Source organism: Bradyrhizobium sp. NBAIM18 (assembly GCF_020193825.1).
GTDB lineage: Bacteria > Pseudomonadota > Alphaproteobacteria > Rhizobiales > Xanthobacteraceae > Bradyrhizobium > Bradyrhizobium yuanmingense.
This window is the reverse complement of the sequence record NZ_JADYVO010000010.1, coordinates 114,836-169,547: the sequence shown is the minus strand read 5'-3', so window position 1 is coordinate 169,547 and position 54,712 is coordinate 114,836. Positions and strand designations below refer to the sequence as shown.

57 protein-coding genes and 1 tRNA gene (2 of these 58 cut by a window edge) are annotated in these 54,712 nt (G+C 64.8%); 24 read left to right on the top strand and 34 right to left on the bottom strand.

Features of this window, described 5'->3' with window-relative positions; translation table 11 throughout:
- Both I6F17_RS22755 and I6F17_RS22750 read left to right on the top strand, forming a co-directional pair.
- Positions 1-529, top strand: partial view of an amidohydrolase family protein gene (locus I6F17_RS22755; RefSeq protein WP_035997110.1) — the final stretch only. It extends 584 nt beyond the left edge of the window; only the last 529 of its 1,113 coding nucleotides appear in the window; the start codon falls outside the window, past its left edge; its stop codon occupies positions 527-529.
- Between the two features lie 51 nt (positions 530-580).
- Positions 581-994, top strand: a complete 414-nt coding sequence (locus I6F17_RS22750) for a Rieske (2Fe-2S) protein (protein WP_036040510.1) — start codon at positions 581-583, stop codon at positions 992-994.
- 134 nt (positions 995-1,128) lie between these two features.
- On the opposite strand, the gene I6F17_RS22745 is transcribed toward I6F17_RS22750, so the two are convergent.
- A complete protein-coding gene (locus tag I6F17_RS22745) occupies positions 1,129-2,028 on the bottom strand; it encodes a transcriptional regulator GcvA (RefSeq protein WP_036040512.1) in 900 nt (299 codons plus the stop codon).
- 110 nt (positions 2,029-2,138) lie between these two features.
- Here I6F17_RS22745 and I6F17_RS22740 point away from each other — a divergent pair, with 110 nt between their 5' ends.
- Together I6F17_RS22740 and I6F17_RS22735 are read left to right on the top strand one after the other, a co-directional pair.
- On the top strand, positions 2,139-2,342 hold the full coding sequence (locus tag I6F17_RS22740) for a DUF1127 domain-containing protein (protein WP_035997119.1): 204 nt from the start codon (positions 2,139-2,141) through the stop codon (positions 2,340-2,342).
- Between the two features lie 69 nt (positions 2,343-2,411).
- Positions 2,412-3,035: a GNAT family N-acetyltransferase gene (locus I6F17_RS22735; RefSeq protein WP_225128009.1), complete on the top strand. Its 624-nt coding sequence runs from the start codon at positions 2,412-2,414 to the stop codon at positions 3,033-3,035.
- 54 nt (positions 3,036-3,089) lie between these two features.
- On the opposite strand, the gene I6F17_RS22730 is transcribed toward I6F17_RS22735, so the two are convergent.
- Positions 3,090-3,929, bottom strand: coding sequence for an oxidoreductase (locus tag I6F17_RS22730; protein WP_225128020.1), 840 nt, complete (start codon positions 3,927-3,929; stop codon positions 3,090-3,092).
- 119 nt (positions 3,930-4,048) lie between these two features.
- On the opposite strand from I6F17_RS22730, the gene I6F17_RS22725 reads away from it, so the two are divergent.
- A complete protein-coding gene (locus I6F17_RS22725; protein WP_225128023.1) occupies positions 4,049-4,939 on the top strand; it encodes a LysR family transcriptional regulator in 891 nt (296 codons plus the stop codon).
- A 47-nt stretch (positions 4,940-4,986) separates the two neighbouring features.
- On the opposite strand, the gene I6F17_RS22720 is transcribed toward I6F17_RS22725, so the two are convergent.
- The 3 genes from I6F17_RS22720 to I6F17_RS22710 all read right to left on the bottom strand — a co-directional run bounded on the left by I6F17_RS22720 (position 4,987) and on the right by I6F17_RS22710 (position 7,089).
- Positions 4,987-5,157, bottom strand: a complete 171-nt coding sequence (locus tag I6F17_RS22720) for an RNA polymerase sigma factor region1.1 domain-containing protein (protein WP_225128025.1) — start codon at positions 5,155-5,157, stop codon at positions 4,987-4,989.
- 284 nt (positions 5,158-5,441) lie between these two features.
- Positions 5,442-6,272 carry an enoyl-CoA hydratase gene (locus tag I6F17_RS22715; RefSeq protein ID WP_036040518.1) on the bottom strand — a complete coding sequence of 277 codons (831 nt, stop codon included), beginning with the start codon at positions 6,270-6,272 and terminating at the stop codon, positions 5,442-5,444.
- A gap of 115 nt (positions 6,273-6,387) precedes the next feature.
- Positions 6,388-7,089 carry an SDR family NAD(P)-dependent oxidoreductase gene (locus I6F17_RS22710; protein WP_225128027.1) on the bottom strand — a complete coding sequence of 234 codons (702 nt, stop codon included), beginning with the start codon at positions 7,087-7,089 and terminating at the stop codon, positions 6,388-6,390.
- Between the two features lie 34 nt (positions 7,090-7,123).
- On the opposite strand from I6F17_RS22710, the gene I6F17_RS22705 reads away from it, so the two are divergent.
- From I6F17_RS22705 to I6F17_RS22695, 3 genes are read left to right on the top strand one after another with little or no spacing between them, the layout of a single operon-like run.
- The gene (locus tag I6F17_RS22705) at positions 7,124-7,327 is read left to right on the top strand and encodes a hypothetical protein (protein ID WP_035997131.1); all 204 of its coding nucleotides are present in this window, start codon (positions 7,124-7,126) and stop codon (positions 7,325-7,327) included.
- The gene (locus I6F17_RS22700; protein WP_225128029.1) at positions 7,311-9,095 is read left to right on the top strand and encodes an acyl-CoA dehydrogenase family protein; all 1,785 of its coding nucleotides are present in this window, start codon (positions 7,311-7,313) and stop codon (positions 9,093-9,095) included. Before I6F17_RS22705 ends, I6F17_RS22700 begins: the two co-directional genes overlap by 17 nt.
- A gap of 44 nt (positions 9,096-9,139) precedes the next feature.
- Positions 9,140-10,228, top strand: a complete 1,089-nt coding sequence (locus I6F17_RS22695; RefSeq protein WP_225128031.1) for a Zn-dependent alcohol dehydrogenase — start codon at positions 9,140-9,142, stop codon at positions 10,226-10,228.
- Positions 10,229-10,335: 107 nt separating this feature from the next.
- On the opposite strand, the gene I6F17_RS22690 is transcribed toward I6F17_RS22695, so the two are convergent.
- From I6F17_RS22690 to I6F17_RS22665, 6 genes are all read right to left on the bottom strand, one after another.
- Entirely contained in the window at positions 10,336-11,808 is a 1,473-nt protein-coding gene (locus tag I6F17_RS22690; protein WP_225128033.1) for an amidase, read from the bottom strand.
- A 145-nt stretch (positions 11,809-11,953) separates the two neighbouring features.
- Complete coding sequence (locus I6F17_RS22685) at positions 11,954-13,102, bottom strand: alpha/beta hydrolase (protein ID WP_276573254.1); 1,149 nt, start codon at positions 13,100-13,102, stop codon at positions 11,954-11,956.
- 200 nt (positions 13,103-13,302) lie between these two features.
- A complete protein-coding gene (locus tag I6F17_RS22680; RefSeq protein ID WP_225128035.1) occupies positions 13,303-14,172 on the bottom strand; it encodes an MBL fold metallo-hydrolase in 870 nt (289 codons plus the stop codon).
- A 100-nt stretch (positions 14,173-14,272) separates the two neighbouring features.
- Complete coding sequence (locus I6F17_RS22675) at positions 14,273-14,884, bottom strand: glutathione S-transferase family protein (RefSeq protein ID WP_225128084.1); 612 nt, start codon at positions 14,882-14,884, stop codon at positions 14,273-14,275.
- Positions 14,885-15,036: 152 nt separating this feature from the next.
- Entirely contained in the window at positions 15,037-15,879 is an 843-nt protein-coding gene (locus I6F17_RS22670) for a fumarylacetoacetate hydrolase family protein (RefSeq protein WP_035997147.1), read from the bottom strand.
- Between the two features lie 84 nt (positions 15,880-15,963).
- Positions 15,964-16,812, bottom strand: a complete 849-nt coding sequence (locus I6F17_RS22665; protein WP_225128037.1) for an MBL fold metallo-hydrolase — start codon at positions 16,810-16,812, stop codon at positions 15,964-15,966.
- A gap of 125 nt (positions 16,813-16,937) precedes the next feature.
- Here I6F17_RS22665 and I6F17_RS22660 point away from each other — a divergent pair, with 125 nt between their 5' ends.
- Positions 16,938-17,414 (top strand): DUF3775 domain-containing protein, encoded by a 477-nt coding sequence (locus I6F17_RS22660; protein ID WP_035997316.1) that lies wholly within the window; start codon positions 16,938-16,940, stop codon positions 17,412-17,414.
- A 182-nt stretch (positions 17,415-17,596) separates the two neighbouring features.
- Here the strand turns inward: I6F17_RS22660 and I6F17_RS22655 are convergent, their stop codons facing one another.
- On the bottom strand, positions 17,597-18,379 hold the full coding sequence (locus tag I6F17_RS22655) for an SDR family oxidoreductase (protein ID WP_036040542.1): 783 nt from the start codon (positions 18,377-18,379) through the stop codon (positions 17,597-17,599).
- A gap of 130 nt (positions 18,380-18,509) precedes the next feature.
- Positions 18,510-19,022, bottom strand: a complete 513-nt coding sequence (locus tag I6F17_RS22650; RefSeq protein WP_035997319.1) for a CvpA family protein — start codon at positions 19,020-19,022, stop codon at positions 18,510-18,512.
- 122 nt (positions 19,023-19,144) lie between these two features.
- Here I6F17_RS22650 and I6F17_RS22645 point away from each other — a divergent pair, with 122 nt between their 5' ends.
- Positions 19,145-19,906, top strand: coding sequence for an SDR family oxidoreductase (locus I6F17_RS22645; RefSeq protein WP_036040545.1), 762 nt, complete (start codon positions 19,145-19,147; stop codon positions 19,904-19,906).
- Positions 19,907-20,091: 185 nt separating this feature from the next.
- On the opposite strand, the gene I6F17_RS22640 is transcribed toward I6F17_RS22645, so the two are convergent.
- Positions 20,092-21,690 (bottom strand): GMC family oxidoreductase N-terminal domain-containing protein, encoded by a 1,599-nt coding sequence (locus I6F17_RS22640; RefSeq protein WP_225128039.1) that lies wholly within the window; start codon positions 21,688-21,690, stop codon positions 20,092-20,094.
- A gap of 311 nt (positions 21,691-22,001) precedes the next feature.
- Between I6F17_RS22640 and I6F17_RS22635 the strand changes: the two genes are divergently transcribed.
- Positions 22,002-22,078: transfer RNA gene (locus tag I6F17_RS22635), tRNA-Met, on the top strand.
- 79 nt (positions 22,079-22,157) lie between these two features.
- Here the strand turns inward: I6F17_RS22635 and I6F17_RS22630 are convergent.
- Genes I6F17_RS22630 through I6F17_RS22610 form a run of 5 tightly spaced genes read right to left on the bottom strand, consistent with a single transcriptional unit; the run spans position 22,158 to position 26,123 of the window.
- Positions 22,158-22,925, bottom strand: a complete 768-nt coding sequence (locus I6F17_RS22630; RefSeq protein ID WP_225128041.1) for an ABC transporter permease — start codon at positions 22,923-22,925, stop codon at positions 22,158-22,160.
- On the bottom strand, positions 22,922-23,686 hold the full coding sequence (locus I6F17_RS22625) for an ABC transporter permease subunit (RefSeq protein WP_225128043.1): 765 nt from the start codon (positions 23,684-23,686) through the stop codon (positions 22,922-22,924). The genes I6F17_RS22630 and I6F17_RS22625 overlap by 4 nt, the downstream gene beginning before the upstream one ends.
- Positions 23,683-24,489, bottom strand: coding sequence for an ABC transporter ATP-binding protein (locus tag I6F17_RS22620; RefSeq protein WP_225128054.1), 807 nt, complete (start codon positions 24,487-24,489; stop codon positions 23,683-23,685). The genes I6F17_RS22625 and I6F17_RS22620 overlap by 4 nt, the downstream gene beginning before the upstream one ends.
- On the bottom strand, positions 24,486-25,190 hold the full coding sequence (locus I6F17_RS22615; RefSeq protein WP_225128056.1) for an FCD domain-containing protein: 705 nt from the start codon (positions 25,188-25,190) through the stop codon (positions 24,486-24,488). Before I6F17_RS22615 ends, I6F17_RS22620 begins: the two co-directional genes overlap by 4 nt.
- Before the next feature lie 12 nt (positions 25,191-25,202).
- Positions 25,203-26,123, bottom strand: coding sequence for an ABC transporter substrate-binding protein (locus tag I6F17_RS22610; RefSeq protein WP_249787645.1), 921 nt, complete (start codon positions 26,121-26,123; stop codon positions 25,203-25,205).
- 113 nt (positions 26,124-26,236) lie between these two features.
- Between I6F17_RS22610 and I6F17_RS22605 the strand changes: the two genes are divergently transcribed.
- Both I6F17_RS22605 and I6F17_RS22600 read left to right on the top strand, forming a co-directional pair.
- Positions 26,237-27,226 carry a fumarylacetoacetate hydrolase family protein gene (locus I6F17_RS22605; protein WP_225128060.1) on the top strand — a complete coding sequence of 330 codons (990 nt, stop codon included), beginning with the start codon at positions 26,237-26,239 and terminating at the stop codon, positions 27,224-27,226.
- Positions 27,227-27,283: 57 nt separating this feature from the next.
- Positions 27,284-28,060: a cyclase family protein gene (locus I6F17_RS22600; RefSeq protein WP_225128071.1), complete on the top strand. Its 777-nt coding sequence runs from the start codon at positions 27,284-27,286 to the stop codon at positions 28,058-28,060.
- A gap of 253 nt (positions 28,061-28,313) precedes the next feature.
- Here the strand turns inward: I6F17_RS22600 and I6F17_RS22595 are convergent, their stop codons facing one another.
- The 4 genes from I6F17_RS22595 to I6F17_RS22580 all read right to left on the bottom strand — a co-directional run bounded on the left by I6F17_RS22595 (position 28,314) and on the right by I6F17_RS22580 (position 34,602).
- Complete coding sequence (locus tag I6F17_RS22595) at positions 28,314-29,426, bottom strand: ABC transporter permease (protein ID WP_225128086.1); 1,113 nt, start codon at positions 29,424-29,426, stop codon at positions 28,314-28,316.
- Positions 29,427-29,428: 2 nt separating this feature from the next.
- Positions 29,429-32,203 carry a ribosome-associated ATPase/putative transporter RbbA gene (rbbA, locus tag I6F17_RS22590; protein ID WP_276573255.1) on the bottom strand — a complete coding sequence of 925 codons (2,775 nt, stop codon included), beginning with the start codon at positions 32,201-32,203 and terminating at the stop codon, positions 29,429-29,431.
- Positions 32,200-33,267: an HlyD family efflux transporter periplasmic adaptor subunit gene (locus I6F17_RS22585; RefSeq protein WP_225128073.1), complete on the bottom strand. Its 1,068-nt coding sequence runs from the start codon at positions 33,265-33,267 to the stop codon at positions 32,200-32,202. The genes rbbA and I6F17_RS22585 overlap by 4 nt, the downstream gene beginning before the upstream one ends.
- Positions 33,268-33,624: 357 nt before the next feature.
- Positions 33,625-34,602, bottom strand: a complete 978-nt coding sequence (locus I6F17_RS22580) for a GlxA family transcriptional regulator (protein ID WP_225128075.1) — start codon at positions 34,600-34,602, stop codon at positions 33,625-33,627.
- 105 nt (positions 34,603-34,707) lie between these two features.
- On the opposite strand from I6F17_RS22580, the gene I6F17_RS22575 reads away from it, so the two are divergent.
- The 3 genes from I6F17_RS22575 to I6F17_RS22565 all read left to right on the top strand — a co-directional run bounded on the left by I6F17_RS22575 (position 34,708) and on the right by I6F17_RS22565 (position 38,865).
- On the top strand, positions 34,708-35,412 hold the full coding sequence (locus I6F17_RS22575; RefSeq protein ID WP_225128077.1) for a DJ-1/PfpI family protein: 705 nt from the start codon (positions 34,708-34,710) through the stop codon (positions 35,410-35,412).
- 52 nt (positions 35,413-35,464) lie between these two features.
- The gene (locus I6F17_RS22570) at positions 35,465-36,691 is read left to right on the top strand and encodes an ABC transporter substrate-binding protein (protein ID WP_225128079.1); all 1,227 of its coding nucleotides are present in this window, start codon (positions 35,465-35,467) and stop codon (positions 36,689-36,691) included.
- 560 nt (positions 36,692-37,251) lie between these two features.
- Complete coding sequence (locus I6F17_RS22565; RefSeq protein ID WP_225129912.1) at positions 37,252-38,865, top strand: acyl-CoA synthetase; 1,614 nt, start codon at positions 37,252-37,254, stop codon at positions 38,863-38,865.
- 35 nt (positions 38,866-38,900) lie between these two features.
- Here the strand turns inward: I6F17_RS22565 and I6F17_RS22560 are convergent, their stop codons facing one another.
- Together I6F17_RS22560 and I6F17_RS22555 are read right to left on the bottom strand one after the other, a co-directional pair.
- Entirely contained in the window at positions 38,901-39,851 is a 951-nt protein-coding gene (locus I6F17_RS22560; protein WP_225129910.1) for an AraC family transcriptional regulator, read from the bottom strand.
- 203 nt (positions 39,852-40,054) lie between these two features.
- Positions 40,055-41,254 carry an MFS transporter gene (locus I6F17_RS22555; protein WP_036036272.1) on the bottom strand — a complete coding sequence of 400 codons (1,200 nt, stop codon included), beginning with the start codon at positions 41,252-41,254 and terminating at the stop codon, positions 40,055-40,057.
- 180 nt (positions 41,255-41,434) lie between these two features.
- Between I6F17_RS22555 and I6F17_RS22550 the strand changes: the two genes are divergently transcribed.
- The 3 genes from I6F17_RS22550 (at position 41,435) to I6F17_RS22540 (ending at position 44,364) form a co-directional block, all read left to right on the top strand.
- Positions 41,435-42,238, top strand: a complete 804-nt coding sequence (locus I6F17_RS22550; RefSeq protein WP_225129908.1) for an MBL fold metallo-hydrolase — start codon at positions 41,435-41,437, stop codon at positions 42,236-42,238.
- 146 nt (positions 42,239-42,384) lie between these two features.
- A complete protein-coding gene (locus tag I6F17_RS22545; RefSeq protein ID WP_225129906.1) occupies positions 42,385-43,401 on the top strand; it encodes an alpha/beta fold hydrolase in 1,017 nt (338 codons plus the stop codon).
- Between the two features lie 15 nt (positions 43,402-43,416).
- The gene (locus I6F17_RS22540) at positions 43,417-44,364 is read left to right on the top strand and encodes a fatty acid desaturase (protein ID WP_225129904.1); all 948 of its coding nucleotides are present in this window, start codon (positions 43,417-43,419) and stop codon (positions 44,362-44,364) included.
- 56 nt (positions 44,365-44,420) lie between these two features.
- On the opposite strand, the gene I6F17_RS22535 is transcribed toward I6F17_RS22540, so the two are convergent.
- The gene (locus tag I6F17_RS22535) at positions 44,421-44,669 is read right to left on the bottom strand and encodes a hypothetical protein (protein ID WP_028138614.1); all 249 of its coding nucleotides are present in this window, start codon (positions 44,667-44,669) and stop codon (positions 44,421-44,423) included.
- A gap of 137 nt (positions 44,670-44,806) precedes the next feature.
- Positions 44,807-45,787 carry a YafY family protein gene (locus tag I6F17_RS22530; RefSeq protein ID WP_225129902.1) on the bottom strand — a complete coding sequence of 327 codons (981 nt, stop codon included), beginning with the start codon at positions 45,785-45,787 and terminating at the stop codon, positions 44,807-44,809.
- 86 nt (positions 45,788-45,873) lie between these two features.
- Here I6F17_RS22530 and I6F17_RS22525 point away from each other — a divergent pair, with 86 nt between their 5' ends.
- The gene (locus tag I6F17_RS22525) at positions 45,874-46,518 is read left to right on the top strand and encodes a glutathione S-transferase family protein (RefSeq protein ID WP_225129899.1); all 645 of its coding nucleotides are present in this window, start codon (positions 45,874-45,876) and stop codon (positions 46,516-46,518) included.
- Positions 46,519-46,525: 7 nt separating this feature from the next.
- Here I6F17_RS22525 and I6F17_RS22520 read toward each other — a convergent pair whose 3' ends face one another.
- The 3 genes from I6F17_RS22520 to I6F17_RS22510 form a co-directional block, all read right to left on the bottom strand.
- The gene (locus I6F17_RS22520; RefSeq protein ID WP_036036286.1) at positions 46,526-47,311 is read right to left on the bottom strand and encodes an enoyl-CoA hydratase/isomerase family protein; all 786 of its coding nucleotides are present in this window, start codon (positions 47,309-47,311) and stop codon (positions 46,526-46,528) included.
- A gap of 123 nt (positions 47,312-47,434) precedes the next feature.
- A complete protein-coding gene (locus I6F17_RS22515; protein WP_225129897.1) occupies positions 47,435-47,653 on the bottom strand; it encodes a hypothetical protein in 219 nt (72 codons plus the stop codon).
- A 242-nt stretch (positions 47,654-47,895) separates the two neighbouring features.
- Entirely contained in the window at positions 47,896-49,341 is a 1,446-nt protein-coding gene (locus I6F17_RS22510) for a TAXI family TRAP transporter solute-binding subunit (protein WP_225129895.1), read from the bottom strand.
- A 403-nt stretch (positions 49,342-49,744) separates the two neighbouring features.
- On the opposite strand from I6F17_RS22510, the gene I6F17_RS22505 reads away from it, so the two are divergent.
- Together I6F17_RS22505 and I6F17_RS22500 are read left to right on the top strand one after the other, a co-directional pair.
- Complete coding sequence (locus I6F17_RS22505) at positions 49,745-50,092, top strand: DUF3307 domain-containing protein (protein ID WP_050991738.1); 348 nt, start codon at positions 49,745-49,747, stop codon at positions 50,090-50,092.
- 279 nt (positions 50,093-50,371) lie between these two features.
- The gene (locus tag I6F17_RS22500; RefSeq protein WP_225129893.1) at positions 50,372-50,770 is read left to right on the top strand and encodes a hypothetical protein; all 399 of its coding nucleotides are present in this window, start codon (positions 50,372-50,374) and stop codon (positions 50,768-50,770) included.
- On the opposite strand, the gene I6F17_RS22495 is transcribed toward I6F17_RS22500, so the two are convergent.
- Both I6F17_RS22495 and I6F17_RS22490 read right to left on the bottom strand, forming a co-directional pair.
- Positions 50,767-51,081, bottom strand: coding sequence for a YkgJ family cysteine cluster protein (locus tag I6F17_RS22495; protein ID WP_035997229.1), 315 nt, complete (start codon positions 51,079-51,081; stop codon positions 50,767-50,769). The two genes, I6F17_RS22500 and I6F17_RS22495, sit on opposite strands and share 4 nt — an antisense overlap.
- Positions 51,082-51,086: 5 nt before the next feature.
- Positions 51,087-51,785 carry a YafY family protein gene (locus I6F17_RS22490; RefSeq protein WP_225129890.1) on the bottom strand — a complete coding sequence of 233 codons (699 nt, stop codon included), beginning with the start codon at positions 51,783-51,785 and terminating at the stop codon, positions 51,087-51,089.
- Positions 51,786-51,898: 113 nt separating this feature from the next.
- Here I6F17_RS22490 and I6F17_RS22485 point away from each other — a divergent pair, with 113 nt between their 5' ends.
- Positions 51,899-52,174 (top strand): hypothetical protein, encoded by a 276-nt coding sequence (locus tag I6F17_RS22485; protein WP_035997233.1) that lies wholly within the window; start codon positions 51,899-51,901, stop codon positions 52,172-52,174.
- 38 nt (positions 52,175-52,212) lie between these two features.
- Positions 52,213-52,941: a glutathione S-transferase family protein gene (locus tag I6F17_RS22480; protein WP_036021027.1), complete on the top strand. Its 729-nt coding sequence runs from the start codon at positions 52,213-52,215 to the stop codon at positions 52,939-52,941.
- Between the two features lie 150 nt (positions 52,942-53,091).
- Here I6F17_RS22480 and I6F17_RS22475 read toward each other — a convergent pair whose 3' ends face one another.
- Together I6F17_RS22475 and I6F17_RS22470 are read right to left on the bottom strand one after the other, a co-directional pair.
- Entirely contained in the window at positions 53,092-54,243 is a 1,152-nt protein-coding gene (locus I6F17_RS22475; RefSeq protein ID WP_035997239.1) for an ABC transporter substrate-binding protein, read from the bottom strand.
- A gap of 78 nt (positions 54,244-54,321) precedes the next feature.
- On the bottom strand, positions 54,322-54,712 hold the 3' portion of the coding sequence (locus I6F17_RS22470) for a thioesterase family protein (RefSeq protein ID WP_035997242.1). 29 nt of this gene lie beyond the right edge of the window; 391 of the gene's 420 nt are visible here — the last part of the coding sequence; its start codon lies beyond the right edge, outside the window; it ends in the stop codon at positions 54,322-54,324.

Sequence of the window (54,712 nt, the reverse complement as noted above, 5' to 3'; positions counted from 1 at the left end):
TGCGGAAGAAGCGGGGCTCCCGGTCGGCGTCCACGCCTTCGGCTTCGGCGGCAACCCGATCACACCCTCGGGCTGGCCGTCCTATTACATCGAGGAGATGGTCGGGCATTCGCAGTGCCAGCAATCGGCGCTTGCGAGCCTGGTTTTGGAGGGCGTGTTCGAGCGCTTCCCGAAATTGAAGATGGTGATGATCGAGGCCGGCTTCGGCTGGGCGCCGTCACTGGCGTGGCGGCTGGACAAGGCCTGGCAGCGGCTCAGGAGCGAGGTGCCGCATGTAAAACGGCCGCCGTCGGAATATATCCGCGAGCAGGTGTGGTGGACGACGCAGCCGATGGAAGATCCTGAAAGGCGCGAGGATCTGTTCGATGTCATCAAATGGATCGGCTGGGATCGTCTCTTGTTCGCCACCGATTATCCGCATTGGGACTATGACGAGCCGTCGCGCGTGCTGCCGGCGGGAGTCAGCGAGGACAATCGCGAGGCGTTCTATCTCGGCAACGCAAAGAAGCTGTACGGGATAACCGCATGATCCGAAAAAGTGTGAAGCGGTTTTTCGATCAGATCATGCGGAAAACATAGCATGGCGCGGCATGTGATTGCCGCGGTCGACGAGCTTCCGCCCGGCACGCGAAAATTCCTGGAGATCGACGGGCGGCCGATCGCAGTCTTCAACATCAAGGGCGAATATTTCGGCCTGATGAACCGCTGCCCGCATCAGGGTGCGGCGCTGTGTGAGGGCCCGCTGATCGGTCTCGCACAGTCGAGCAATCCCGGCGAGATCGAATACACCAAGTTAGGTGAGATCATCCGCTGCCCCTGGCACGGCTGGGAGTTCGACATCCGCACCGGCCAATCCTATTGCGACCCCCGCCGTTTCCGCGTGAAGGCCTATCCCGCCCATGTCGAGCCGGGCGCGAGCGTGGTGAAGGGGCCCTATGTCGCCGAGACCATCCCGGTGAAAGTCGAGAGCGACTACGTGGTGGTCGAGCTGTAGGTCTCCGCTGTCATTCCGGGGCGGTCCGCAGGACCGAACCCGGAATCCATCGGGCAACAGATCCTGTGAGAAATGGATTCCGGGCTCGCGCTACGCGCGCCCCGGAATGACAACCGAGGGAAGCCGCTGCATTTTCACGCCTTATTCTGCGCCGCCGCGAGCACCCATTGCCGGAACGCAGCGAGCTTTGGCGCCTCCCGACGGCCGTCCGGCGCGACCAGGTAGAAGCCGGCGTCCGCCGGCAGCGCGATCTTGAAGGGGACCACGAGCCGACCTTTGGCGATGTCGTCCTGCACGTAGGAGGTCCGTCCCATGGCGACGCCGATGCCGTCGATGGCGGCCTGGATGGTCATGAAGATCATGTCGAAGGTGATGCCGGGGTGCCTTGCGATATCGGCCGGCAGGCCCGCCGCGGTCAGCCACAGCCGCCAGTCGTCGCTGTTGGTGCTCGACGTGTGCAGCAGCGGATGGTTGCGCAGATCCTCGGGGCGGCGCAGCGGCTTGTCGCCGCGCAGCAGCGACGGGCTGCACACCGGAAACAGCTCGTCCGCCATCAGCCAGTCGGCGCGCAGGCCCGGCCATTGGCCGCGGCCATAGCGGATCGCGGCATCGACATTGTCGCGCTGGAAATCGACCAGGCTGGTCGAGGTGGTGATGCGCACGTCGATGCCGGGATGCTGCTCCTGGAAATCGGTTAGCCGCGGCAGCAGCCATTTGGCGGCGAGCGAAGCCAGCGTCGACACTGTCAGCACCTTGTCGTCGTCCTTGCGCAGGAGACGGTCGGTGGCGAGGCGCAAATCGTTGAAGGCGGCGCGGACCCCCGGCAAATAGTCGCGCGCCTCCGGCGTCAGCGCCAGCGCGCGGTTCTGCCGGATGAACAGGCGGATGCCGAGCTCCTCCTCCAGCCTGCGGATCTGATGGCTGATCGCGGTCTGGGTCACGTTCAGCTCGCTGGCTGCGAGCGTGAAGCTGAGATGGCGCGCGGCGGCCTCGAACGCCCGCAATCCGTTCAGGGAGGGCAATCTGGCAGTCATTTGGCAGCAGGATGCATGACGTTATTTCATGCGAAAAGGTACAAATTGTCGTTTGTCGCGGCGCAGCAGAAGGCAGATATTAGCGATCAACTTAGCTCCAGGAGCTGAAAATGTCTACATTGACCGACAATTCGATGACAAATCATCATGCACAGGGCGTCCTCTACCAGATCGGCGAGGTCCTCCACGTCTGGCACGAGCGCTACCGGACCCGGCGCGAGCTGACGCACTGGACCGCCCGCGATCTCCAGGACGTCGGGCTGTCCTGGTCCGACATTGCCTACGAGGCTGACAAGCCCTTCTGGCGGGCCTGACAGGCCGCCAGGCCGGCGCCGCCTGAGCACAGGGGCGCCGGCGGTCCCCTTTTCCGCTGGGCACGTGTCATGAGCACCCTTCGCCTCGAAGACCTCAAGCAATATTCGGACGTGCTGCGCACAAGGCGGGGTGAGCGGCTCAATGTCCGCTTCGTCGAGCCGCGCGACACCGATGAGCTGCAGCACTATTTCCGCTCGCTCTCGACCCGCTCCCGCTACAACCGCTTCTTCGGCGCGATCAGCGAATTGCCTAAGGGCCTGCTGCACGATTTCCTCGAGGTCGGCGAGGGCGATCGCTTCACCATCGTGGCGACCATGATGGTCGACCGCTTCGAGACCATCGTGGCCGAAGCCCGCTATGCCTTCCATGCCGAGACCGCGACGTTCGAGTTCGGCCTCTCGGTCGATGACCGCTGGCAGGGCCACGGCATCGCCACCGCGCTGATGAAGAACCTCGAATGCCGCGCGGCCGCGCTCGGCGCCGAGCACATCTACGGCGACACGCTGCGCGCCAATGAGGCCATGGTCTCGCTCGCGCGCAAAGCCGGCTTCACTTTCGTCAACCATCCGGACGATTGGAAGCTGGTGCGCTTCGACAAGGAGATCAGCGTCGCCCCGAAAGACATTCCCTGCGCGAGCTGGCGCCTCGCCGCCCTTTCCCGTCAGGCCGACAGCCCCTCAGCCTCGGCCTGACATGACTGCAGCCCGGCCTGGCCAAGCCAGAGCCGGGCGTTTTTTTGCCTTCACTCAAGCGCCGTCACTGGTGAAGTCGGTCGAGGTCGCGACGGTCCGCCACTCCGCCAGCTCCTTCGCAACGAACGCGTTCTTCGCCTCGATCCGCTCCACCGTGTCGCTGCCGAGCGGCAGCCGCAGCGGCGGGTTTTTCGCATCGACCAGTTTCAGGAAGGCCTGCGCCAGCTTGCGCGGATCGCCGCGCTGGCCGCCATTGACGTCGGCCGCGTGCGCGCGTGTCTTGCCGACGCTGTCACGGTAGTCCTCGATCTGCACGGCCGTGTGCGACAGCGAGCTCTCGTCGAGAAAGTTTGTGCGGAAGAAGCCGGGCTCGACCACGGTGACCTTGATGCCGAGCGGCGCGACTTCGCCGGCCAGCGCCTCGCTGATTCCCTCGACCGCGAACTTGGTGGCTCCATAGACGCCCCAACCGAGATAGCCGGTGTAGCCGCCGACCGACGAGATGTTGATGACGTGGCCGGAACGCTGGCGCCGCATATGCGGCAGCACCGCGCGGGTGACACTGAGGAGGCCGAACACGTTCGTGCCGAACAGCTTCTGCGTTTCCGCATCGCTGGCTTCCTCGATCGCGCCCAGAAGGCCGTAGCCGGCATTGTTGACGAGGATGTCGATGCGCCCGAACTTCTTCACGGCCTGGCCGGCGGCCTCATGCGCCTCGGCCTCGCTGGTGACGTCGAGCCGGGTGGCGAGCAGCCGCTCATGCGTGCCCAGGCGGGCGGTGACGGTGGACGGGTCGCGCGCGGTCGCGACCACGGCATCGCCGGCCTTCAACGCCGCTTCGGCAATCAACGCACCAAATCCGCGGGACGCTCCTGTGATGAACCAGACACGCATGATATTGCCCTTTCCATTTGGCCCGGCGGTGTGCCGAAGCCGATGGGCAAGGTGTAGCGGCTCGCCATAGCTGAGATAATACGCTATATATTTAGCAAGCTCTTGAGCAAAATTCATCAATGCGGATCGACCCGTCCGACCTTGCGACCTTCCTCGCCATCGCCCGCCACCGCAGTTTTCGCGCGGCGGCGACCGAACTCGGCGTCACGCCCTCGGCATTGTCCCACGGCTTGCGCAATATCGAGGAGCGGCTGGGGCTGCGGCTCGTCAACCGCACCACCCGCAGCGTTGCGCTCACCGAGGCCGGGGAACGCCTGTTCGCCCGCATCACGCCGGCCTTCCGCGACATCGACGACGCGCTCGAGGACCTCAACAATCTCCGCGGCAAGCCCGCCGGCACGCTGCGCTTCACCGCCGCGCGCCAGTCGGCCCAGCTGGTGCTGCTGCCGACCGTGACGCGCTTTCTGAAGGAATTCCCTGATGTGAGCGTCGAGATCGTCATCAACGATTCCCTGATCGACATGGTCGCGGCCGGCTTCGACGCCGGCGTGCGCTTCGGCGAGACCATTGCCGCCGACATGATCGCCGTGCCGATCGGCCCGCGGCACCGTTTTGCCGTGATCGGCGCGCCCGCCTTCTTCAAGACACACAAGCAGCCAGCCACGCCGCATGACCTGAAGGGCCTGCCCTGCATCCGCTACCGCTTCACGTCAGGCGCGCTCTATCACTGGGAGTTCGAGCGCGGCGGCATCGAGCTCGCGATCGATGTCACGGGGCCACTTACCATGAACGACCAGGACCTGATGGTCGATGCGGCGCTCGACGGTGTCGGCCTCGCCTATGTCTTCGAGCAGCAGGTTGAAGCGCTGGTTGCCAAACGCAAGCTGGTCCGCGTGCTCGCCGACTGGTGCCCAGCCTATCCCGGCTTCTTCCTCTACTACCCCAGCCGCCGCCAATTGCCGGCCGCGCTGCGGGCCTTCGTGGATTTTGCGCGGGCGCCGGCGAAGTAGCCGCGTAGCCCGGATTTCGCTCCGCTCCATCCGGGCTGCGATAAGGCCTATTCTTCCTCGATCCGGATTCCCCGCTCACTTAGAGCGGTGAGTATGGCCTCGATATCTTCCGGTTCCGCCCCGGTCGACGGTATCAACTCGTTGAGTTGATCGAACGTAACATAGCCCGTCTTCTCCGCCAGGATGGCGGCCTTCCGGACCACCTCAGACCAATCCATTCAGCACTCCAAAAAATAGCGTCTCTACTATAGGGAATGACCGAATGGTTCGGACCGCGCAGCGCGAATGGAGCGCACCGTCATCTGGGATCCTTCCCGCACTCGCGCCCCGTCATCCTGAGGTGCGAGACGCCCGGCGCAGAGCGCCGCGTGGGGAGCCTCGAAGGATGAGCGGCCCCGCTGCTCGTGAAACGCGACTCGCAACCACAGTCGGGCCGTCGCCCTTCGAGGGCCCGCGAAGGCGCGGCCACCTCAGGGTGACGGCCAGAGATTGCCGAATCCTGCTACTTCCCCGTGAACACCGCCTTGCGCTTGTCGATGAAGGCCTGCACGGCCTCCTTGTGGTCGGCGGTCGTGGTGAGGCGGACCAGCCGCTCGGCTTCGTGGTCGCGCGCGGTTTCGAAGTCGAACAGCAGGGCCTCGTCGAGATTGTCCTTCATGTAGCGCAGCGCGAGGCGCGGGCCTTCGGCGAGCGATTTGGCCAGTGCGAACGCCTCGGTCTGCAATTTGTCGTCGGGCACGACGCGGTTGACGAGGCCGATCGCCTCGGCGCGCGCGGCATCGACGCGGTCGCCGGTGAACATCAATTCGCGCGCCCGCGCGGTGCCGACGAGGCGGGTGAGCAGCCAGGCGATGCCATAATCGCCGCTGAGCGCGATGCGGGCATAGCCGGTGGCGACGAAGGCGGATTGCGCGGCGATGCGGATGTCGCAGGCCATGGCGATGGCGAGCCCGGCGCCGACTGCGGGGCCGGGCAGCGCAGCGATCGTCGGCTTGCGCACAGACACCAGCGCGCCGGTGAGCAGCCGCTGCCGCTCCTGCAGGTCGGCGACCTTGTCGTCAAAGGACATGTCGAGCTTCGCCTTGTCGCGATGCGCACCCATGCCCTTGACGTTCCCGCCGGCGCAGAAGGCTTCGCCCGCGCCGGTCAGCAGCAGCGCGCCGACATCGGGATTCTCGCCGCAGCTCCGGATCATCGTGCGTAGCGCCGGCGTCAGCGCGTCCGACAGCGAATTGCGCGCCTCCGGCCGGTTCAGCGTGATCACGGCGACGCGGTCGCGGATCGTGCAGAGGAGCTCATTGGTGCCGGTGTCGATGGTGGTTTCCGTGGTCATTGTTCCTCCCGGTCTCGTAGGGTGGGCAAAGCGAAGCGTGCCCACCATTATTTCTAAAGTTCGAGATCGTGGGCATGGCGCTTCGCGCCTTTGCCCACGCTACGGCAATGTGCCTTCAAAACCTCTCCACCCAGGGCCGCAGTTCCAGCTCCCAGCTCCAGGCGCTGCGCGGCTGCTGCAGCACGTTCCAATAGCTCTGTGCGATCGCGTCGGGATCGAGCATCGAGTCCGGCTTGTCAGCCGGATCGCTTCGCGTCGCGCTCCTGATGCCGCCGTCGATGACGAAATGCGCGACATGGATGCCCTGCGGCGACAATTCGCGCGCCATGCTCTGGGCAAGGCCCCGCAGCGCGAACTTGCCCATCGCGAAGGGAGCGGACTGCGCATAGCCCTTGACGCTGGCGGAGGCGCCGGTGAACAGGATCGCGCCGTGCTGGTTCGGCAGCATGCGCTTGGCGGCCTGCTGCGCCACCAGGAAGCCGCCATAGGCGCTGACCGCAATCGCCTGCGCGACGTCGGCCGGCACGAGATCGACGAACGGCCCGCGCGTGCGGCCGGAGGCGTTGTAGACGACGAGGTCGGGCGTGCCGATCTCGCGCTCGACCAGACCGAACAGCCGCTCCACGTCGTCGGGCTCGGTGGCGTTGCAGGCATAGGCCTTGGCCCCGGTCTCGGTGCAGAGCGCGCCAAGCTTCTCGCTCTTGCGTGCGGCGAGCGCGATGCGGATGCCCTGCGCCGCTAGCAGGCGCGCCAGCGATGCGCTGAGGCCTTCGCCGGCACCGACGATGAGGGCGATCTTGTACTTCGGGTGTTCCATGGCGTGATCTCTCGGAGGTAGGAGCCGCTGATCTATGCATGGTCCGCGCAGACAACCAGCCGGCGCGATCACAATTCCGCAGGGCGAGTTGCTCCCTCGCGGCGATCATGCCGCCCTGACATTTTGCGGCTTTATCGCTGTCCGCGACTGGAGCATGATCGACATCATCCAAAGCGGCAAGCGCAAAGAATTGCCGTCGGATGGAAACGAAGAGGACGATCATGCCCGGACCGGTTAAAGCGCAGCCAAAAGATATCGCGGCCGCACCCTCCGGCCTGCTGGCGCCCGATACGTCGGGCATGAATTTCTACCGCGCCGATCCCGCGCTCACGGACCTGCTCCGCATCCATCTCCCGGAGAATCTGTTCCGACACATCGAGCCGCATCTCGACCGGCTCGGTGAGCTCGCCGGCGGCCATCTCGACGAATGCGCGCGGCTCGCCGACCGGCACACGCCCATCCTGCACCAGCGCGACAAGTTCGGCCGCGACGTGCAATGGATCGAATATCATCCGGCCTATCGCGAGCTGGAGAACGCCGCGTTCGGCGAGTTCGGCATCCACGCGCTTTCAATCCGCAAAGGCATCATGGGCTGGTCGGACAAATACCCTGTTGTGGCCAAGCACGCCTTCACCTTCCTGTTCAACCAGACCGAATTCGGCATGGGCTGCCCGATCAACGTCACCGATGGCTGCGCCAAGCTCTTGGCGAATTTCGGCAGCGAGGCGCTCAAGGCGAAATATCTGGATGGCCTGACCTCGACCGACATGAGCAAGCTGACCCAGGGCGGCCAGTTCATGACCGAGAAGGAAGGCGGCTCCGATGTCGGCACGCTGACCACGCGCGCCGTGCAGGACGGCGACCATTGGCGCCTCTATGGCGAGAAATGGTTCTGCTCGAATGCCGACGCGAAAGTCGTGATGTTGCTGGCGCGCCCGGAAGGCGCCGGCCCTGGCACGCGCGGCGTCGGCCTGTTCCTGATGCCGCGTTTCCTCGACGACGGTTCGCAGAACCATTACCGGATCGTGCGCCTCAAGGACAAGCTCGGCACCCGCTCGATGGCCTCTGGCGAGATCAAGCTTGAAGGCGCGATCGCCTACGCTGTCGGCAAGCTCGACCGCGGTTTCGTGCAGATGGCCGAGATGGTGAACTCCTCGCGGCTCTCCAACGGCGTCAAGTCCACCGCGCTGATGCGCCGCGCCTATCACGACGCGATGACGGTGGCGACCAACCGCGTCGTGTTCGGCCAGCGCATCATCGATCTGCCGCTGGGGCGGCGGCAGATGCTGAAGATCATGCTGCCGGTGGAGCAGGGCCTGTCGATGAGCTTCCTCACTGCTGATGCCCTCGACCGTGCCGAGGCCGGCAGCCAGGATGCCGCGGCGCTGCTGCGCATTCTCACGCCGACGCTGAAGTTCCGCGCCACGCGCGATGCGCGCAAGGTTTGCGGCGATGCGCTCGAGATGCGCGGCGGCATCGGCTATATCGAGGAATTCGCCACCGCCCGCCTGCTGCGCGATGCGCATCTCGGCTCGGTCTGGGAAGGCACCGGTAACATCGTCGCGATCGATGCGCTGCGGCGGGCAGTCGGCCGCCACGGCGCGGAATCCGCGCTCGCAGCCGATCTGCACGCGCGGCTCGGCGACAGCGCCTCGGTGCCGCAGGCTTGGCGCGATCATCTGCGTGGCCTCACCGACCGCGCCGTCGGCTTCGCACGCGAAGTTGCGGCCAAGTCCGAGAACGAAGCCGATGCGCGCCGCGCCACCAGCGCGCTCTATCATGTCGCCAGCGCGGTGGCGCTCGCCTGGGAAGCACACCGCATTCACGAGATGCGCGGCGATGCACGCCGGCTGCTGCTCTCGCGCCTCGTGATCGACCACCGCGTGACGCCGAGCGATCCGTTCCGGCTCACGGAAAATGCCGCGCAGGCGAAGATAGCCGAACTGCTGCTCGGCGATCGCGCAGCCGGCATGAGCGAGGTTGGCGAACTGGTCCTGACGGCGTAGGCTGCGCGCTGCGATCAAACAAAAAGCGCGATAGGGAGTGTTCGATGAAGGCCGCCGTCCTCTATGAAGTCAACCAGCCGCTCGTCATCGAGGACATCAGCCTGCCGAAGCCGGGACCGCGCGAGGTGCTGATCCGCACCGCCGTCGCCGGCCTCTGCCACTCCGACCTGCATTTCATGGAAGGGCTCTATCCGCATCCGCTACCGGCAGTGCTCGGGCACGAATCCGCCGGCGTGGTCGAGCAGGTCGGCTCCGATGTCACCTATGTGAAGCCCGGCGACCATGTCGTCACATGTCTCTCCGTCTTCTGCGGCACCTGCGACAATTGCACGACCGGCCGCACCGTGCTCTGCACCGACGCGACGGTGAAGATGCTGCCGGGCGCCTCCAACCGGATGCAATGGTCGAAGCCGGAGAAGCTGCACCAATTCCTCAATCTCTCCTCCTTCGCCGAGCAGATGCTGGTGCACGAGAATGCCATTGTGAAGATCCGCAAGGACATGCCGCTCGATCTCGCCGCGCTGATCGGCTGCGGTGTCATCACCGGCTATGGCGCGGTGGTGAACACGGCGAAGGTGACGGCCGGCGAGACCGTGGCGGTGATCGGCTGTGGCGGCGTCGGCATGGCCGCGATCAACGGCGCGCAGATCGCCGGCGCCGGCCGCATCATCGCCATCGACACCAATCCCGCAAAGCTCCAGCTCGCGACCAAGCTGGGCGCGACCGACATCATCAATCCGGCCGACGGCGATGTCGTGAAGCAGGTCCGCGACCTCACCAATGGCGGCGTGCACCATTCCTTCGAGGTGCTCGGCCGCAAGGAGACGGCCGAGCAGGCCTTCGCCATGCTCGCCTCCGGCGGCACCGCCACCATTGTCGGCATGATCCCGTTCGGGCAGAAGATCGAGCTGCACGGCTTCGACTTCCTGCGCGAGCGCAAGATCCAGGGCTCCTCGATGGGCTCGAACCATTTCCGCGTCGACATGCCGCGCCTGGTCGACTTCTATTTGCGCGGCCGGCTGCATCTGGAAGACTGGATCTCGGCCAAGCTGAAGCTGTCCGAGATCAACGAGGGCTTTGCCAACATGAAGGCGGGCAAGACGCTGCGCAGCGTGATCGTGTTCGATAGTTGAGTGATTTTACTTTCGTCATTGAGCGAAGCGAAGCAATCCAGAACTGTTTCCGCGGATGCAGTCTGGATTGCTTCGTCGCAAGAGCTCCTCGCAATGACGAAGGACTGCTAATCGTCGAACATCTTCGGCGGCACGAACCCGCCGAACTCGCGCTCGATCAGCTCGGCGAGCTTGAGCGGCGTCCTGTCCTCGAGGAAGGGACCGACGATCTGGACGCCGACGGGCAGACCGTGTTTCGACAGGCCGAGCGGAACGGCCGTTGCCGGCAGGCCGGGAAGCGTTGCGATGCCCGGCCAAGCGAGCTGGTCGGAATAGGGGTAATCCTTGCCGTCGATGCTGATCGTTCGCAGGCGTTGTTCCGGCGAATGATCGTGCGAAAAGGCCGGCGTCGGCATGATCGGGCAGATCACCGCGTCGAAGCTCTTGAACAACGCCCGCCATTGCGCGCGGAGCACGGCGCGGGTCCCTGCGTCGAGGACCCAGGCGCGGTGGCTCGCGGTGATGCCGCGCAGCCGCTCCGCGTCAAGGCTGGTGTTCTCCGGTGACAGCTGGCTCGCCCGCGCCTGCGCATCCGCCAGCTCGTCGGGAGGTAGGAACGCGCCGAGGAAACCCAGCAGCATGCGCATGTAAAGCCGGGACGTCTCCGCGAGGTCCGGGAGCAGCGCGCTCTCGCGTGCGACGGTGACGCCGGCCTTCGCAAGATCGATTGCGAGCTTGTCGATCGCGCTGCGGACATCCCGGTCGCTCGGCAGCAGGGGATGGCTGTCGATCACCAACACACGAAAATCCCGCAGCGACTGATGCCGCGCGGCCGGCAAATCGAGCTTGTAGGCGATACCGATGTCGAGCGGATCGGGCCCCGCCATGACGTCGAGCAGCAAGGACAGATCCGCCGCCGTGCGCGCCATCGGCCCGATGACGGCGAGGTCGCCCTCGCGCGGAATGGCTGGAAACGGCGGCGGGGTCTCGCCGCGCGCCGCGCAGAGATTGAGGGTCGGCTTGTGCGCGAACACGCCGCAATGAAATGCCGGCACACGCAGGGAGCCGCCGATGTCCGAGCCGGTGGCGAGCGCGCAATAGCCGGCGGCGAGGGCTGCCGCCGATCCCCCGGACGAACCGCCCGGCGTGCGGCCGAGATCGTAGGGGTTGTTGGTGGTGCCGTAGATGTCGTTGTAGCTCTGCCAGTCGCCGAGGCCGACCGGCACGTTGGTCTTGCCGAGGATCACGCCGCCGGCCTGCTTGATGCGGGTCACCGCCAGCGCGTCTTCCACGGGCTTGAAGCCCTTCTGCGGCACGAATCCCCAGGTCGTCGGCAGGCCTGCGATGTTGAAGGATTCCTTGATCGTCGTGGGCAGGCCGAGCAGCGGCTTGTGCTCGCCGCGCGCCAGCGCCGCATCCGCCTCGCGCGCCGCAACGAGCGCGCGATCGAAATCGCGCACGCACACCGCGTTGATCCTGCCGTCGTGCCGTTCGATACGCGCGATCGCGTCCTGCGTCAGCTCGACCGCCGAGACCTTCTTCGCACGCAACGCGGCCGACAATTCGACCGCACTCTTGAAACTCCATTCCGATCTGGCCACCGCGCTTCTCCCGCTCTTGGATGATGATGCGCAGTCTGGCCGAATCTCGCAACGGCTGTTTGATGGAGATTGATGTGCTGCTAGCCGTAAACAGCGAATGTGATACGAGCTACGCCGCCCCCAGCCGTGGTTCCCCTGTCCAAAATCAGGCCACGCCCGCCTTGGCGAGGAAGTCGAGCAGCAACCTGCTCACCGCGGCCGGCTGCTCCTGCTGGACCCAATGGCCTGCGCCGTCGACGAGATGGCAGCCGAGCATCTTCGTGCACGCGCTGCGCTGCATTGTCTCGAAAGCGCCGGCCCGTTGATAGGTGCCCCAATCCTGCTTGCCCGAGATGAAGCAGGAGGGCACATCGATGCTGCGGCCGGCAAACAGCTGCATCTCGTTGTTGAGCGTGCCCGACGTGCCGTAGCGGTACCATTGCAGCCCGCCCTGAAAACCGGTGCGGCTGTATTCGGCGCTGTAATAGGCAAGGTCGCTATCCGGCAGCCATTGGTTCGCGGCGATCGCGGCCGGCGAGGGCATCTCCTTCGCGACCGTCTCAGCCATGGTCTCATGCAAGTCCATCACGTAATAGGTCGGCAGCTTCGCCAGCTCCTGCGCCGACCATGCTTGCAGCGGATAGGGCTTGTTGTCGGCCCAGTCCGCGCTCTTGTGATGATAATAGGCGCGCAGGAAATCATGCACGCCCTGCGGTGCCTGCTGCATGTGGGCATTGGCTTCCCGTGTCGAATAATACCATTGATAGTGCTTGCGTGGCCGCGGCAGCGCGGCGAGCTCGCGATGCACCGGGTCTTCCACCGCGGGCTTTGCCGGTTTGTCGACCGTGCCGAACGGCAGCGCCGGCGGACCGCCGAACGGCGCGCTCATCATCGTCACCGAACGAAACACGTCGGGCCGGATCAAGGCGCACCATGCCGCGACCGGGCTGCCGAAATCATGTCCGACCACATCGACCTGCCTGTAGCCGAACGCCGACACCAGGGCGAGCGCATCGCGCACGAGATTGAGAAGCGAGAACGGCGCGAGAGGGCCGTCGTACTCCGCGCTCCATCCCGTGGTGCGTCCGTAGCCGCGCTGGTCCGGTGCGATCACGTGGTAGCCGGCCGCGCTGAGCGCCGGCATCACCTTGCGCCAGGAGAAGGCGAGCTCGGGAAAGCCGTGCAGCAAGAGGATACAGCGCCGTCCCTTGGTCTCGAAACCGGCCTCCAGCACATGCATCCGCAAGCCGTTGATGCCGTCGACGGTGCGCGAGCGGATGCCGGCGGGCAGGGGAATTGGGAGCAGATCAGGCATGTTGTTTCCTCCTTACCCTCCCCTGGAGGGGGAAGGTCGATCGCGCGAAGCGCGAGCGGGGTGGGGTGATCTCTCCACTCGGGCAGTTTCAAGGAGGAGAGACCGTCACCCCACCTCGGTTCGCATTTCGCTTCGCTGCATACGAACCGATCCTCGCCGTCCAGGGGAGGATGGGAGTTCGCGGCGCGAGCCGTGCCAGATCACACCGCCACACACTCGAACGCGTTACCCTTGCGCCGGATCTTCCCCATCGACGGTGACGGAAAATGCGCCGTGCAGCACAGCGTGTCGGTGTCGCAATAGCGCTCCAGGAAGCTGCGGCGCGTTTTCGCCGCAGCAGTCGGATCGACGTCGAACTTGATCGAGAGCTCCGGATAGAGCGTCTGCAGCGGCGAGTGCATGAGATCGCCTGAGAAGACGGCGTCGTCCTTGCCGCGGCCCATCGTGATGGCGATATGGCCGGGCGTGTGGCCCGGCGTCGGCAGGATGCGGACGTGATCGCCGATCTCGTGGTCGTTGCCGACGAGCTCGTGCCTGTTGGCCTCGACCACCGGCAGCACGCTGTCGACGAAGGGCGGCACCTCCGTCTTCGCATTCTGCGCGGACCAGTGATCGAATTCCTGCTTGGCGAAGACGTAGCGCGCCTTCGGGAAGGTCGGCACCCAGCGGCCGTTCTCGAGCCGCGTGTTCCAGCCGACATGGTCGACATGCAGATGCGTGCACATCACGAAATCGATGTCGTCGACCGAGAACCCCGCGGCATCGAGCCCGCGCAGATAGGTGTCGTCGGTCTTCATGTTCCATTTCGGCCGATTGGGGCGCGGCTTGTCATTGCCGATGCAGCTGTCGACCAGGATGGTGTGGTGCGGCGTCTTCACCACGTAGGACTGGAAGCAGAGCAGCAGCACGTCCTCTTCGTCCAGCGCCTTCGCCTCGCGCATCCACGCCCGGTTCTCGGCCAGCACGTCCGCCGTCAGTCCCGGCAGCATCTCCAGCGCCGGGACGAACGAGGTCTCCTGCTCGATGATGCGATGGATGGTGAGATCGCCGACCGAGAACTTGAGGCTCATGAGAACTCCTGCGAGTACAGCATGATCCGGAAAAGTGTGCAGCGGTTTTCCGACAAGATCATGCTCAAACAACAAGCTAAAGCGCGACGATCGTCGCGCTTTAGCTGGCCGGAGGCACCGAGATCTTGACGGAGGGACGCTCCAGCAACTTTTGATGGAAGGCGTCGAGCTTCGGAAAGGCCTTGCGCCAGCCGCAATCGGCGAAGCGGAAGTCGGCATAGCCGAGCACGCAAACGAGGCCGATCTGCGAGATGTCGAACGGGCCGTTCAGCGCGTCAGGCATGTTCTCGAAGCGCGCCATGCCGGTCCAGGCCCTGTTCCAGTGGTCGTCCGACCAGGCCTGCCATTGCAGGCCCTGCGGCCGCACCATCTTCTCGTAGCGGCACAGCAGCATGGAATCGAGCATGCCGTTGATCAGCGAGTGGTTGGTCTTGGCCTTCCAGCGCCGCGGGCCGTAATCCGGGATCAGGCTGCCGCCGGCGATCTCGTTGAGATATTCGACGATGACGTAGGAATCCAGGATCACCTCGCCGTCATTGGTGATCAGCACCGGCAGCTTCTTCAGCGGCGTGATCTTCGAATAGTCCTCGTTGGCCGTGCCCGGCGTCACGCTTGCTGGCACGAATTCGATCTTGTCGATCAGCCCGAGCTCGATCGCAGCGATGCGCACCTTGCGGGCAAAGGGCGAGGCGGGGGAGAAGGTGAGCTTCATGAGGATGTCCTGCAATCGAACTTGTGCGAACGGTGTCTCCTCGTCATGGCCGGGCTTGACCCGGCCATCCACGCCTTGCCGCGTAGTCAGGCCGTGAGACGTGGATGCCCGGGTCAAGCCCGGGCATGACGACGGTGTATGATGCGCGCGGCTTACGCCGCCACGATCTCCTGGCGCTGCTCGCCGAGGCCTTCGATGCCGAGCGTGACGACGTCGCCGACATTGAGGAAGGTCGGCGGCTTCATGCCGAGGCCGACGCCGGGCGGGGTGCCCGTGGTGATGACGTCGCCGGGCAGGAGCGTCATGAACTGCGAGACATAGGAGATGCACTTGGCCATCGAGAAGATCATGGTCTTGGTCGAGCCGGTCTGGCGGCGCTGGCCGTTGACATCGAGCCACATCGACAGGTTCTGCACGTCCTTGATCTCGTCCTTGGTGGCAAGCCACGGCCCGAGCGGGCCGAACGTGTCGTGCGACTTGCCCTTGGTCCACTGGCCCAGGCGCTCGATCTGGAAGGCGCGCTCGGAGACGTCGTTGCAGACGCAATAGCCGGCGACGTGGTTCAGCGCGTCGGCTTCCGAGACGTATTTGGCTCGGGTGCCGATGATGGCAGCGATCTCGACCTCCCAGTCGAGCTTGGTCGAGCCGCGCGGCTTCTCGACCGGATCGTTCGGGCCCGACAGCGAGGTGTTGGCCTTCATGAAGATGATCGGCTCGCTCGGGATCTCGGCGCCGGTCTCCTTGGCATGGTCGGAATAGTTGAGGCCGATCGCCACGAATTTCGAGATGCCGGTGACGGGGGCGCCGAACCGGGGCTTGCCGGAAACGGCGGGCAGCGAGGCGGGATCGAGCGCCGCCAGCTTCTTCAGGGATTCAGGCGAATAGGCCTCGCCGGTGAGGTCCTTCAGATGCGCCGACAGGTCGCGCAACTGGCCGGATCTGTCGATCAGGCCGGGCTTTTCCGCACCCTTCTCGCCATAACGAACAAGCTTCATTCTCGTTTCTCCCTGGGAATGGACCGATCAGTTAACTGCTTCATGGAACAGGGCGGCGGGAAATTCAACCGCCCAAAACGGGCATCACCCCAGCGCCACGAACCTGAATGCGTCGCCGTCTCGCTTGATATGTCCGGCGGAATAGTGACCGCCGATCACCAGTGTGGGTGTGTCGGCAAAGCGCGAGAACACCGCGTGCCGGCTTGCCGCCGATCGCGCGGGATCGGTATCCACGGTCGAGCACCAGTCGAGATGGGCCATCTGGCAGGGATGATGGGCAACGTCGCCGGTCAGAAGCGCCTGCTCGCCATCGGACTCGATCAGGACGCTCATGTGCCCCGGGCTGTGACCGGGGGTTGGGATCATTTCGATCTCCTCGCAAAGCCGATAGTCACTCGGGACCAGATCGGCCTGGCCGGCATTGACCACCGGCTTCACGGAGTCGTTGAACACCGCGACCTTGTCCGGCTCGGCCGTGTAATCACGCCAGTGCTCATATTCGGTCCTGCCGAAAACGTAGCGCGCCTTCGGGAACGTCGGCACCCATCGGCCGTCAACCAGCCGCGTATTCCAGCCGACGTGGTCGACGTGAAGATGCGTGCACAGTACGGTGTCGATGCTGTCAGGCGGAAACCCCGCCGCGGTCATGGTCTCCAAGAACGGCGTGCTGCGGTTGTTCCAGGTGGGGACGCCGCGGCCTTGCTTGTCGTTGCCGAGGCCGGTGTCCACCACGATCCGGCGCGTCGGCGTCTCCACCACCAGCGAGTGGATCGACATTTTCAGCCGGCCTTCGTCGGTGGCGAAATGCGGGATCAGCCAGGGCAGCTTCTGGATCTCGTCATGGGTGGCTGCCGGCAGGATGAAGCGGGTCGAGCCGACCGTCTCCATTTCGACGAATTTCGTGATCCTGACCTTGCCGACTTTCCACTGCATCCGCCGCCTCCCATTTTCTTGCTCTTGCGCTGGAACATGCACGTTTTCTGCCATCGGGCGCAATGGATCATCTGAGGTGATGTGGCGTTATCGCGGGGAACTGGATGCTAGCCGAAGAGGACGCCATGCCAGAGCTTGCGATTTCCGCGGAAAAGGTCGCCTTTATCATCGAGAAGGCGCGCGAATTCGACGTCAAGGAGGGGGCTTCTGATCCGGACTCCGGCTCGAACGCGGCCGATGACGATATGATGGACGTCCTCGACGACGATGGCTCCGATCCTGTCGTCCAGGAGCTCGGAAGCTTCATGATCGCCTTGAACGAGGACGAGCAGCTCGATCTCGTCGCGCTGACCTGGCTCGGACGCGGCGATGGCACGATCGATGACTGGGACGATCTGCGCGCCCGCGCGTCGGAGGCGCGCCGTGAATATGGCAGCCCACGCCGCGAAACGGTGCACTATCTGCTCGGCGAGCCCATGCTGGGCGATCTGCTCGCGAACGGGCTCGACGAATTCGGCATCGACTGGACCGATGAGCGCACCACCGCCGATTCCTCCGCTCCGAGCCAGCAGGATGAGGACGAGCCGACCAAGCAGCGGTGATGCGTCTTGCAACGCCTCTTCGCCTCTCCCCGCTTGCGGGGAGAGGCCGGATTGCATCGTAAATGCAATCCGGTGAGGGGGAGTCTCCGCGAGTCCGACTGTCACCGTGCTTGCGGAGAGAGCCCCTCACCCCAACCCTCTCCCCGTAAGAACGGGGCGAGGGAGTACATCTGCAAACGCGACTACAGCGTCCCCGGGAACGCGCCGCCATCCAGCAGAATGTTCTGTCCGGTGATGAAGCCGGCCTTGGCGCCGCACAGGAAGGCGCAGGCATAGCCGAATTCGTCGGGCTGGCCGAAGCGGCCGGCGGGATTGAGCTTGGCGCGCTCGGCCAGGATCTGCTGCGGCGTGACGCCACGCTTGTCGGCTTCGCCCTTCGCGGTGCTGGTCAGGCGATCGGTCTCGAACGGGCCCGGCAGAAGGCCGTTGATGGTGACGTTGTTGATGACGGTCTTGCGCGACAGGCCGGCGATGAAGCCGGTGAGGCCGGCGCGGGCGCCGTTGGAGAGGCCGAGGATATCGATCGGCGCCTTCACCGCGGCCGAGGTGATGTTGACGATGCGGCCGAACTTGCGCGCCATCATGCCGTCGACGGTCGCCTTGATCAGCTCGATCGGGGTCAGCATGTTGGCGTCGATCGCCTTGATCCAGTCGTCGCGGGTCCAGTTGCGGAAATCGCCGGGCGGCGGGCCGCCGGCATTGTTGATCAGGATGTCGGGCTCGGGGCAGGCCTTCAGCACCGCCTCGCGGCCCGCCGGCGTCGTGATGTCGCCGACGATCTCGGTGACCGTCACGTCGGGATAGGCCTTGCGGATCTCGTCGGCGGTCTTCTTCAGGGCTTCGGCGCCACGCGCGGTCAGCGTGACGTGAACGCCGGCCTCCGCCAGCGAGAAGGCGCAGGCGCGCCCGAGGCCCTTGCTGGATGCGCAGACGATGGCGCGGCGACCTTTGATCCCAAGATCCACTGTTTCACTCCCGTAAATGTCAGGCAGGTTTTGGACGGCGGCTACCTTAGCCAACTGTGATGCCGCTGATAAGGGATCGGCCCGCACCAAAATGCATGCGCCTCGCGGCTAGCGATGCAAATGCGCCAGATCAGATCCGCCGCTCCTGCTTGAGGCGGTCGATCGCGGCGGCAGCCTCCGGCGGCAGCGACTTGAAGCCCATCTGGCCCGCGGTCGAGAACAGCGGCCGCAGATGCGAACCGGCGAGGAAGGGCGGCTGGCGGTTCGTCGGCACGATCTGATCGAACACCAGCACCAAGGTGGTGGCGACGAGGCCGACCCTGACGGCGCCCAGCGCCGCGCCGCCGAGCCGGTCGCCGATGCCGGCCTCGCCGATCGTGTCGTTCAGCGCGATGCGGCCGATATGGCCGAACAGCATGCCGACGACCACGAAGATGGCGAAGAACCAGATCCAGTTCTGCAGCAGCGGCGAGTTCGGATTGCCGGCGATCTGCGGTGCGATCAGCGGCATCAGCGCCACCGCGATCGGGGCGGCGAGCAGATAGGCGAGGATGGTCATCGCGCTGCGCAGCAGCCCGGTCCTGAACCCTAAGCCGACCGCGACTGCCAGCGCGGCATAGACGGCGAGATCGAAACTGTTCATGCGCGAAAGCCCTGCCTCGACGGAACGAATGAACGCCGAGCCGATCATTCCGGTTTCAGATCGCTAAAATCGTCTGTATTGGTGGCCTCAAAGCTTTTGGGGAACCGCGCAAGGAACGCGTCATGTCAGACCTATTCGACGTCAGTAAAGAAATCATCCTCGTCACGGGTGCGAGCCAGGGGCTGGGCCGGCAATTTGCCCGGGTGCTGGCGGCGCATGGTGCGGCGGTCGCGCTCACTGCGCGGCAGGCCGACAAATTGAAGGGCCTGGAAGAGGAGATTCGCGGCAAGGGCGGCCGCGCCGCGGCGGTCGCGCTCGACGTCACCGATACCGCCTCGATCGCCAGGGCGGTCGATGCCGCCGAGGCCGCGCTCGGCCCCGTCACCGTGCTGATCAACAATGCCGGCATCGCCATCGAGAAGCTCGCGACCGAGCAGACCGAGGCGGATTGGGACGCCGTGATCGGTGCCAATCTCAAAGGCGCCTATTTCCTGGCAACGGAAGTGGCGCGGCGCATGATCGCGCGCAAGCAGCCGGGCAACATCGTCAACATCGCCTCCGTGCTCGGCACCGGCGTCTTGAAGGCGCTCTCGCCTTACGCGATCTCCAAGGCCGGCATCATCCAGGCGACGAGAGCGATGGCACTGGAGCTCGCGGGCCAGAACATCCGCATCAACGCGCTGGCGCCCGGCTATATCGACACCGAGATGAACCACGCCTTCTGGTCGACGCCGGCAGGCGAGCGCCTCGCCAAGCGCATCCCGCAACGCCGCGTCGGCGCCGAGTCCGATCTCGACGGCGCGATCCTGCTGCTGGCGTCGAATGCGTCGCGCTACATGACGGGGAGCGTGGTGACCGTGGACGGCGGGTTCTTGCTGAGTTGAGCCCTGCTGTCATCCCGGGGCGCGCGCAGCGTGAGCCCGGGATCCATCGCCACAGGAAGTAGTTTGGCGAAGACTTGGAGTTGCCGTCTCGCCCACGACTCCTCCCTGTGGTTATGGGTCCCCGCCCCCGTGCGCAATTGCGCACTAGGCGGGGACGACAGCGGAGGATGACGCGGCAGCGTCGCCTAACTCGCCCGCATCTCTCCCCGGATCATATCCGCCGCCTTCTCGCCGATCATGATGGTCGGCGCATTGGTGTTGCCGCCGATCAGCGTCGGCATGATCGAGGCGTCGACGACGCGCAATCCTCCGATGCCATGCACCTTCAATGCCGGATCGACCACGGCCATCGCGTCGGTGCCCATCTTACAGGTGCCGACGGGGTGATAGACGGTGTCGACCCGCGCGCGCAGAATGGCGCGGATGTCGTTATCCGTTCGCACGTCGGATGTGAACATGTCCTTTTTCTGTAGCGCCCGCATCGCAGGCGTCTCCATCAGTCGCCGCGTCGTCTTGAAGCCGGCGACCATCGCCTCGAGATCCTCCGCCTCGCCCAGAAAGTTCGGGTCGATCATCGGTGCTGCGAGCGGATCGGCGCTCTTCAGCCAAATGCTGCCGCGGCTCTTCGGCCTGAGCAGACAGAAATGGCATGAGAAGCCTGCCTCCTTGTGCTTCTTGCGGCCGTGGTCGTCGAGCATCGCGATGACGAAGTGGAGCTGGATATCAGGCACGTCGAGATCAGGCCGGGTTTTCAGGAAGCCGCCGCACTCGGCGAAATTGGTGGTCATCACGCCGCGCCGCTCGCGGCGATATCGCTGGATACCGCGCAGCAGGGATGGCAACCGACTGATCGAGGCGTGAACGAAGTGCGGATAGTCGGAGGCGTAGACGAACACGAAGTCCGGATGGTCCTGCAGATTGCGCCCGACGCCGGGCAGGTGATGCACGACGCCGATGCCGTGCGCGGCAAGCGCATCGCCGTCGCCTAGTCCCGACAGCATCAACAGCTGCGGCGACTGGAAGGCGCCGGCGGCGAGGATCACCTCGCGGCGGGCGCGCAGCTGCTTTGTCTGCTTGCCCTGCATATATTCGATGCCGACCGCGCGCCCTGCTTCGAACAGGATCTTCGTTGCCTGCGCTCCCGTCTCGACCCACAGATTCGGCCGCTTGCCGAGATGAGGAGCCACATAAGCCCGCGCCGCGCTCCAGCGCTCGCCCCCCCGCTGGGTCACCTGGTAGCTGCCGAGCCCTTCATGGTCCTCGGCATTGAAGTCCTCGCGGATCCGGAACTGCGCCTCGCGCGCGGCCTGATGGAAGATGTCGTGAATCGGATTGTCCGAGCGCAGCCGGTTGACATGCAGCGGTCCGCCCTTGCCGTGATATTCGCCGTCGAAATCGGCGTTGTCTTCCGAGCGCTTGAAGTAGGGCAGCACGTCCGCATACGACCAGCCGGAATTGCCGAGCGCGGCCCAATGGTCGTAATCCCATTTGTGGCCGCGGATATAGACCATGGCGTTGATCGCCGAGGACCCGCCGAGGCCCTTGCCGCGCGGCTGATAGCCTATGCGGCCGTTCAATCCCTTCTGCGGCACGGTATCGAAGGCCCAGTTGGCCGCGGCATAGGGCAACGCGAGCCCGAATGGCGTCGTGATCCGCCAGGTGTCGTTCCGTCCCCCCGCATCCAGCAGCGCAACGGACGTGCCTGCATCCTCCGACAGTCGCCCCGCAATTGTGCAGCCGCCCGAGCCCGCGCCCACGACGACGAAATCGAATGTGTCGGTCAATGTTGTTTCCCCCGCCGGCGTTTCAGCCTTAGTCTTGTTGCCGCAGGCTGGCCGTTTGTGGAACTTCTGGCAAGAGCGCGCGGAACGGCGCGGAAACTCGTCGATTCCCCTGTCATAAAGTCGAAAAAAACGTTCCCGCAGCCCTTTCCAAAGGCAGCCCGCCTTGATACATACCCCCCGCACCCGACGGGCATTGCCCCTCGGGTCGCCTTCCAAGGAAGCCTTTGGGACGGAAGTGGAAAGCCAGCGCGACCAGCGCCGGCCTCAACCGACCGTCCCCAGGATTTAACCGAAGGCACGCAAAGGTTTAACGCGGGGTGGAGCAGCCCGGTAGCTCGTCAGGCTCATAACCTGAAGGTCATAGGTTCAAATCCTATCCCCGCAACCAAATTCGGATTGACCGGATCCGAGACGGAAACGGCCCGCGCGAAGCGGGCCGTTTTTGTTTTGGCGATGGGATCGCCGCGCTACCTCGCCGCGGTCTGCCAGGCGAGTAGCCGTTGCTCGACCAGTGACATCGCAACCGACGTCAAATACCCGGTCGCGCCGAGCAGGATGACGCCGGCGAAGAGGTCGGCGGATCGGAACGCGCGTGCCGAGAGCAGCACCCAGTGACCAAGGCCGTCGAGGCCGGCCAGGATCTCGCAGACAACCGAGAGGATCAGCGCAACCGTCAGGCTGAGCCGCATGCCCGCGAGGATATCCGGCAATGCCGAGGGCAGGGCGATCTTGGCGATGATTGCAGCGCGCGACATCTGCAGCGAGCGGGCGACCTCGTAGAGCCGCGGCTCGACTGCGGCAAAGCCGTGAATGGTTGCGAGCATGATCGGCCAGATCGCGCCGAAGGCGATCACGAACAGCGCCATGCCTTGCGTCAGCCCGAGCATCGCGATCGCGACCGGGATGATCGCCGAGACCGGCAGGGGCCTTAAGAATTCCAGCGACGGCGCGACATAGGCGCGCATCATCCGGGACGAACCGATCAGCGCGCCAAGCGCAATGCCGGCGATCGAGGCGGCGAACCAGCCATAGGCCATGTGCTCCAGCGTGCCGATGAGCTTGCCCGCGAGATCGCCGCTGGAAAAGCCGCGCACCAAAGCGGCCCAGGCGCGGTCCGGACCGGGCAGGAACACCGGCGACACTAGCTTCAGATTGGCGACGAGTTGCCACGCCGCGATGAAGCCGGCTGCGACGAGGGCGCTTGCGACACGCCAGAGGATCGCCGCGCGGTTCATGGATTGTCTCCGGCGAGCGCGGCGCGGCCGAACAGGCGGCGCTGGGCCGTGGTCAACAGGATGTTCAGCGCGTAGCCGATCGCGCCGATCCAGACGAGATAGGCGAGCATCAGGTCGGCGCGCAGGGCCTGCTGTGCCAGCATGATGCCGGCACCGAGGCCGATCGGGTTGATGGCGATCTCGACGGTGACCGCGACGATCAGGGCGATCCCGGCCGACAGGCGGAAGGCGACAAAGATCCGCGGCAGTGCGGCCGGGATCACGATCTTCGCGATCCGTTGCGGCGCGCTCAGCCGCAAGGCCCGCGACACTTCCATCAATCGCGGCTCGATGCTACGCACCGCGCTGCGGGTCATGATCAGCATCGGCCAGACGCAGGCGAACGCCACGATCACGATCTCCATGCGGTAGCCGAAGCCGAGCGCGATCAACGCAATCGGCAGCAGCGCGATCGAGGGAATCGGGCGGATCGCCTCGACCGTCACCTCCATCAGCCGGTCGAGGGGACGCGAAATGCCGAAGGCGATGCCGAGCGCAAGCCCGATGGCGCTGCCGATGGCAAGGCCTGCAAAGGCGGCGAACAGCGTGTCGCGGGTCGCGATCGGGATCGAGAGATCAGCGAGCGCCGTGGCCAGCGCCGCGAGGATTGCGCTCGGCGGCGCCAGGCTGTCGCTTTGCAGATGGGTGAGGCGCGCCCAGAGCTCAAACGCAAGCACCAGCGCCAGCGGCAGCAGCAAGGGCTTCGCGCGGTCGAGGCTCAATGTTCGGTCGCCTTGATGAAGTCGAACAATTGCCGACGCAGCCGCAGGAATTCCGGATGCTCGCGGGTGGCGAGCTGGTCGCGCGGACGCGGCAGGTCGACGTCGAGCTCGATCCCGATCCGGCCGGGATGTGGCAAGAGGCCGATGACGCGGTCGCCGAGATAGATCGCCTCGTCGAGATCGTGGGTCACGAAGATCACGGTGGTCTCGCTCGCCTGCGTCAGCGACAGGACCTCGTCCTGCAAGCCCTGCCGCGTCATCGCATCCAGCGCGCCGAACGGCTCGTCCATCAAAAGCGTGGTCGGCTCCTGCGCAAGGCAGCGCGCGATCTGCAGGCGTTGCTGCATACCCCCCGACATTTCCGTCGGATATTTGTCGGCATGACCGGGCAGTCCGACCTTGCGCAGCAGCGCCTCGATGCGTGCGCCGCGTTCGCGCGCCGGCACACGCGATGCTTCCAGCGCCAGCGAGATGTTTCCGGCCGCGGTCCGCCACGGCAACAGCGCCTTGCCGTAATCCTGGAACACGATCGCGACCTCACGCCGCGGCTCGGTGATCGGCTCGGCCTCAAACGTTACCGCGCCGCTGGTGGGGCGATAGAGGCCCGCGGCGAGCCGCAGCGCCGTGGTCTTGCCGCAGCCGGAGGCGCCGACGATGCAGAGGAATTCGCCCGGCCGCACCTGAAGGTCGAGATTCTCGATGATGGTCTTGCCGCCGAGCCGCAGCGTCGCGGCGTTGAACGCGATCAGCGGTTTCTGCCGGCGCGCGGCGCGCGCCTCAATGAGCCTTGCAACGACGCTCATGATTGCTCTCCGCCCACCTGCGGATAGACGAAATCGATGGTCGAGTGCAGATGCGCCGCCAGCATTTTTTGCGCGACGGCCACGTCGCGGGCGAGCACGTGGTCGGCGAGCATCTGGTGACTGCGGATGAATCTCTCGCTGCTGTCGATGGCGCCCATCATCACGCGGCGGTAGCGGTAGGCCTGGTCGTAGAGGTCGGAGTGGGCGGCCAGCATGCGCCGCGAGCCGCAGGCGGCGAGCAGCGCGGTGTGGAAGCCCTTGTGCAGCCGGTCGAACTCCGCCGCGCCCTCGCGGAATTCATTGCCGGTGCGTTCGATGTGTCGGCGCATCTGATGCAGCGCGCTGATGATGCCGGCCTCCCAAGCAGCATCGCCGTGGAGGATGGCGAGCTTGACCGCCTCGATCTCGACCGCCGTCCGCATGCAGGTGATGTCGGCGAGATCTTCGCGGCTGACCTCGGCGACGCGGAAGCCGCGCTGGCCGATGCCGACGATCAGGCCGCGCGACATCAGCCGCGACAGGCCTTCGCGCAGGGGCGTGGCGCCGATATCGTAACGTTGCACGAGGTCGACGATGCCGAGCCGCGATCCCGGCGGGAGATGTCCGGCCAGGATGTCCTGCTCGATCAGGTTTGCGGCCCGCTCGCTCAAGGTGCCGGCTTCCGCCGGCGGGCGTTCGACAGTGCGCTCGGGAGCAGGCATCGTCGATATCCCTTAGTTGAGCACCAGTTTCGCGGTGTCGAGCTTCGATTGCAGCATCTTCTGCGACGACATCACCTCGATCCACCAGCTGAGGTTTTGCGGCTTGAGGTTCGGCTCGGACTGGTTCGGCGGCGTTGCCTTGACAAGCTCTATCGGCTGCTTGGTGAACTTGGCGATCGAGGCCGAGGCCTTCTCGCGGTCGCTGTTGACGATCGCGGCGGCCTCCGCGACGGCTTCGCGGAATTTCTTCACGGTCGCCACATTCTTCTCCGCCCAGTCGCGGGATGCGGCATAGAAGATGATCGGATCGGTGCGGCCGAGCTCGGCGCCGTACCGCGCGCCGACCGAGCCGAGCCCCGCATTGCTCATGCGCGTGACGAACGGCTCGGCCGTGAGCACGGCATCGACGCCGCCTGTCTTGATGATGTCGGCCATGGTCGGGAAGGTGACTTCGACGAAATTGACGCTTCGGGGATCGACACCTTTCTCGACCAGCCATTTCACGAAGAGCACGTGCAGGAAGGCGTTCAGGCCGGGCGCGCCGACCTTCTTGCCGATGAAGTCCTTGGGATCCTTGATGGTGATGCCGTTGCGGACGAAGGCCGCGATCGCGGTGTTGGAGGTCGGGTTCATGATCGAGGCGCCGGCGATCGCGACGAGGTCGAGGCCGCCGTCGACGGCTTGCAGGAAGACGGTGGAGGTGGGGCCGCCGACCTGAATCGAGTTCGACAGGATCGCCGCCGGGATGTTGGAGTTGATCGCGATCGGCGTCATCTCGACGTCCAGCCCGTGCTTTTTGAAGATGCCCTCGTCGACCGCGACCATGGCCGAGGCGCAGTCGGAGGTGGCGGTGCAGCCGATCTGGATCTTGGTCTGCGCCAGCGCGGGCGCCGTCAAGCCAGCAGACATCCCGAGCACGAGACCTGCCAACATCGCTGTGATCTGCGTTCGCCTCACTGCGCTCTCCCCACTTTATATTTTTCGTTCTTGTTTATCGATATTTTATCTGATCATATATTCGAAACGATAGCAAGGGGGTGCCCAAGGTGAAGCTCGCAACATTCAAAACGGCCGGTCAGGAGAAGATCGGCGCCGTCCACAGCAATGACAGCCAGGTGTTCGATCTCGCCGCCGCGGCCGCACGGGACGGCGGAGCCGATCCGGCCTTCGGCTCGATGCTGGCGCTGATCGACGCCGGGCCCCGCGCGCTCGATCGGGCACGGGCCCTGCTCGACAAGCACGGCCAGGACGCGACGTTGTCGGCGGCGGTCAGCGCCGTCGACATCCTCGCGCCGGTGCCGGAGCCCAGGCAAATGCGCGACGGCATGTCGTTTCCCCTGCACATCCTGCAGGCGCCGCGCGGGCAGCAAAAGCTCGCCGCGCGCGCCAAGGGCGACATGATGGAATTGGCGCGCATCGACGCCGAGCCGCTCGGCGAATTGCCCGAGGTCTATCGCAAGCAGCCGATCTTCTACATCACCAACCGCTTCAGCGTCCGCGGCACCAACACGACGGTGAAATGGCCGCGCTACAGCAAGGTCATGGACTACGAGCTCGAATTCGGGATCGTCACCAAGAACAAGGGGGCCAACATCACGCCTGCGAAGGCTGGAGATCACATCTTCGGCTACACCATCTTCAACGATTTCTCCGCGCGCGACGCCCAGCGCATCGAGATGGAGGGACGGCTCGGCCCAGCCAAGGGCAAGAGCTTCGACGGCGGCAACGTGATGGGGCCCTGGATCGTGACGCCCGATGAGATCGGCGATCCCTATCAGCTGAAGATGGAAGCGCGCGTCAACGGCGAGACCCGCTCGAAAGGCGTGAGCGCGGGCATGCTGTTTTCGTTCGAGGAGATCATCGCTCACGTCTCCCAGGACGAGACGCTGATGCCCGGTGAATTCATCGGCTCCGGCACGGTCGGCAATGGCTGCGGCCTCGAGCTCGGCTGGTTTCTCGAGCATGGCGATACGATCGAGCTCGAGGTCGAGAAGATCGGCATTTTGAAGAATCGCGTCGAGCGGCAAGAAACCTGAAGGGGCGTCTGAAGCGACGGCTGACGCCGCCAACGAGAACAAACAACGAGGAACGCCATGACGACCAAGCTGATCGACATCTCTGTCCCGCTGCAAAATGACGTGCCGGCCGACCCGCCTGGCAATCATCCGACGATCCAGTACATCAATCACCAGCAGGGCCTGCCGCGCATGCTGCAGTTCTTCGACGGGCTGAAGGCCGAGGATCTGCCTGATGGCCAGGGCTGGGCGGTGGAGCAGGTCAGTCTCTCCACCCACAACGGCACGCATCTCGACGCACCCTGGCATTTTCACCCGACCATGAACCGCGGCGAGCGGTCCTGGACCATCGACGAGGTGCCGCTGGAATGGTGCTTCCAGCCCGGCGTGAAGCTCGACTTTCGGCACCTGCCGGACGGCTATGTCGCAACGGCCAAGGACGTCGAGGCCGAGCTCAAGCGCATCGGCCACGAGCTGAGGCCGCTTGAGATCGTCGTGGTCAACACCAGCGCCGGCGCCAAATATGGCCGGCAGGACTACGTCACCTCGGGCTGCGGCATGGGCTATGAGGCAACCATGTACCTGCTCGAGCGCGGCGTGCGCCTGACCGGCACCGACGGCTGGAGCTGGGACGCGCCGTTCGTTCACACCGCGAAGAAATATGCCGAGACGAAAGACGCCAGCCTGATCTGGGAAGGCCACAAGGCCGGACGCCATATCGGCTATTGCCATCTCGAGAAGCTGCACAATCTCGAACTGCTGCCGCCAACCGGCTTCACAGTGTCATGCTTCCCTGTGAAGATCGAACGAGCCTCGGCAGGATGGACAAGAGCGGTGGCGATTTTGGAGGGGTAGCTTCTGGAGGCCTGAGTTGGGCGCCAATCAATTGCGGTGACAGTGCACAAAAATTGGCCCGGATCAGCGCTTCAGATAGCGCTCTGCAATCAGCCGTTTCGCGCCTGGAAGACCGCAGAAGGCTGCACCTCGATCCGTCTGGCGATAGCGTCGGGCGCCGGCGCGACCCTGAAATAGATTCCGCCGCAAAAACAAAGTGATCTCTACTGTGCATGGGGTTGTTTTTGACTCTTTGATGCGAAGCCCTCGCGCCTCACGCCAGAAACGCCCGAAACCGCCGCAGCGCGATCGCGAAGAAGACGCTGCCGATCACGGCGAGCGCGAGGAGCTGCGGCCAGACCGCCTCCAGGCCCGCGCCGCGAAACAGGATCGCCTGCGCCAGCATCACGAAATGCGTGTTGGGCGCGGCCAGCATGATGTCCTGGACAAATTGCGGCATGCTCTCGCGCGGCGTCATGCTGCCCGAGAGCGTCTGCAGCGGCAGCAGGGTCATCATCAGGAGCAATCCGAACTGCGGCATCGATCCGGCGACAGTGGCGAGGAAGATGCCCATGCTGGTGGTCGCAAACAGCTGCAGCGCCGCGCCGAGCAGGAACAGCGCGACCGAGCCGTCGATCGAGACCGCCAGCCATCCCTTGACGACGAAGACGATCGACAGCGCCGAGGCCGCCAGTACCACCAGCCCCATCGACCAGACCTTGCTGACCATGATCTCCAGCGGCGTGACCGGCATCACGAGCAAATGCTCGATCGTGCCGTGCTCGCGCTCGCGGATCAGCGCCGCGCCGGTCAGGATGATCGAGAGCATGGTGATCGAGGTGATGAGCTCGTCGACGGCGCCGAACCAGGCTTTCTTCAGCTCCGGATTGAAGCGGGCCCGCAAGGTGAGCTCGATGGGCGCGGTCTGCGCATTGCGGGTCCGCGCCAGAAACTCTGCGATCTCCGCGCTGACGATCTGCTCGATATAGCCGCCGCCGTTGAACGCCTGCGATATCCGCGTTGCGTCGATGTTGAGCTGAATCGCAGGCGACTTCCTTGCCAGCAGATCGCGCTGGAATTCCGGCGGAATGTTCAGGGCAAAAGTATCGAGCCCCGCGTCCATCCGCCGGTCCATCTCATACTGCGAGATCAGCCGCGGCTCGAAGAAGTAGGGCGGCGTGAATGCCAGCTCGATGCGGCTCGAAACCGGGGAGCGGTCCTCATCGACGATGGCGATCGCCGCGCGGTTCAAGGTTTCCGGCAGCGCCTTGGCGCCGGCATAGATTGCGAGCGTGAAGGAATAGATGATGAGCACGAGCAGCATGGGGTCGCGCCCGAGGCCGCGCAGTTCCTTGACGCCAAGCTGAAACACGTTGTCGAATCGCATGGTCACCGAGCCTGTTTCTTCAGCAGCATCGCGCCGGCAATCACCAGGATGGGCACCATGACGCCGAGCGCCAGCAGATCGTTGTGGAGCGTGTCGAAGCCGAGACCCTTGGAGAAGGTACCGCGCGAGATCGTGACGAAATAGGTGGTGGGATAGAGCCGGCCGATCGCTGCTCCAAGGCCTTGGAGCGACGACACCGGATCGATCAGCCCGGAATATTGGATCGCGGGAATCAGCGTGATCAGGACGGTGCCGAACAGCGCGGCGATCTGGCTGTTCATGAAGGCCGAGATCACCAGCCCCATGCCGGTGGTGGCCATGACGTAGAGCAGCGCGGCGAGCGCATAGGTCGCAAAGCTTCCGGTGAAGGGGACGCCGAAGACGGTGAGCGCGAATCCGACCAGGAGAAGGAAGTTGGCGAAGGCCAGTACGACATAGGGCAGCTGCGTGCCGAGCAGGAACTCCAGCCGCGTCACCGGCGTGACGTAGAAGTTGACGATCGAGCCCAGCTCCTTCTCGCGCACCACGGCGAGCGCGGCGAGCACGGCCGGAATCAGGACCAGCAGCAGCGGGATGATGCCGGGCGCCATGGCGACGACGCTGACGACGTCGGGATTGTAGCGGTAGCGGACCTGGAGCTGGTAGCTGCCGGCGATCGCCGCCTCGCCATAGAGCTCACGGGCCTTCTGCGCGAGCCAGCTCGCGTGGATCGCCTGCGCGTAGGAGCGCAGCGTCTCGGCCCGCGTCGGGTTGGCGCCGTCGACCCAGGCGCCGATCTCGACATGGCGGCCGCGGCTGACGTCGCGGCCGAAGCCGGGCGGCAGCTCGATGGCAAGGCCGATCTCGCCAGCGCGCATGCGACGGTCGAGGTCGGCATAGTCGGTGATCGGTGCTTTCTCGGTGAAATAGCGCGAGCCCGCGACCTGAAGGCTGTAGTCGCGGCTGATCGCGCTGTCGTCACGGTCGAGCACGGCGAAGGTCAGATTCTCGACGTCCATGCTGATTCCGTAGCCGAGCACGAACAGCAGCAGCACGCTGCCGAGGATCGCGAGCGTGGCACGGATCGGATCACGCCGCAGCTCGAGCGTCTCGCGCCGGGAATAGGCGAGCATGCGAGTCAGATTGAAGGTCGCGCTGCGCCGGCGGGCCGGCGCGGGGTTTGCGGATGCAGGAGGCGGTGAGGCGACCGCCGTCTGGCCGGCCGGCTCGGCCGTGTCCGCGATCGCCTCCTCCAGGCACGCGATGAAGGCCTGCTCCAGCGTTGCAGTGCCACGCGCGGCCGTGATCGCGGCGGGCGTGTCTGACATCAGCACCTTGCCGGCATGCATCAGCGAGATGCGGTCACAGCGCTCCGCCTCGTTCATGAAGTGGGTCGAGACGAAGATGGTGACGTTGTCGTTGCGGGAGAGCTCGGCGAGGATCTGCCAGAAGCGGTCGCGCGCGACCGGATCGACGCCGGAGGTCGGCTCGTCGAGGATGAGGATGTCGGGCCCATGGATCATGGCGACCGCCAGCGACAGGCGCTGCCGCAGCCCCAGCGGCAGGGCACCGGGCGGGGCGCCTGCGACGTCGGCAAGATCGAACCGGGCGATCATCTCGTCGATGCGCGCGGCGATCGTGTCCGGCGGCAGCTCGAACAGGCGCGCGTGCAGGTCGAGATTTTGCGCGACCGTGAGCTCGGAATAGAGCGAGAAGCCCTGCGACATGTAGCCGATGCGCCGCCGCACCGACATGTCGCGGGCGTCGATCGCCTTGCCGAACAGCTGCGCACTGCCCTCGCTCACCGGCAAGAGGCCGGTCAACATCTTCATCGTCGTGGTCTTGCCGCAGCCGTTCGAGCCGAGAAAGCCGAAGATCTCGCCTTTCCTGATGCGGAAGCTGACGTCGTCGACGGCAACGAAGCCGTTGAACCGCCGGGTCAGGTGGTCGGCTTCGATCGCGATCTCGTCATGGTCCGCGCTGCGCGGCGGGATCACGACGCCAGTATGGTGGCTACGATTTTCCTTCGGCAGGAGACGGATAAAGGCCTCATCAAGCGTGCCGGCAACGGTCTGTCGCAGCAGCGCGGCGGGCGCTCCCGTCGCCAGCACCTGACCGCCGTTCATTGCGACGAGAAAATCGAACTGCGCGGCCTCTTCCATGTAGGCGGTCGAGACGATCACGCTCATGCCAGGCCGGCTCTTGCGGATCGAGCTGATCAACTCCCAGAACTGGCGGCGCGACAGCGGATCGACGCCGGTGGTCGGCTCGTCCAGGATCAACAGCTCGGGATCGTGGATCAGCGCGCAGCAGAGGCCGACCTTCTGCTTCATGCCGCCGGAGAGTTTTGCCGCCGGCCGATCGACAAAGGGGGTGAGCCCGGTGTCACGCAGCAGACCCGCGATCCGCCTGTGCCGCTCCGCCTTGTCATGTCCGAACAGGCGGCCGAAGAAGTCGATGTTCTCGAACACCGACAATGTCGGATACAGATTCTTGCCGAGCCCCTGCGGCATGTAGGCGATCTCGGGGCACACGTTGCGGCGGTGGCGCGCGCTCGCCATGTCGCCGCCGAGCACGTGGACGCGCCCCTGCTGGATCGCGCGGGCACCGGCGATCAGCGAAAGCAGGCTCGATTTGCCGACGCCGTCGGGGCCGATCAGTCCGACCATGCAGCCGGCCGGCAGATCGAGCGTGATGGACTCGAGCGCCCGGGTCTTGCCGTAGCTCAGGCCCACGCCTTCCAGATGCATCACGCTGCCGACGGCAGCCAGTGCTTCCGCTGCGGCTTGCGCACTCATCTCGTCAGCTTGATGGTGAGGTCGCCGGGCCATTGCGCGGCGGGATCGAGCCGCACATAGGCCATGCCGGGCAGGCCGGTCTTCACCTGCTCGATGTGCTGGCGCAGCAGGTCGGGCGCGATATGCGCCTTGATGCGGAACATCAGCTTCTGGCGCTCCTCCTCGGTCTCGACGGTCTTGGGCGTGAATTGCGCGACGTCGGCGACGAAAGTGGCCTTGGCGGGGATCACATACTGCGGGATGGCGTCGAGCACGAGGCGGACCTCGGCGCCGATCGCGACGCGGCCGGCATCGGCCGTCGGCAGGAAGAACGTCATGTAGACGTCACCGAGATCGACCATGTTGAGGACACGGCCCCCGGCGGCGAGCACCTCGCCGGGCTGCGACACGCGATATTGCACGCGTCCATCGCGTGGCGCCTTCAGCACACTGTCGTTGAGGTCGGCGTTGATGCTTTCGATCGCGGCCTTTGCCGCGTCGACCGCGGCGCCGGCATCGATCACCATGGCGCGGGAGGAGCTGATCGCGGCTTCCGAGGCAGCGACCTGGGCCTGGAACGCGGCGAGCGCCGCTTTCGCCGTGGCGTTGGCGGAGCGGTCGTCATCCAGGACCTGCTGGGACACCGCACTCGTTCTGATCAATTGCTCGGAGCGGTCGAGCTTGCGGCTGGCGGTGTCGAGCTGGGCGATGCGCTGGTCGACCACGGCTTCGGCGGCCTTGCGCTCGGCCTCGCGCTGGTTCACCAGGCTCTTCGCGGTCTCGACATTGATCGTTGCGCGCTGCAGCTGCGCTTCGGCTTGGCGACGCTGCGCCTGCAGCTGCTCGGTGTCCATGCGGGCCAAAACCTGACCCGCGGTGACGAAATCGCCTTCGTTGACCAGGATCTCGCGGATCCGACCGGGCGTCTTGGTGGCAATGTCGATCTCGACCGCCTCGATGCGGCCGTTGCCGCGGGCGAAGCCCGGTGGCAGCGCGCTCGAATCTCGGTGCTGCCAGTAGTAATAGCCGACGCCGGCGAGCAGAATGGCGAGCGCGGCGACCACGCGACCGGGTGTAAAGTTCATCTGTTCATAACGCCGTGCGGCGGCGCCCATTGTTGAGACGTCAGCCCGGCCCGCTGAGCGCGCGGACGGGGCAGGTTCAACATTGCAGCGAATTTTGCATCGCAACTTGATGCAGATCAGACGCGGCTTGCTGCCTCTATTTAGGGCCAGCATCCAGTGCGCGGTGTCGGGCGAGCAGGATTTTCTGGCGACGTCGGAACTCGCCGTATCCACCACGATCATGATCGTTCGTACTGCTTCGCCAGCTCCTTGACTGGGATTACGGCATTACGGTGATAGTCACCACTGTCACTATCATTGTCGTATCTCACTTCAATCGCGGGAACGTCGAGCTAACCCGCCTGTCGCGTATTGTCTTTACCCCTGATGGAATCGCACCCGGTAGTCATGCGGCAGCACGTTCAGGCGGCGGCGGAACGCGCGGCGCAGATGCTCCTCGCTTTGAAAGCCTGCGCGCGCGGCGATTTCCTTGATAGGAGAGGCTGACTCTTCCAGCGCGCGTCGGGCGGCCTCGACGCGAAGCTCTTCCACCGCCTTGGCGGGGGTGCGGCCGGTCTTCTGGCGAAACACGCGCGCGAAGGTGCGCGGGCTCATGCCCGCTCGTTCGGCGAGACTTTCGACGCGCAAATCGCGGCCGAGATTGTCCTGCATCCAACTCGAAATCTTTTCGAACGCCCGGTCTTCCGAGGCCTGCATTGACAGCGGCACGCTGAATTGCGCCTGCCCGCCGGGCCGCTTGAGGAAAACGACGAGCCGGCGCGCGATGCGCATGGCCTCGCGATGGCCGAGATCATCTTCCAGCAGCGTGAGTGCCAGATCGATGCCGGCCGTCACGCCTGCCGATGTCCAGATGCCGCCGTCATGTACAAAGACTGGATCGACCTGAACCGAAACGTCGGGATGTTTTTCTCGCAGCAGGTCACAGGAGCCCCAATGGGTGACCGCGCGCCGCCCGCGCAGCAGCCCGGCCGCAGCCAGAACGAATGTACCCGTGCAGACCGAGCAGACGCGCCTTGCCTTCGGCGCTGCCAGGCGAAACCAATCGACCAGCGCGGCTTCTGCAGCGGCGCGATGGACGCCGGGACCCCCACCCACCACGAGGGTGTCGATGTTCTTTTGGTCGCAATCAGCGAGGGCGGTCGTCATCACCTCCAGACCGGACGAGGTTTTGACCGGCCCGCCTTTCAACGAGCAGATCTGCCAGACATAGGGCGCCTGCCCCGCTTTGGACGTTTCGCAGGCCAGCTCGAAGGCCTGCAGCGGTCCGGCGAAATCGAGCAACAGGCAGTCGTCGAACAGCACGAAGACCACGCGGCGGAGGACGGAACGGGCCATTGGCAGCGCTTGAGCAGGGATGGCTTGGCAGGAATTGCGTGTCTAATGACATTTCGGCAAATGCCCTCCGCTGTCAACATGGGTCATCCAACGTAGGAGGGCTCCATGTCCGGCAAGCGGATCGAAATCGGAATTCTGTATTATCCCGGGATGACGCAGCTGGACGTCACCGGACCTTTCGAAGTGTTTGCCCGTCTGCCGAACGTCCGCATGCACCTGTTGTGGAAGCGGATCGAGCCCGTCGTCAGCGACGTCGGTCTGCCGCTGCTGCCAACCACGACGTTCGCCGACTGCCCGGATCTGGACGTGTTCTGCATCGGCGGCGGCCCGGGACAGGTCGCCACCATGGACGATGACGAGGTGATTGCCTTCGTTCGCGACAAGGGTGGATCGGCGCGCTACATCACCTCGGTTTGCGCCGGCTGTCTGATCCTCGGCGCCGCAGGCCTCATCGATGGATACAGGTCAGCCTGCCATTGGCTGATGAGCGACCAGCTTGCCGCCTTTGGCGCCATCGCCGTCGACGAACGCGTCGTGGTCGACCGCAACCGCATTTCCGGTGGCGGTGTCACCGCCGGTATCGATTTCGGTTTTCAGGTCGCCGCCGAACTCTGCGGCGAAGACGTTGCAAAGGATCTCCAGCTGATGCTGGAATATCAGCCGCAGCCGCCGTTCGACATCACCGTGCAGAATGCGCCGCGTGAGCTGATTTCCCGCATGCGCCGCGAGGCCGAACCCTGGCTGCAAAAGCGCGCAGCAGCGGTGCAGAAGGCGGTTTCCAAGCTCAAGGCGAAAGCGACGGCGGCTTAAGCTCGTTCGGAACAGGGAGGAAAGCCACAAACGCTGTTAGAAAGGTGTTCGCATGAATTGGCACGGCCGCATCGGTACCCTTCTCGTCGTTGGGACTTTCATCGCATCTTGTCCGCCCACTCGCGCCGCCGAACTCTCCGGTAGCGTGGTCCGGATCGGCATCATCAATGACCAGACCGGGCCATTGTCCGACCTGTCGGGATCGGGCTCCGTTGCGGCAGCCAAGATGGCGGCGGAAGATTTTCAGAAATTAGTGCCGTCGATCAAGGTCGAGATCTTGGCCGCCGATCACCAGAACAAGCCCGATATCGGCGTCGGCATTGTCCGCAAATGGTTCGACGTCGACGGCGTCGACATGGTCGCCGACGTGTCCAATTCGGCCGTGGGGCTGGCGATCCAGTCGCTGGCGCGCGACAAGAACAAGATTGCGGTCTATTCGGCGGTGGCGACCACCGAACTGACGGGCAAGCAATGTTCGCGAAACGGCCTGGCCTGGCTGCACGATTCCTACAATCTGGTGTCGGGACCGATCCGCACCCTGGTCAGCCAGGGCTACGACACCTGGTTCTTCATCGCGGCCGATTACGCGTTCGGCAAGAACATGGTGTCGGAATCGCAGCGCGTGCTGGCGGCGGCGGGCGGCAAGTCGCTCGGCGCGGTGTATCACCCGATCGGCAACGCGGACTACAGCTCGTTCATCCTGCAGGCGAAGGCCTCTGGCGCGAAGGCGATCGCCTTCGCCAATGCCGGCGACCAGCTGGTCAACCTGATGAAGCAGTGGAACGAGTTCGGCATGAACACGGGAAGCCAGAAGCCCGTGGCCGAGCTGATGTTCGACACCGATGTTCATGCCATGGGGCCGAAAACCGCCATGGGGCTGACCACGCTGACGGCATGGTACTGGGCCTTGGATGACGAGAGCAGGGCGTTCGGTCAGCGCTTCTTCAAGCTTCGCAACGCCATGCCCACGGCACCGCAAGCCGCGGTCTATTCCGGCGTCAGCCACTATCTGAAAGCCATCGCTGCCGTAGGCACGGATGCAACCGATCCAGTGCTGGAGAAGATGCGCGCGACGCCCGTCGACGATTTCTACGCTCGTGGCGCGAGGTTGCGCGAGGACGGCAAGCTCGTGCACGACTTCTATCTTGTGCAGGTGAAGGATCCGGTCGAGGTCAAGGCACCCTGGGAGTACTATAACGTGCTCGAGAAAATTCCAAGCGGCGAAGTCTACGCTTCGCTGGCTGACAGTGAATGCCCCCTGGTCAAGCGGGGCAATTGAGATTGGAGTGCCAATCCCGCGACCTGATGGATAATCGTGATCGTGGGCTTGGTCGGCGCGCATTACAGTGACGGTGCTGGACTGCACCAAACTCCGACTCTGCATCGGCCACCGCCGGAGAAAACCAAAGTCCTGACGAGCCTCGACCGCGCAACTCGCTCGCCGCCGAAAGGGGCAGCCACACCCCAGCCCGTCCGACCTGCTGCGATGATCCCACTATGCTCCTGTTTTGCCCGACGAAGCAAATAACGGGAGACGGCATTCGGAACGGGCGGCGACGAGCGCGGCCAAGTCTCCTCGGCTCGCCTGGGCGAGCCGGACGGGCGAGTCGAACCACGATCGCTCGGCATTTAGGCTCTTGAAATCCCGCCCGACCCGCACCCAGTCCCGCTCCCCACCTAACCCATTGATTTTGCGACCGCCGTCTACTGTGCATGGGGTTGTTTTCGCGAGTTTTGATCTGCCCCGTGCAATTTGACGTCGCTGACAGCGCCGACTACGTTCCGCGAAACACGAGAGCTCGCAGCCATTGTACCGAGCGAAAATTCCATGGGGAAGAAATGACCGGCGACATTGCAGCCACCATCTCGAAAGCGCGCGAGCATTCCATCGGCGATCTCCTGCGCCGCTCCGCAGGCCGCGAGCCGAACAAGCTCGCGGTGAGCTGCGGCGATATCGGCTGGAGCTTTGCCGAGATGGATGCGATCTGCAACCGGCTCGGCCGCGGCCTGCTCGGCCTCGGCGTCGGGAAGGGCGACCGCCTCGCCGTGCTCTCGCGCAACTCGCACGCCTTTGCGGCGCTACGCTTCGCGGCGGCGCGGATCGGCGCGGTGCTGGTGCCGATCAACTTCATGCTCAATCCGGACGAGATCAATTTCATCCTGAAGAGCTCCGGCGCAAGGCTGCTCGCGACCGGACCCGATTTCGTCGGGCCGGCACGCGCGGCGAGCGCGAAGGATTGCGCGGTCGAGAAGATGATCTGGCTGCCGGGCGAGGATCCGGCCGCGCCGCCTGCAGACCTCACCACCTTCGACGATCTCCTGCATCCCGACGGCTCGTTCCTGGACGCCTCGGTCGACAGCCGCGATCTAGCGCAGATCGTCTACACCTCGGGCACGGAATCGCTGCCCAAGGGCGCGATGCTGACCCATGAAGCCGTGATGTGGCAGTATGTCAGCTGCATCATCGACGGCGGCATGAGCGTGGACGACAAGTTCCTGCACGCCTTGCCGCTCTATCATTGCGCGCAGCTGGATGTGTTCCTGGGCCCGCAGGTGTATCTCGGCGCCTCCGGCGTGATCACGGGCAAGCCGACGGCCGACAACATCCTGGCGCTGATCCAGGCGCACAGGATCACCTCGTTCTTCGCGCCGCCGACGATCTGGATCGCGATGCTGCGCTCGCCGAACTTCGACAAGACCGATCTGTCGACGTTGCAGAAGGGCTATTACGGCGCCTCGATCATGCCGGTGGAGGTACTGCTCGAATTGCAGCGCCGGCTGCCGGCCGTCAAGTTCTGGAATTTCTACGGCCAGACCGAGATCGCGCCGCTCGCGACCGTGCTGCGGCCGGAGGACCAGCTCCGCAAGGCAGGCTCCGCCGGCAAGCCCGTGCTCAATGTCGAGACGCGCGTCGTCAACACGGCGATGGAGGATGTCAAGGTCGGCGAAGTCGGCGAGATCGTGCATCGCTCGCCGCATCTGCTCTCCGGCTATTACAACGATCCGGTCAAGACCGCGGCGGCATTCACCGGCGGCTGGTTTCATTCCGGCGATCTCGCCACGGTCGACGAGGAAGGCCACATCACCGTGGTCGACCGCGTCAAGGATATGATCAAGACCGGCGGCGAGAACGTCGCGAGCCGCGAGGTCGAGGAGATGGTCTATCGCATCCCGGAGGTCTCCGAAGTCGCGGTCGTCGGCCTGCCCGATCCGCGCTGGATCGAGGCGGTGACCGCCATCGTCGTGGTCAAGACGGGGGCAAAGCTCGACGAAGAAACCGTCATCAGACATTGCGCCGGCCATATGGCCCACTTCAAGGTGCCCAAGCGCGTGATCTTCGTGGACGCCCTGCCGAAGAATCCGAGCGGCAAGCTGCTCAAGCGCGAGCTGCGCCAGCGCTTCGTCGGCGGCGAGACGCTCGACAAGGCGGTGCAGAAGAGCTTTGGGACGTAGCAGGCGCCGTTCCGGCGCCGTCGCGGCGAACTCGCCTATTCGGCCTCGCCAGCCAGCTTCCTGACGTCGTCGGGCGTCGCTCCGAAACGGCGGCGAAACGCGCGATGGAAGTAAGAGACGTCGTGAAATCCGGCGAGGTGCGCGATCTCGATGATCTTGCGGCTGCGCATCGCAGGATTTCGCAGCAGTCGTTCGGCGCGCAGCAATCGTTGCTCCAGCACGAAGCCGCTATAGGTGATGCCGGCGCGCTCGAACAGCAATTGGATGCTGCGCGGACTGATCCGGTGCGTGGCCGCGAGGTCGGACAGCGACAATGCGGGGCTGTCCAGCTGCGCCAGGATGTCGGACTTGAGGGCTTCGAAGCGCGCCGCCGCAAGGCCCCGCAATTGAGCCTCTTCGGCGGCATCGCCGCGTGCGCCGAGCATCAGGACGGCGAGGTCGAACAGGTGCTGCGAGACCGCATCGAGCCCCGCCGGCGCGAGCTTGTCCGCGTGCGCATGCGCGAGATCGTAATATCGCAGGAACATCGACGTGATCGGGTTGGCGCCGGAGATCGACCGCGCGATCAGGTCCTCGGCATTGGGGCAGGCGCGCAGCAGGGCTTTGCGCGGCAGCAGCGCGGTCTGGAAGTTACCATACGCCAGTTGCGTGATTTGGGCCCCCTTGATCGAAGGATCGCCGATCGTGATGTCGCCGGCGGCGACCTCCAGCGGGCGTTTCCCCATGGCCCCGCGCAATGCCGAATTGGGCGACATCGTGATCACCAACTCGTCGTTCGTTCCCAATGACACGAAGGACATCGGCGTGCCGAACGAGGCCGAGAGTCTGAGGCGGGGAAGAATGGCAGGCGCAATGGTTCGGTGAACGCGCCCTTCGCCGACCGGCACGAAATCGACGTTCGCTACCTGACGGCAAAACTGCTCGCGCCATTGCTCATAGGCCGCACCGTTAGGGTCGCCATCGAATGAGAGCTGCGGCTGGGTCATCGATCGCCGGAACGCCTATTGCCGATTCATTGCGGTCCGCACTTTCGTCGGCGCGCCGGGGATGCGGCAACTGGAAAAGCGCCAGATTGCGCGAAAAACCACTCGCAACTACGCGATGAGCCAGCGACGAGGTGCCGCAGCCTGCTTGTTGGGCAGATCGAAGGCGGGCACGTTGCGCCGCGACCGCCATACGGCGCTGTCGCTCAATACTTCTTCACCGCCGCACTGAAGGCCAGCCAAAGCGCGATCGACGCCAGGCCAAAGCCGCCGAGCAGCAGGAAGGTCGGCCCATAGCCGATCCATTGCGTGATCCATCCGCCGAGGGCGGGACTGAGGCTCGCGCCGACACCTTGCACGGTGATCACGGCGCCCTGGCCGAGATTGATGCGGCCGGTGCCGTTGAGCGAGCGCGCGACCATGCCGGGGACGGCGACCGTTTGCAGTCCGGTGCCGATGCCGTCGAGCACCTGCATCGGCACCACGCCCCACCATCCCGTGACGAAGAAGGCGAGCACGCCGCGGACCGGCAAGAACATGAAAGACACCAGGATCACCGGCCAGTAATTGCGCTTGCTCGCGGCCTTCATCGCGATCAGCGAGGTCACGATCATCACGCCCTGTGCGATCACCACGGTGGTTGCGACGAAGCTCGGGCCGTTGGCCTGTCCCTCGGCGACCGCGGCAAGTCCGTACAGCGGCACGATCGCGGCATTGCCGAGGTGGAACAGCGCGAGGGCGAGAGCCAGCACGAGCAGCGCCTTGTGCTTCAGCAGCATCGTCATCGCATCCGGCGGCGCCTTGGAATCGTCCTCCTTGCTGCCGCGCGCGGCGCGGTCGTCGATCGCCTTTGCTGGAATCATCATGACGCAGGCGATGGCGATGGCGCCGAATACGGCCGCCAGTGCGAACACGGCGACATAGCCGAACTTGTAGCCGAGATAGCCCGACAGCGCCGCGCCCACCATGTTGCCGGCGTGGTTATACGCCTGGTTGCGTCCATTGAGCGCATTGAAGCCCTTCTGCTTGGCGATGCCGAGCGTGATGCCCGTGACCGCCGGCACGATGGCGGCGCTCGCCAGCGATTGCGCCACTTGCGAGAACGTCACCGCCCAGAAGTTTTGCGAGATCAGGATGATTGCGGACGCCGAGACGACGCAGATGCCGGGAATGATCACCCACAGCCGCTTGTTGCGGCTGGAATCGATGAAGCCGCCGATCGGAGTCGTGACCAGCATGCCTGCGACGTTGCCGATCGTCATTGCCGTGCCGATCAGGCCGGTCGCCCAGCCGCGTTCCTGAAGGAAGACCCCGACGAACGGCCCGATGCCCGACTGCATGTCGGCCATGAAGAAATTGAGCGCGAACAGGGGCCAGATGCGAGACGTTGAAGGGCGAGATGTCATCGAGACGCTGAACTTGATGCTGCCGATCGAATCGGATCTCGCATGATGCGGACTCGGCGGGCGGGTGCCCGGGGCGGACCAGAACTTAACCTGCTCTCAACCCGTTGGTTCCGGTTGCTCTTGCGATCCGGCGAGTGCGACGTCATGTCTTGCAAGACTGGATCATGATGGATCAGCGCGATGCCCCTCTGGACCTGCGCAACCTGCGGCGCTCAATTCCCGGATAGCGGAAAACCCCCTGCGGCCTGTCCGATCTGCGAGGACGAGCGCCAGTTCGTCGGCTGGGACGGTCAAGCTTTCCTCACGCGCGAGGAGCTCGCGCGCAAGCACCGACTGGTGGGGCGCGACGATCTCGGCCTGACCGGGATCGGCATGGAGCCGAGCTTTGCCATCGGGCAGCGAGCGCTGCTGGTGCCTGACGGCGACGGCTGCGTGATGTGGGATTGCATTCCGCTCGCGACCGACGAGGCCATCCACCACGTCGCAGCACTCGGCGGCCTCAAGGCCATTGCGATCTCGCATCCGCATTATTATGGCGCGGCCGCCGACTGGAGCGACAGCTTCGGCGGCGTGCCGGTCTATCTGCATGCCGACGATCGCGCCTTCGTCACGCGGCCTTATCCGGCGATCGTACACTGGACCGGCGACAGCCATCGCCTCTCCGGCGACGTGCTGCTGCTGCGCACCGGAGGCCACTTCGCCGGCGCCACCGTGCTGCACTACGCGCGTGGTGCGGACGGCAAGGGCGCGCTGCTCACGGGAGATATCGCGCAGGTGACGATGGACCGGCGCTTCGTCAGCTTCATGTATTCCTATCCTAACTACGTGCCGCTCAACGCCGCCGCGGTGCGTCGGATTGCGTCAGCCGTCGAGCCGTTCGCCTTCGACCGGATCTATGGCGCCTGGTGGGGCCGCAACATCGCCAGCCGTGCCAAGGCGGCGTTTGCTGCGTCGGTCGCGCGCTATCTCGCGGCCATCGCCTGAGCCGGGCTGCGGACCGGATTTATCTTGCCGGGTCCAAATAACTGTACTAAAAGTACACTATAAGGCAAGCGACGCATCCGGCGAAAGCCGGCATGATCGATGTATCGCGGACGCCGAGAAGGCCTCCGTGAGCGGGAGCTGAGTGCATGACGGCGCAGCGCGATGACGACATCTTCGAGGCTGGCGACGTCACGCTCCAGTCCGGGACCGTCTTTCCCTCCCTGAAGCTCGCCTACAAGACCTACGGCACGCTGAGCCCAGCCAAAGACAACGTCATCCTCTATCCGACCTCGTTCAGCGCCCAGCACACCGACATTGAATGGCTGATCGGTCCAGACGGCGTGCTCGACCCCAACAGTTACTTCATCATCATCCCGAACCTGTTCGGCAACGGCCTGTCGTCATCGCCCTCGAACACGCCCGCGCCTTTCCCGGAAGTGAGCTATCACGATGCCGTCGCGGTCCAGCACCGGCTGCTCACCGAGCGCTTTGGCATCTCGAAGCTTGCGCTGGTCTATGGCTGGTCGATGGGCGGCATGCAGGCCTATCACTGGTCGGCGCTGCATCCGGACATGGTCGAGCGCGCCGCGGTCGTCTGCGGCAGCGCCCGCTGCGCACCCTACAACTACGTCTTCCTTGAAAGCGTGAAGGCCGCGCTCACGGCCGATCCCGCCTTCCGCGATGGCCTTTTCCTCGAAAAACCCGTCGCCGGCTACCGCGCCATGGGACGCGTCTATGCCGGCTGGGCGATGTCGCACGGCTTCTACCGCGACGAGCTCTGGCGCGAGGCCGGCTTCACTTCACTCGAGGATTATCTCGTCCGCGCCTGGGATGCGACCTTCGCGCGGCGCGATGCCAACGATCTCCTCGCGCAGATCGGCATCTGGCAGCGCGGCGACATCAGTCGGTGTGCGGCATTCGCCGGCGATCTCGATCGCGCGCTGGCCGCGATCAAGGCCCACATGCTGCTGATGCCGGGCGCGACCGACCGCTATTTCGACGTGCACGACAACGAGGGCGAGCTCGGCAAGCTCGTCAACGCGAGATCGGCGGTGCTTCATCCGATCCCATCGCTGCATGGCCACCGCGCCGGCAACCCCATCAACAATCCCCGCGACCAGGCCTTCATCAAGGCCGAGATCGCCGAGCTTCTCCGCAAGTAGGGCACGCAACCGATCATGAGTGACGCAACCATTTCGGACGCCGGCCATCGCCTGAAGCCCCTGACGCCCACCACGCTGCGCGAATTGTCGGTTCGCTCCAACATCAGAGGTGCGGTGCAGAGCCTCGGCCATTACAGCGTGATTGTGCTGGTGGGCGCGCTGATCTGGACGGTTTCGTCGAGCTGGGGCGCGTTCTGGGCGCTGCCGCTGATGGTGGTGCAGGGCTATGTCGTCGCCTTCCTGTTCATGGCGGTGCACGAGACCGCGCACAAGACGGCGTTCAGGAGCCGGGGCCTCAATCTCGGCGTCGGCTATCTCTCGGCGTTCATCATCGGGCTACCTTACGAATATTACTGTTTGTTTCACTGGGACCATCATCGCTACACGCAGGACCCGGAAAGGGATCCCGAGCTGATCGTTGGCGTGAAGCCGACGTCCGACACCCAGCTTGCGCTCGCTTATAGCGGCCTGCTCCAGGTCGCCGGCCGTCTGCGGCTGATGCTCGGCCACGCGATCACCGGCAAGGTCGTCGTGCCATGGATTCCCGAGAGCAAGCGCAGCACCATCGTGGCCGAGGCGCGCGCCTATGTCGCACTCTACGCCCTGCTGTTCGCACTGTCGCTGTGGTTCGCTTCAGCGCTGCTGCTCTGGGTCTGGATCGTGCCGCTCGTGATCGGGCAGTTCTTCCTGCGGCCCTATCTCTACGCCGAGCATACCGGTTGCGACCGCACCCGCAGCGCCTTTCAGAACACCCGCACGACTTACACCGGTGCCATCGTCAAATGGTTCGCGTGGAACATGCCGTATCATGTCGAGCACCACGCTTATCCCTCGATCCCCTTTCACGCCCTGCCGAAGCTGAACGCGATCGTCGACGGCGAGATCGTCCATCGCGGCCGCGGCTACATCAGAACGACGCGCGAGACCTGGGCCTGGTTTCGCCGGCAGCGGCAGGCCGGCTAGCTCAACGCAAAACTCCGGCCGCGATGCGACCGGAGCTTTGTCGTGACATCGAGATATCAGTAGATCCCGTAGGCGCAGACGTTCACGACGCGCACGCGCAGGCCGTGACGGGTCCGGACCAGGCGCTCCTGATAGCAATTGCTGACGCCGGTGTTGAGGTAGATACCGCCAAAGCCCCAGCCGGGACCCCAGTGGTGATGACCATGATGGTGATGGAAGCCGCCGGCCGACGCCGCGGTGGGGGCGAGAGCGGCAACGCCGAGCGAGCCGGCGGCGATCAGACCAAGTGCAAGCTTACGAAACATCTTCATTCTCCATTCGGCGCTAGGGCCATTGTTGCGTCCCTGCATTTCCGTCGAGACGAGACGCGATCGCGTTCATGGCAAGCGGGAAGAATCGTGTTTCAGGAATGTTTCGTCGGCTGCGGCAGAATGCGCCGCGATCAGGCTTTCTGCGCCGCGCGATACCGCGCGGCCATCGCCTGCGTCAGCTCGGCCATCTTGTCGCGGAGATCAGCAGGCTCCAGGACTTCGGCTTCCGGGCCGAGCCGCAGCAGTTCGGCCGCGGCATGCCACGATGTCTTTCCGACCGGCACGCGCGCAATGCGCCAGCCGTCTGCATCAGTTGTCTCATCGAGCTGCGTGCGTGCCTTGACATAGGGCTGGCTGAGCGCGTCGAGCAGCTTCACGCCGAACGGCGACAGCCGGACGATCGCAACATTGGGGTGCATCTCGCCTTCGAGCCGCAGCGTCGCGGCCCGCCAATGGGCGGCGAGGTCGAAGCCGGCGGGACGATCGAAGTCCTCGCCGAGGGCTGTGCAGTCGAGCACGCGTGCGACGCGATAGGTACGCACGCTGCCGTCGACTTGTCCTGCGAGATACCAGCTGCCGCCCTTCAGCACGAGGCCGAGCGGCGCGACGCGGCGCTGCTTCTCGGCGCGCCAGCTCCGGTACCGGATCCTGATCAGCGTCCCGCGCAGCACCGCGCCGGCGATGGTGCGCAGGTGCTTCGGGTCTTCCGCTTCGCCGAACCAGCCGGGCGCGTCCAGGTGGAAACGCTCCTGCATCCGCCCGGCATCCTCACGCAAATTCGGGGGCAGTGCCGCCATCAGCTTGTTTTGGGCGGCGATCATCGCAGCATCGAGCCCGAGTGCGGCGGCCGGGCCTGGCAATCCCGCCAGGAACAACGCGCCCGCTTCGCTCTGCGACAGTCCGTTCAGCCGCACGCGATAGCCGTCGAGCAGGCGATAGCCGCCGTCTGCGCCGCGGTCTGCATAAACGGGAACGCCGGACGCCGCGAGCGCGTCGATGTCCCGATAGATCGTGCGCACCGACACTTCGCAGGCCTCCGCGAGCTCGGGCGCGGTGACCTGTCCCCTGGCCTGGAGGGTGGTGAGAATCGACAGCATCCGACTCGCGCGCATGATCCCTTAAATCATACCTGACAGAGGATGTCAGGTATGGCGCGCTACAAGCTGCACCAGCGCCTACCGGCCAAAGGGAGACTGCCATGACCGATCCGAACCTCATCACGCTGTATTACTCGCCGCAGACGCGCGCCACCGGCACGCGGGTGCTGCTGGAGGAACTGGGGGCTCCTTACGATCTTCACGTTCTCAACATGAAGGCCGGCGAGCAGCGCATGCCCGCTTATCTCGCTATCAATCCGCTCGGCAAGGTGCCGGCGATCCGACATCGCGAAGCGTTGGTGACGGAGCAGGTCGCCATCACCATCTATCTCGCCGACCTGTTTCCGCAGGCCGGCCTCACGCCCGCCCTGAACGATCCGCTGCGCGGGCCTTATCTGCGCTGGATCGCCTATTACGGGTCGTCGTTCGAGCCGGCCTTGATCGACAAGTTCATGCAGCGAGAGCCGGCGCCGATCACGCAATCGCCCTATGCCGATTACGATACGATGCTGGGTGCGCTCGAGGCCCAGCTGGCGAACGGGCCCTATCTGCTCGGCGAGCGCATGACGGCGGCCGACGTATTGTGGGGCGTCGCGTTCAGCTGGACCATGATGTTCGGCATCGTGCCGAAGAAGGATGTCTTCGTCCGCTATGCGGAGCGCATGACGGCGCGGCCGGCGTTTCAGCGCATCAATGCCGCAGATGCGGAGATGGCGGCGCAGCATGCCGCCGCGGCGGGTGGATGAGAGAGCGTCAAAATCGCGGTGCCCGCTTGTCGGCGAACGCCTTGATGCCTTCCTTGATCTCGTCGCCGCGCATGCTGTCGCGGTGGCGCCGGTCGGCGGCGCCTTCATCGAGCTCGCCGCGGGCGAACTCGTTGATCGCGCGTTTCATGCCGCGCATCGCTTGGGGGGCGTTGCCGGCGAGGATCGCAGCGAGCGTGTCGACCTCCTCGTCCAGGAATTCCACCGGCACCATTGTGGTGAGATAGCCGATGCGCAGCATTTCCGGGGCGTCGATCTTCTGCGCGGTGAGGAACAGCTTCTTCGCATTGTCGACGCCGAGGCGGGTCACGTAGCGCTTGATGCCGCTCGGGTAGTAATGCAGCCCAAGGCGCGCCGCCGGCATGAACATTTCCGCGGTATCGACGCCGACGCGGAAATCGCAGGCGAGTGCGAGGTCGGTCGAGCCGCCATAGACGCCGCCATTGAGCCGGCAGATGGTCGGCACGCCGAGATCCTCGAGCCGGTTGACGACGGCCTCGAAGGCCGAGCCCGCGCTCTGCTGCTCGCCCGCGCTGACCGCGCGTTCCGCGACCGAATTGAGATCGTAGCCGGCGGAGAAGGCGCGCCCGGTTCCGGTCAGCACCAGCACGCGAATATCGGGATCGGCCTCGACCCGGTCGAACAGTCTCGTCAGCTCGTCGAGATCCTCCGCCTGCAGCCGGTTGAGATGTTTCGGCCGGTTGAGGCGGATGGTGGCGCGGGCGCCGATGATTTCGAGCAGGGGGCTAGATGCTGCGTCGGCTGTATCCGACATTCTCGTCTCCGTTGTCGGCGCCAAAGTGCCCGCCCGGGCGGAGGCCGTCAACGACGGCGCCGGTCGTTTGCCGCGCCGCTGCAGCGGGCCTGCCGTCCACGCCGCCGTCCCTGGCCGGGTGCCTTACCTGAAATGTGGCGGCTCGTCGTAGCCGCGGCGGCTGCTGAAGAACAGCAGCACCATCAGCCCGACGCCGACGATGACGGAAAACCCCGCGCCCAGCGCCAGTGCCACATAGCCTTCCGTCGGGATCGGCTCACCCTCGACCGCCATTGCGGAATAGGCGAAGTAGCCGGCCGCCGCCAGCATTGCCAGAAGGAGGATGACGAGGAGTGCACGCATGCCGCGTTCTCCGGTTGCAACCGGAAACCAACGGTTGCGGGTGGGCAGGGTTCCAGACTGGCTGGCGATCGGACGGGTAGCCTCCGTCTCGTGCCCCGGACGCGGCGCAGCACGAAGTGATGCACCGCAGTACCGGGGTCCATGTGGTCACGGATATCGTGCCGGTTCCTGGGTCCGGCTCATCGCTGCGATGCCTTCGGCATTGCAGCTTGTCCGGGACACGACAACGGTGGGGGCGGCCGTCAGGCGCTCTGGGCGGTCTTCACCACCACGACATTGCTGTCGTCTGACGGAGCCGGGCCGGCATCGCGTACCGTCTTGTCGGCTTCGCCGGCATGACGTTTCAGATAGTCGCGGCGCATGCCGATCTCGTCACGGACGAATTCGTAGCCGAGCTTGAAGGTGTCGAGCCCGTCGGTACTGATCGTGCCGTCCCTGAGGCCGATGACGGCACCGCGCAAGATGGTCTCGAGCTCATCCTGGAGACATTCGAGCTGATCCAGCGAATGGGCGTGCTCGATCCGCTCGCCGATGTCGAGGATGGCGGTCGAGAGCTCGCTGGCCTTCTCCGGCGCGATGCGGGTGATCTTGGCGTAGATCGCGGCGAAGATCGAGCCGATGACGCTGAGCGCTGCGGCGGCCAGATACATCAAGTCGCTGTACTTATCCATGAACGACTTGGTGTCGTCGTTGATGTAGTCGGCGGCGCCCCGATGCGCGACCACGAAGGCGTCCTTCTCGACCGAGGCCGGCTCGATCCTGGTGGCAAAGCCGTTGTCGAGCCCGAGCGCCGCCTTGTTCTCGTAGACGATGCGGGCGAGCTCGCCGGCCGTGCTTGGGGACATCCGGGATTGCGCGACCAGCAGCCATTCGAGACCGATCGTGTCGAGATCGTCGTCGGGAATCTGCGGGGATGTCGACACCGAGCCGGCTGTCACAGTCTCGTCGGAAATGCCGGGAAATTTGCGCGCCAGCGTCTTGGCTTCTTCGATGGTGTTCAGTGTGAAGCCGCCGCGCTTGGCGGCTTGCTCATAGGATTTGTCCCGGACCGCCTTCGAGGCGTGGACGATCGCGATCACCGCGCTGAAGCCGTTTGCCGGAGCGAACAGCTTGTCGAGCGTCGCGCCCTGCGGCGCCATCTGGATCTTCGCAGCCTCAGGGCCATCGGGGACGTCGAGGATGCTGCGGACGAAGGCGAGCGAGGATTCGTTCTCGGCGACGACCGCGACCTTCTTCTTCTTCAATTCGGCCAGCGACTTGATCTTCTTGTTGCCGGGACCGAGCAGGAGCACGAGATCGTGCTCGAGGATCGCGAGCGTGCGCGCCCGCAGCGGCACCTTGGCGTCGGTGCGCAGCACGGCGAGGTCGGCCTGCCTGTGGTCGAACTGCGCGAGCGCCTTGGCATTGTCGGCGTTGTTGACGATGTTGATCCGCAAGCGCGATGCGTTGTTCTTCAGGAGGGCGGCGAGCTTGGCCGCGAACAGCGCCTCATCGCTGTTGGGGCCGCCGACGGCAAAGGTCAGCGTCTCCGAATTGTGCACCAGCGTGCGGCCGGCCCAGACTGTGGCGAACGACAGCAGCAGGGTCAGCACGACGTAGAGGAGAACCTGCTGCTGGTTGGTCTTGATCACCTTGGGGCGCCGGGGCGGCGGCATGGTCGGCGATGCGATGGGGCCTTCGGTACTCATGGCGGCACTCTGGCCTTATCGTTTGGCTGGCGGCGGCGCGTGGCTTGGAAGCGCGGCGGGCCCGGTAATTCGTAAACGCCTGAAAAAAGAACGATATTCCCGATCGCCGATGATAGCGCGAAGGCAGCGGAATGCAAATTTCGAGCCGGAGGTAACCTTACTCGATATGTCCGCGGCGATTGGCCATCCTATCACCGGTTAGCCACACTTGGCGATTTTCCGGTTCCACCCGGCTGCATTCCGCCGCGGGAGATGTCATAAATTGCGCGTCCCGGCGATTTGACCGGTCCAAGAAGAAGTTGCGCTGAACGCTCCAATTCTTCTCGTCACGTCAATGAGGGCGTCAGCTTTGTCGTTTCCACCCATGTCATCGGCGATTCCGGTTGAAGCGCTCATTGGCTGGATGTTGCTGCTCACCTTCAAGCACGTCATCGCCGATTTCGTTCTTCAAACCGCCTGGATGGCGCACGGCAAGGACCAGAAGCATGGCTGGGCCCTGCCGCTCCTGGTGCACTGCCTGGTCCACCTTGCCGTCGCGCTGCCGCTGATCGTGATCGTGGCGCCGCGATTCTGGTTCGTGGCCTTCATCGACTTCCTGATCCACATCACGATCGACCGGGCCAAGGGATACGTCTCCGCCAATTTCGGCGTCGACCTCGCCCATCCCTGGTTCTGGACGCTGATCGGCGTCGACCAGGCGCTGCACCACCTGACCGGCTTCGGCCTCGCGATCTTCATGGCGGCGAACTGAAGGTCGCCTTTGGGCCTCCGGGGAGAGGCAATCGCCATCAGCACGAGGGATCGTCATGCCCGGGCTTGTCCCTGGCCTCCACGTTCTTCGTGCCTCCTGGCTTTCCGTGGATGGCCGGGACAAGCCCGGCCATGACGCCGCGGAAGTCTTTGAAACCCCACCAAGGCGTCCCACCGATTCGCGGCCGACGCGCAACCACCCCGGGTGACTACCGGGCAGCGTGGTTAACCTTTCGTTAGAGAATTGCGCTGCATCTTCCTTACACGAGGGAGAACTGCAATGTTTTCAAGCCGCGACGCCTTTGAAAGCGATTTCTGCCCGGTCCGCGACGAGCTCCTTGGCGAGATGTATCGCGCCAGCGAGAGTGGCCTGCCGAGGCTGGTTGAGAGTGTTTCCCCTGACGTGCGCGCCAGGCTGGCGCTGTTCTGCTACCGCCGTAGCCATTTGCACTCGCTGGCGGTCGCGATCGCAGCGAGCTGCAGCGAGCGCGACCTGATCGAGAATGGCGGCCGCGTCGGCTCGACGCTCTTCGCACTGTCGCGCGAAGGCACCGCGAAAGCTTCGACGTCGGTGACGGGTGGGCGCAAGCCAATCACGCTGTCGACCAAGCCGCTCTCGGTGCTCGCACCGCTCGATGACGAGCTCGACGACGAGATCGGCGAAGCCGTCCCCGCCTAAGCGGCCTCGATAACGGGCAGGCCGAACTTCCGCCGCGCCATGGCGCATTCGGCGTCACCAGGCATGCAGGTGCGGCACACCTCCGGCCGCACGTCATAGATGCCGCAGGCTGTCATCCTTCCGATCTCGCCTTGCAATGCCGCGCAGCGATCGCCCTCGCAGCGCATGCCCGATTGCCGGTCGTTGACGAGCGCCTCCGGGATCAGCGCAAGCTCCTCGTCGCTCTCGATCGAGAAGCGCGGCCAGTTCTGCGAATAGCCGCAGCAGGCGCCGCAGCCCTGGCAACAGCTCGACAGCTCGGTCTCGTCCATCGTTCTCACGTGTCCTTCGGCGGACCCCAGACCAGGCTCTGCCGCCATCTCGCGCGCAGCACGTCGCGCCGTTCCGGATATTTCTCGTCGAGATAGGTCGCCTCGACCACGCGGTCGGTGCGGAAGCTGCGGAAGTCGCCGCGCAGCTCGCACCAGGCCGCCAGCAGCCGCACGGCTTCGAGATAGCCGACCGAGATCGGCCAGATCATGCGCTCGCTGGGGCGGCCCTGTTCGTCGCGATAGCGCAGCATGATCTTCTTGCCTTCGTGGATCTGGGTCCGGGTGCGCGCCATGTCCAGGCGGTCCGGTTCCCGATTCCAGCTCGGACGCGCCCGGCTCGCCGGCTCCAGTACGAAGGGGCGCAGGCGCTCCGGGACGGTATCGGCGATCTTGGCCATCAAGTCTTCGGCCGCGCGCGCCAGCGCGGAATCGGCGTGGCCTGCGACCCATTGCGCGCCCAGCACGGCCGCCTCGATCTCGTCCGGCGTCAGCATCAGGGGCGGCAGGTCGAAACCCTTTTCCAGGATGTAACCCATGCCGGCTTCGCCGCGGATCGGCACGCGCTGGCCGATCAGGGTTGCGATGTCGCGATAGATGGTGCGCTTCGAAGTCTCGAGCTCGGCCGCGATCGCGTCTGCCGTCAGCGGCTTACGGCTGCGCCTTAGCACCTGGATGATTTGAAACAGCCGGTCGGCGCGTCTCATGACAATTCTCTTCTCGAACGACGGATCAGAAATCGGCGCGCGGCTGCTGACAGGATGTTGGCAGCAGGGGGGTTCTATACCGGGACAACACATCGACTGAAGAGGATTTGTCCATGATCATTCCAACCCATTTCGGCCAGGCCGGTCCACTGTGGCGGGCGCAGCTGTGGCACGGCCAAATGTTGCGGGCTTGGGCGTTTGGCCGCCTCGTTCCGCTCGATCTCATGGCCGTTGATCTCCGATTTGCGCTCGCAAGCGTGGTGACACGCTCGCTGAACCATGCCGCGGATGCGCTGGTCCGCCATCTGATGGGCCGCGCCTGGCGCGGGGCCCGCTTCGCAGAAGATATCACGGCTGCTGCCACCATGGTGGCAGCAGCCGGCCGCTAGGTTCCTTCCACTCGTTCGACAGGTTCAGGAGAGCTTGCATGATCACGCTTTACGGCTTTGGCGCCGGCTTCGGCCTGCCGGAAATCAGCCCCTTCGTCACCAAGACCGAGGTGCAGCTCAAGATGGCGGGACTGCCTTATCGGAAAGAGCGGGCGATGCCGCCGGCCTCGCCCAAGGGGCAGCTGCCCTTCATCGACGATGGCGGCGAGGCGGTGGCCGATTCCACCTTCATCCGGGCCCATATCGAGCGCCGCTACGGCTTCGATTTCGATGCCGGCCTCACCTTGGCCGAGCGTGCGCAGGCCTGGGCGTTCGAGCGCATGATCGAGCACCACGTCTATTGGGCGCTGGTGGGCGCGCGCTGGGTCGATCCGGTCAATTTCGCCAAGGGGCCCGCGCATTTCTTCGACGGTGCGCCGGAGCACAATCGCGAGAAGCTGCGCGAGGACGCTCAATTCCGCGTCGCCGAGAACTATCTGCTCTCTGGCCTCGGCCGCCATGCGCCGGATGACGACGTCGATCTTGCCGTGCGTTCGCTGTTCGCGCTGTCGGTGCAGCTCGGCGACAAAGCCTTCCTGATGGGCAACAGGCCCTGCGGCGTCGATGCCACTGCGTTCGGTATGCTCGCCGGCGTCCTCTCACCGTTCTTCGAATCCGCCTTGCGCGAGCGGGCCGAGGGATTTCCGAACCTCACCGCCTATGTCGACCGCATGATGGACGACTATTATCCGGAATTCGCCTGGACGCCGCTACGGCAGGCGGCGTAGCGCTCGTCTGTTGGCAGTGTGGGGCACTGACCTTCGACATCGTCATGGCCGGGCTTGTCCCGGGCATGACGAACTCGATAGCGATTTGTCCCTCAACGAAAAGAGCCGGCCCATCCGGCCGGCTCTCGTTGTCTCGAATCTTGGCGACGCCTACTTCACCAGCGTGTACTTGCCGTCCTTCACCGTGAGCAGGATGCGCGAGCGCTCGTCGAGGCCGTAGCGGTCCTTTTCGGTGAAGTTGTAGACGCCCTGGCTCGCCGCCAGCTCCTTCTCCGTCAGCAGCGCCTGGCGGATGGCCTCGCGGAATTCCGGCGTGCCGGGCTTGGCCGTCTTCAACGCCGCCGGAATGACGCGCTTGAGGATCTCGAACGCATCAAAGGAATGGCCGGCGAACTGGCTGCGGCTGTTGGGGCCGTACTTTGCCTCGTAGGCGGAGTTCAGCGCGAGGCCCGGCTTCTTGGTCAGCGCGCTGTCCGGCTGTTCCTCGGGGGCCATGACGGGACCCGAGGCCATCAGCACGCCTTCCGCTGCTTTGCCGGCAATGCGGATGAAGTCCATGCTGGCGGCGCCGTGGGTCTGGTAGATCAGGCCCTTGTAGCCGCGCTCGCGCAGCTCGGTCTGCGGCAGCGCGGCCGCGGTGCCGGACGCGCCGACCAGGATGGCGTCGGGATTGGCGGCGACGAGCTTCAGCACCTGGCCGGTCACCGAGGTGTCGGGACGAGCGAAGCGCTCCTCGTCGACGATCGTCATCCCCATCGGCACGGCCTGCGCCTTCAAATCGTTGAACCAGAGGTCGCCGTAGGAATCGGAATAGCCGATGTAGCCGAGCGTCTTCACGCCCTTGGCCTTCATGTGGTCATACAGCACCTTGCCGACAATCGGGATCGGCTGCGGCATCGCCACCGACCATTTCATGCGCTCCGGCGTGATCGGGAAGGGCGCCAGACCGAAGTGCGGGATGCCGGCTTCATTGGCGACGTTGGAGACCGCGATGGTCGGCGGCGTCAGCGCCGAACCCATGATGATATCGGCCTTGGATTCGGTGACGAAGCGGCGGGCGTTGGTGGTGGCGGTGGTGGGATCGCCGCCGTCGTCGAGCACGATCACCTTCAGCGGCACGCCGCCGATCTCCTTCGGCACGAATTCCAGCGCGTTGCGCTCGGGAATGCCGAGTGCCGCACCCGGGCCGGTCGTGGTGGTGGTGATGCCGATGGTGACTTCGCTGGTCTGGGCCAGCGCGGGCAAGGCCGGCAGAGCCAGCGCGGCCGCAGTGATGGCAGCGGTTAAATAAAAGCGTTTCATCTATTCCTCCCTTGACGTGTTTATTTGAAAGCAGAAATCGGGGGGTAATTCAGCCCCCTCTTTTGGTGATGCGGCGATTTAGCTTCCCGTGAACTTGGCTACCATTTCCGCCGGGAACGGTGCCGATTTCAACTTGTCTGGGTTAACGGGATCGCGGCCGACCAGGACGCGGGTCTCGAAACCCTCGATGGCGAGCGCCTCGCCCTTGTAGACGTTGTGCTTCACCTCGAAGCTCGAGCGCTTGATGCTCTCGATTCTGGTCTCGATGGTGATCCAGTCGCCATAGGTCGAGGGGATGTAGAACTTGGCCCGCGTGTCGACCATGGGGATGCCCACCAGGCCGTATTTGCGGACCAGGTCCTGCTTGGAGAAACCGGCGGCTTCGAACAGGGTCGAGGTCGAATCGTCGAACATCGCGAAATAGCGCGGGTAGTAGACGATGTTCGCAGGGTCGCAATCGCCCCACTGG

Coding starts and splice junctions, on each gene's coding strand:
- I6F17_RS22750 (WP_036040510.1), top strand. CDS start 581: ATGGCGCGGCATGTGATTGCCGCGGTCGACGAGCTTCCGCCCGGCACG.
- I6F17_RS22745 (WP_036040512.1), bottom strand. CDS start 2,028: ATGACTGCCAGATTGCCCTCCCTGAACGGATTGCGGGCGTTCGAGGCC.
- I6F17_RS22740 (WP_035997119.1), top strand. CDS start 2,139: ATGTCTACATTGACCGACAATTCGATGACAAATCATCATGCACAGGGC.
- I6F17_RS22735 (WP_225128009.1), top strand. CDS start 2,412: ATGAGCACCCTTCGCCTCGAAGACCTCAAGCAATATTCGGACGTGCTG.
- I6F17_RS22730 (WP_225128020.1), bottom strand. CDS start 3,929: ATGCGTGTCTGGTTCATCACAGGAGCGTCCCGCGGATTTGGTGCGTTG.
- I6F17_RS22725 (WP_225128023.1), top strand. CDS start 4,049: ATGCGGATCGACCCGTCCGACCTTGCGACCTTCCTCGCCATCGCCCGC.
- I6F17_RS22720 (WP_225128025.1), bottom strand. CDS start 5,157: ATGGATTGGTCTGAGGTGGTCCGGAAGGCCGCCATCCTGGCGGAGAAG.
- I6F17_RS22715 (WP_036040518.1), bottom strand. CDS start 6,272: ATGACCACGGAAACCACCATCGACACCGGCACCAATGAGCTCCTCTGC.
- I6F17_RS22710 (WP_225128027.1), bottom strand. CDS start 7,089: ATGGAACACCCGAAGTACAAGATCGCCCTCATCGTCGGTGCCGGCGAA.
- I6F17_RS22705 (WP_035997131.1), top strand. CDS start 7,124: ATGCATGGTCCGCGCAGACAACCAGCCGGCGCGATCACAATTCCGCAG.
- I6F17_RS22700 (WP_225128029.1), top strand. CDS start 7,311: ATGCCCGGACCGGTTAAAGCGCAGCCAAAAGATATCGCGGCCGCACCC.
- I6F17_RS22695 (WP_225128031.1), top strand. CDS start 9,140: ATGAAGGCCGCCGTCCTCTATGAAGTCAACCAGCCGCTCGTCATCGAG.
- I6F17_RS22685 (WP_276573254.1), bottom strand. CDS start 13,102: ATGCCTGATCTGCTCCCAATTCCCCTGCCCGCCGGCATCCGCTCGCGC.
- I6F17_RS22680 (WP_225128035.1), bottom strand. CDS start 14,172: ATGAGCCTCAAGTTCTCGGTCGGCGATCTCACCATCCATCGCATCATC.
- I6F17_RS22675 (WP_225128084.1), bottom strand. CDS start 14,884: ATGAAGCTCACCTTCTCCCCCGCCTCGCCCTTTGCCCGCAAGGTGCGC.
- I6F17_RS22670 (WP_035997147.1), bottom strand. CDS start 15,879: ATGAAGCTTGTTCGTTATGGCGAGAAGGGTGCGGAAAAGCCCGGCCTG.
- I6F17_RS22665 (WP_225128037.1), bottom strand. CDS start 16,812: ATGCAGTGGAAAGTCGGCAAGGTCAGGATCACGAAATTCGTCGAAATG.
- I6F17_RS22660 (WP_035997316.1), top strand. CDS start 16,938: ATGCCAGAGCTTGCGATTTCCGCGGAAAAGGTCGCCTTTATCATCGAG.
- I6F17_RS22650 (WP_035997319.1), bottom strand. CDS start 19,022: ATGAACAGTTTCGATCTCGCCGTCTATGCCGCGCTGGCAGTCGCGGTC.
- I6F17_RS22645 (WP_036040545.1), top strand. CDS start 19,145: ATGTCAGACCTATTCGACGTCAGTAAAGAAATCATCCTCGTCACGGGT.
- I6F17_RS22630 (WP_225128041.1), bottom strand. CDS start 22,925: ATGAACCGCGCGGCGATCCTCTGGCGTGTCGCAAGCGCCCTCGTCGCA.
- I6F17_RS22620 (WP_225128054.1), bottom strand. CDS start 24,489: ATGAGCGTCGTTGCAAGGCTCATTGAGGCGCGCGCCGCGCGCCGGCAG.
- I6F17_RS22615 (WP_225128056.1), bottom strand. CDS start 25,190: ATGCCTGCTCCCGAGCGCACTGTCGAACGCCCGCCGGCGGAAGCCGGC.
- I6F17_RS22610 (WP_249787645.1), bottom strand. CDS start 26,123: ATGTTGGCAGGTCTCGTGCTCGGGATGTCTGCTGGCTTGACGGCGCCC.
- I6F17_RS22600 (WP_225128071.1), top strand. CDS start 27,284: ATGACGACCAAGCTGATCGACATCTCTGTCCCGCTGCAAAATGACGTG.
- I6F17_RS22595 (WP_225128086.1), bottom strand. CDS start 29,426: ATGCGATTCGACAACGTGTTTCAGCTTGGCGTCAAGGAACTGCGCGGC.
- rbbA (WP_276573255.1), bottom strand. CDS start 32,203: ATGAGTGCGCAAGCCGCAGCGGAAGCACTGGCTGCCGTCGGCAGCGTG.
- I6F17_RS22585 (WP_225128073.1), bottom strand. CDS start 33,267: ATGAACTTTACACCCGGTCGCGTGGTCGCCGCGCTCGCCATTCTGCTC.
- I6F17_RS22580 (WP_225128075.1), bottom strand. CDS start 34,602: ATGGCCCGTTCCGTCCTCCGCCGCGTGGTCTTCGTGCTGTTCGACGAC.
- I6F17_RS22575 (WP_225128077.1), top strand. CDS start 34,708: ATGTCCGGCAAGCGGATCGAAATCGGAATTCTGTATTATCCCGGGATG.
- I6F17_RS22570 (WP_225128079.1), top strand. CDS start 35,465: ATGAATTGGCACGGCCGCATCGGTACCCTTCTCGTCGTTGGGACTTTC.
- I6F17_RS22565 (WP_225129912.1), top strand. CDS start 37,252: ATGACCGGCGACATTGCAGCCACCATCTCGAAAGCGCGCGAGCATTCC.
- I6F17_RS22560 (WP_225129910.1), bottom strand. CDS start 39,851: ATGACCCAGCCGCAGCTCTCATTCGATGGCGACCCTAACGGTGCGGCC.
- I6F17_RS22555 (WP_036036272.1), bottom strand. CDS start 41,254: ATGACATCTCGCCCTTCAACGTCTCGCATCTGGCCCCTGTTCGCGCTC.
- I6F17_RS22550 (WP_225129908.1), top strand. CDS start 41,435: ATGCCCCTCTGGACCTGCGCAACCTGCGGCGCTCAATTCCCGGATAGC.
- I6F17_RS22545 (WP_225129906.1), top strand. CDS start 42,385: ATGACGGCGCAGCGCGATGACGACATCTTCGAGGCTGGCGACGTCACG.
- I6F17_RS22540 (WP_225129904.1), top strand. CDS start 43,417: ATGAGTGACGCAACCATTTCGGACGCCGGCCATCGCCTGAAGCCCCTG.
- I6F17_RS22535 (WP_028138614.1), bottom strand. CDS start 44,669: ATGTTTCGTAAGCTTGCACTTGGTCTGATCGCCGCCGGCTCGCTCGGC.
- I6F17_RS22530 (WP_225129902.1), bottom strand. CDS start 45,787: ATGCGCGCGAGTCGGATGCTGTCGATTCTCACCACCCTCCAGGCCAGG.
- I6F17_RS22525 (WP_225129899.1), top strand. CDS start 45,874: ATGACCGATCCGAACCTCATCACGCTGTATTACTCGCCGCAGACGCGC.
- I6F17_RS22520 (WP_036036286.1), bottom strand. CDS start 47,311: ATGTCGGATACAGCCGACGCAGCATCTAGCCCCCTGCTCGAAATCATC.
- I6F17_RS22515 (WP_225129897.1), bottom strand. CDS start 47,653: ATGCGTGCACTCCTCGTCATCCTCCTTCTGGCAATGCTGGCGGCGGCC.
- I6F17_RS22510 (WP_225129895.1), bottom strand. CDS start 49,341: ATGAGTACCGAAGGCCCCATCGCATCGCCGACCATGCCGCCGCCCCGG.
- I6F17_RS22505 (WP_050991738.1), top strand. CDS start 49,745: ATGTTGCTGCTCACCTTCAAGCACGTCATCGCCGATTTCGTTCTTCAA.
- I6F17_RS22500 (WP_225129893.1), top strand. CDS start 50,372: ATGTTTTCAAGCCGCGACGCCTTTGAAAGCGATTTCTGCCCGGTCCGC.
- I6F17_RS22495 (WP_035997229.1), bottom strand. CDS start 51,081: ATGGACGAGACCGAGCTGTCGAGCTGTTGCCAGGGCTGCGGCGCCTGC.
- I6F17_RS22490 (WP_225129890.1), bottom strand. CDS start 51,785: ATGAGACGCGCCGACCGGCTGTTTCAAATCATCCAGGTGCTAAGGCGC.
- I6F17_RS22485 (WP_035997233.1), top strand. CDS start 51,899: ATGATCATTCCAACCCATTTCGGCCAGGCCGGTCCACTGTGGCGGGCG.
- I6F17_RS22480 (WP_036021027.1), top strand. CDS start 52,213: ATGATCACGCTTTACGGCTTTGGCGCCGGCTTCGGCCTGCCGGAAATC.
- I6F17_RS22475 (WP_035997239.1), bottom strand. CDS start 54,243: ATGAAACGCTTTTATTTAACCGCTGCCATCACTGCGGCCGCGCTGGCT.